General features: G+C 69.9%; 39 protein-coding genes, 1 tRNA gene, 3 rRNA genes and 1 pseudogene (2 of these 44 running past the window's edge). 34 read left to right on the top strand and 10 right to left on the bottom strand.

Annotated elements, in window-relative coordinates:
* Positions 1-222, bottom strand: the 5' portion of a protein-coding gene (locus OG985_RS14950) for a helix-turn-helix domain-containing protein (RefSeq protein WP_371668818.1). The gene continues 201 nt to the left of window position 1, outside the view; the window shows 222 of its 423 coding nt (coding positions 1-222); its start codon is at positions 220-222; its stop codon lies beyond the left edge, outside the window.
* A 334-nt stretch (positions 223-556) separates the two neighbouring features.
* Between OG985_RS14950 and OG985_RS14945 the strand changes: the two genes are divergently transcribed.
* Genes OG985_RS14945 through OG985_RS14930 form a run of 4 tightly spaced genes read left to right on the top strand, consistent with a single transcriptional unit; the run spans position 557 to position 3511 of the window.
* On the top strand, positions 557-1147 hold the full coding sequence (locus OG985_RS14945; RefSeq protein WP_371668817.1) for an RNA polymerase sigma factor: 591 nt from the start codon (positions 557-559) through the stop codon (positions 1145-1147).
* Positions 1144-2334: a BN159_2729 family protein gene (locus tag OG985_RS14940; RefSeq protein ID WP_371668816.1), complete on the top strand. Its 1191-nt coding sequence runs from the start codon at positions 1144-1146 to the stop codon at positions 2332-2334. The genes OG985_RS14945 and OG985_RS14940 overlap by 4 nt, the downstream gene beginning before the upstream one ends.
* Positions 2334-2891 carry a WhiB family transcriptional regulator gene (locus OG985_RS14935; protein ID WP_371668815.1) on the top strand — a complete coding sequence of 186 codons (558 nt, stop codon included), beginning with the start codon at positions 2334-2336 and terminating at the stop codon, positions 2889-2891. Before OG985_RS14940 ends, OG985_RS14935 begins: the two co-directional genes overlap by 1 nt.
* 29 nt (positions 2892-2920) lie before the next feature.
* The gene (locus tag OG985_RS14930; RefSeq protein WP_371668814.1) at positions 2921-3511 is read left to right on the top strand and encodes a hypothetical protein; all 591 of its coding nucleotides are present in this window, start codon (positions 2921-2923) and stop codon (positions 3509-3511) included.
* 175 nt (positions 3512-3686) lie between these two features.
* Here the strand turns inward: OG985_RS14930 and OG985_RS14925 are convergent, their stop codons facing one another.
* The 3 genes from OG985_RS14925 to OG985_RS14915 form a co-directional block, all read right to left on the bottom strand.
* Positions 3687-4595 carry an aminoglycoside phosphotransferase family protein gene (locus tag OG985_RS14925; protein ID WP_371668813.1) on the bottom strand — a complete coding sequence of 303 codons (909 nt, stop codon included), beginning with the start codon at positions 4593-4595 and terminating at the stop codon, positions 3687-3689.
* A gap of 71 nt (positions 4596-4666) precedes the next feature.
* Positions 4667-5131 (bottom strand): ferritin-like domain-containing protein, encoded by a 465-nt coding sequence (locus OG985_RS14920; protein WP_371668812.1) that lies wholly within the window; start codon positions 5129-5131, stop codon positions 4667-4669.
* Positions 5128-5709, bottom strand: coding sequence for a hypothetical protein (locus OG985_RS14915; protein WP_371668811.1), 582 nt, complete (start codon positions 5707-5709; stop codon positions 5128-5130). The genes OG985_RS14920 and OG985_RS14915 overlap by 4 nt, the downstream gene beginning before the upstream one ends.
* Positions 5710-5990: 281 nt before the next feature.
* Here OG985_RS14915 and rimP point away from each other — a divergent pair, with 281 nt between their 5' ends.
* The 9 genes from rimP (at position 5991) to OG985_RS14870 (ending at position 18150) form a co-directional block, all read left to right on the top strand.
* A complete protein-coding gene (rimP, locus tag OG985_RS14910; RefSeq protein WP_371668810.1) occupies positions 5991-6515 on the top strand; it encodes a ribosome maturation factor RimP in 525 nt (174 codons plus the stop codon).
* Between the two features lie 2 nt (positions 6516-6517).
* The gene (nusA, locus tag OG985_RS14905) at positions 6518-7504 is read left to right on the top strand and encodes a transcription termination factor NusA (protein WP_371668809.1); all 987 of its coding nucleotides are present in this window, start codon (positions 6518-6520) and stop codon (positions 7502-7504) included.
* 90 nt (positions 7505-7594) lie between these two features.
* A complete protein-coding gene (locus tag OG985_RS14900; RefSeq protein ID WP_371668808.1) occupies positions 7595-7876 on the top strand; it encodes a YlxR family protein in 282 nt (93 codons plus the stop codon).
* Positions 7877-8038: 162 nt separating this feature from the next.
* Entirely contained in the window at positions 8039-11191 is a 3153-nt protein-coding gene (infB, locus tag OG985_RS14895; RefSeq protein WP_371668807.1) for a translation initiation factor IF-2, read from the top strand.
* Positions 11192-11344: 153 nt separating this feature from the next.
* Positions 11345-11638, top strand: a complete 294-nt coding sequence (locus tag OG985_RS14890; protein ID WP_371668806.1) for a DUF503 domain-containing protein — start codon at positions 11345-11347, stop codon at positions 11636-11638.
* 42 nt (positions 11639-11680) lie between these two features.
* Positions 11681-12136, top strand: a complete 456-nt coding sequence (gene rbfA / locus OG985_RS14885; RefSeq protein WP_371668805.1) for a 30S ribosome-binding factor RbfA — start codon at positions 11681-11683, stop codon at positions 12134-12136.
* Positions 12133-13038: a tRNA pseudouridine(55) synthase TruB gene (gene truB / locus OG985_RS14880; RefSeq protein ID WP_371668804.1), complete on the top strand. Its 906-nt coding sequence runs from the start codon at positions 12133-12135 to the stop codon at positions 13036-13038. Before rbfA ends, truB begins: the two co-directional genes overlap by 4 nt.
* 259 nt (positions 13039-13297) lie before the next feature.
* Positions 13298-17056 carry a trypsin-like peptidase domain-containing protein gene (locus OG985_RS14875; RefSeq protein ID WP_371668803.1) on the top strand — a complete coding sequence of 1253 codons (3759 nt, stop codon included), beginning with the start codon at positions 13298-13300 and terminating at the stop codon, positions 17054-17056.
* 137 nt (positions 17057-17193) lie between these two features.
* On the top strand, positions 17194-18150 hold the full coding sequence (locus tag OG985_RS14870) for a bifunctional riboflavin kinase/FAD synthetase (protein WP_371668802.1): 957 nt from the start codon (positions 17194-17196) through the stop codon (positions 18148-18150).
* Positions 18151-18219: 69 nt separating this feature from the next.
* On the opposite strand, the gene OG985_RS14865 is transcribed toward OG985_RS14870, so the two are convergent.
* The 3 genes and pseudogenes from OG985_RS14865 to OG985_RS14855 form a co-directional block, all read right to left on the bottom strand.
* On the bottom strand, positions 18220-21594 hold the full coding sequence (locus tag OG985_RS14865) for an AAA family ATPase (RefSeq protein WP_371674377.1): 3375 nt from the start codon (positions 21592-21594) through the stop codon (positions 18220-18222).
* 516 nt (positions 21595-22110) lie between these two features.
* Positions 22111-22239: pseudogene (locus OG985_RS14860) on the bottom strand (SCO5717 family growth-regulating ATPase); the annotation flags it as partial.
* A 992-nt stretch (positions 22240-23231) separates the two neighbouring features.
* Entirely contained in the window at positions 23232-23528 is a 297-nt protein-coding gene (locus tag OG985_RS14855) for a DUF397 domain-containing protein (protein ID WP_371668801.1), read from the bottom strand.
* 295 nt (positions 23529-23823) lie between these two features.
* On the opposite strand from OG985_RS14855, the gene rpsO reads away from it, so the two are divergent.
* From rpsO to OG985_RS14830, 5 genes are all read left to right on the top strand, one after another.
* A complete protein-coding gene (gene rpsO, locus OG985_RS14850; RefSeq protein ID WP_286065081.1) occupies positions 23824-24111 on the top strand; it encodes a 30S ribosomal protein S15 in 288 nt (95 codons plus the stop codon).
* Between the two features lie 350 nt (positions 24112-24461).
* Positions 24462-26678 (top strand): polyribonucleotide nucleotidyltransferase, encoded by a 2217-nt coding sequence (locus tag OG985_RS14845; protein ID WP_371668800.1) that lies wholly within the window; start codon positions 24462-24464, stop codon positions 26676-26678.
* On the top strand, positions 26675-28054 hold the full coding sequence (locus tag OG985_RS14840) for a M16 family metallopeptidase (protein ID WP_371668799.1): 1380 nt from the start codon (positions 26675-26677) through the stop codon (positions 28052-28054). Before OG985_RS14845 ends, OG985_RS14840 begins: the two co-directional genes overlap by 4 nt.
* A gap of 25 nt (positions 28055-28079) precedes the next feature.
* Positions 28080-28832 carry a 4-hydroxy-tetrahydrodipicolinate reductase gene (gene dapB / locus OG985_RS14835; protein WP_371668798.1) on the top strand — a complete coding sequence of 251 codons (753 nt, stop codon included), beginning with the start codon at positions 28080-28082 and terminating at the stop codon, positions 28830-28832.
* 12 nt (positions 28833-28844) lie between these two features.
* Complete coding sequence (locus OG985_RS14830; RefSeq protein WP_371668797.1) at positions 28845-29297, top strand: hypothetical protein; 453 nt, start codon at positions 28845-28847, stop codon at positions 29295-29297.
* A gap of 108 nt (positions 29298-29405) precedes the next feature.
* Here the strand turns inward: OG985_RS14830 and OG985_RS14825 are convergent, their stop codons facing one another.
* Together OG985_RS14825 and OG985_RS14820 are read right to left on the bottom strand one after the other, a co-directional pair.
* Positions 29406-29963: a hypothetical protein gene (locus OG985_RS14825; RefSeq protein ID WP_371668796.1), complete on the bottom strand. Its 558-nt coding sequence runs from the start codon at positions 29961-29963 to the stop codon at positions 29406-29408.
* 125 nt (positions 29964-30088) lie between these two features.
* Positions 30089-30328, bottom strand: a complete 240-nt coding sequence (locus OG985_RS14820; protein ID WP_371668795.1) for a hypothetical protein — start codon at positions 30326-30328, stop codon at positions 30089-30091.
* Positions 30329-30532: 204 nt separating this feature from the next.
* Here OG985_RS14820 and thyX point away from each other — a divergent pair, with 204 nt between their 5' ends.
* The 8 genes from thyX to OG985_RS14780 all read left to right on the top strand — a co-directional run bounded on the left by thyX (position 30533) and on the right by OG985_RS14780 (position 40838).
* A complete protein-coding gene (gene thyX / locus OG985_RS14815) occupies positions 30533-31273 on the top strand; it encodes an FAD-dependent thymidylate synthase (protein WP_371668794.1) in 741 nt (246 codons plus the stop codon).
* A gap of 210 nt (positions 31274-31483) precedes the next feature.
* A complete protein-coding gene (dapA, locus tag OG985_RS14810) occupies positions 31484-32383 on the top strand; it encodes a 4-hydroxy-tetrahydrodipicolinate synthase (protein WP_371668793.1) in 900 nt (299 codons plus the stop codon).
* A 153-nt stretch (positions 32384-32536) separates the two neighbouring features.
* Positions 32537-34222: a ribonuclease J gene (locus OG985_RS14805; protein WP_371668792.1), complete on the top strand. Its 1686-nt coding sequence runs from the start codon at positions 32537-32539 to the stop codon at positions 34220-34222.
* A 514-nt stretch (positions 34223-34736) separates the two neighbouring features.
* A 16S ribosomal RNA gene (locus OG985_RS14800) occupies positions 34737-36261 on the top strand.
* A gap of 318 nt (positions 36262-36579) precedes the next feature.
* A 23S ribosomal RNA gene (locus OG985_RS14795) occupies positions 36580-39704 on the top strand.
* A gap of 86 nt (positions 39705-39790) precedes the next feature.
* Positions 39791-39907, top strand: a 5S ribosomal RNA gene (gene rrf / locus OG985_RS14790).
* The 16S, 23S and 5S rRNA genes sit together here, the layout of an rRNA operon.
* Positions 39908-40023: 116 nt before the next feature.
* Positions 40024-40686 (top strand): DegT/DnrJ/EryC1/StrS family aminotransferase, encoded by a 663-nt coding sequence (locus OG985_RS14785; RefSeq protein WP_371674376.1) that lies wholly within the window; start codon positions 40024-40026, stop codon positions 40684-40686.
* Positions 40687-40765: 79 nt separating this feature from the next.
* A tRNA-Thr gene (locus OG985_RS14780) sits at positions 40766-40838 on the top strand.
* A 50-nt stretch (positions 40839-40888) separates the two neighbouring features.
* On the opposite strand, the gene OG985_RS14775 is transcribed toward OG985_RS14780, so the two are convergent.
* Positions 40889-43639: a SpoIIE family protein phosphatase gene (locus tag OG985_RS14775; RefSeq protein WP_371668791.1), complete on the bottom strand. Its 2751-nt coding sequence runs from the start codon at positions 43637-43639 to the stop codon at positions 40889-40891.
* A gap of 406 nt (positions 43640-44045) precedes the next feature.
* On the opposite strand from OG985_RS14775, the gene OG985_RS14770 reads away from it, so the two are divergent.
* The 8 genes from OG985_RS14770 to OG985_RS14735 all read left to right on the top strand — a co-directional run.
* Positions 44046-49526, top strand: a complete 5481-nt coding sequence (locus OG985_RS14770) for a HAMP domain-containing protein (protein WP_371668790.1) — start codon at positions 44046-44048, stop codon at positions 49524-49526.
* 306 nt (positions 49527-49832) lie between these two features.
* Complete coding sequence (locus OG985_RS14765; RefSeq protein WP_371668789.1) at positions 49833-50516, top strand: two-component system response regulator; 684 nt, start codon at positions 49833-49835, stop codon at positions 50514-50516.
* A 124-nt stretch (positions 50517-50640) separates the two neighbouring features.
* Positions 50641-53355: a DNA translocase FtsK gene (locus tag OG985_RS14760; protein ID WP_371668788.1), complete on the top strand. Its 2715-nt coding sequence runs from the start codon at positions 50641-50643 to the stop codon at positions 53353-53355.
* A 234-nt stretch (positions 53356-53589) separates the two neighbouring features.
* The gene (locus tag OG985_RS14755) at positions 53590-54429 is read left to right on the top strand and encodes a helix-turn-helix domain-containing protein (RefSeq protein WP_371668787.1); all 840 of its coding nucleotides are present in this window, start codon (positions 53590-53592) and stop codon (positions 54427-54429) included.
* 91 nt (positions 54430-54520) lie between these two features.
* Positions 54521-55990 (top strand): 30S ribosomal protein S12 methylthiotransferase RimO, encoded by a 1470-nt coding sequence (gene rimO, locus OG985_RS14750; protein ID WP_371668786.1) that lies wholly within the window; start codon positions 54521-54523, stop codon positions 55988-55990.
* Positions 55987-56805, top strand: a complete 819-nt coding sequence (gene pgsA, locus OG985_RS14745; RefSeq protein WP_371668785.1) for a CDP-diacylglycerol--glycerol-3-phosphate 3-phosphatidyltransferase — start codon at positions 55987-55989, stop codon at positions 56803-56805. Before rimO ends, pgsA begins: the two co-directional genes overlap by 4 nt.
* The gene (locus tag OG985_RS14740) at positions 56802-57347 is read left to right on the top strand and encodes a CinA family protein (protein ID WP_371668784.1); all 546 of its coding nucleotides are present in this window, start codon (positions 56802-56804) and stop codon (positions 57345-57347) included. The genes pgsA and OG985_RS14740 overlap by 4 nt, the downstream gene beginning before the upstream one ends.
* Positions 57348-57456: 109 nt before the next feature.
* Positions 57457-57671, top strand: partial view of a helix-turn-helix transcriptional regulator gene (locus tag OG985_RS14735; protein WP_356036341.1) — the 5' portion only. Its footprint extends 166 nt past the window's final position; the window shows 215 of its 381 coding nt (coding positions 1-215); its start codon is at positions 57457-57459; the stop codon falls past the right edge of the window.

Here is a 57671-nt window from a genome sequence, read left to right as displayed (position 1 = left end):
GGCCCGCAACTTCTCCGGGTCGATGCGTGAGGTGCCGCGAGTCCGGTTCATCCACGCGTTCAGCGTCGGGTACGAGATGCCGGCCGCCGAGGCGAGGTCCTTCTGGGTCCTTCCCGGAGCCTGCGTGAGGAGGCGTTCGAGCAGAATCGCCAGGTCCACGTCCTGGCCCGCCGGATCATTGCCGGGTTCTGGGTCTCCTGGGAGGCTCTCCTGGTTCGTCACGCCTCAGAGGATCGGTCATCGATATCTACAAGCGCAAGTAGATCGCAGACCGAGACTGGGGGTTCTGGTGTGCGCCGGAGCGCTATGGCGTTGGTTGAGCGCTCATGCGCCCCTGTGCCCCCCTTGCGCCACCCCCTCCACACCTTGCGCTCCGTGCTCGACTTGACACTGTATGCATCTACCTGAAGACTGTAGATATGCCTGGCGGCGAGGCCCCGGCTCACATGGGAAGCGTGAGTCCGGATCTGCGCCGTATCGATCTACATCTACATGTGTACTGAAGATGCGGATCTCCTGGCTCCGCCCCCGAACGACGTCGACGGGAGTACTCCCTGTGTCCGCACCGAACAACGTCATGTCCGCACCGGACGGCCCGGAACCCGAGGTGATCGCCCGGGCCCGCGCGGGCGACCGGGAGGCGTTCGCCACCCTCTACCACGAGCACTACCGCCTCGTGCACACCTTTCTGCTCGTCCGCACACGCGACAGACACCTGGCCGAGGACCTGACCCAGGAGGTGTTCACCCGCGCGCTGCGGCGTATCGACGCGTTCACCTGGCAGGGCACGGCGTTCGCCGCCTGGCTCATCACCATCGCCAAGAACCTCCACCGGGACGAACTCGGCCGCGGCCGCACCCGGCTGGAGACCACCGTCGCCGACTTCCCGGACCCGCAGGTACCCGGCAGGGGCCCGGAGTCCCTCGCCCTGCGCGAACTGGAGGCCGTCGAGGCCCACGAGACGGTCCGCACCGCCCTGCACACGCTCAACGCCCAGCAACGCCACTGCGTACAACTGCGCTTCCTCGACGAACTGACGGCACAGGAGACAGCCCTGGCGATGGGCCGGAGCGTCGGCGCCGTCAAGGCGCTGACACACCGGGCGCTGCTGAAACTGCGCTGGACGGCCGGGACGGTGGCGGTGTGAACGGGAACGTCCCCCACGCCGCGCGCGTGATCCGCACGGTGCTGGCGACCGTCCGGACCGAACAGGCGGCGGCCGTCGCGCACGCGTTGGACTCGGCCCGTCTTCTCGTCGACCCCGAGCGTTCCTTCGGCGTGGTGCTGTACCGGACACCGGACGGCGGCTGGTCCCGCACCGCACGGCCGGTCACCGAACTGGAGCGGCAGGCACTGAGCTGGGACACCTCCTGCGAACGGGCGCGTCACGTCGCGCGCGCCGTCGAACGGCACCTGGACAGCCACCCCGGTCCGCACGACGTCCGCGTCGAGGGCGACCGGCTGCGGGTCCTGCTCCGCGTCGACGGCTCGGCCCAATGGGAGCGCTGGCGTTCGTACTTCGGCATCGCGGTCGTCGGAGAGCGGACCGAGCCCCACACACTGACGGGCGAGGGGGAACGCGACGGCGTCGGGGTGACGGTGGTGGCACTCAGCGCCCCCGCGGCACCGCCGAAGGTGACGACGGGAGAGGAGAAGCGTCCGTTCCGGATCGGCGAGACCCTGTACGACCTGGCCTTACCGCAGCGCGACGCGTACGGGGGTGTCTGGTACTTCCAGGGCCGTCGGAGCAGCGACGGCATGCCTCTGATGTCCCTGGACGGCCGGCCCGAGCGGTGCTCCCTGGCCAACGTGGTCGCATACCTGGGGACGTTGTCGCCGGTGAGGGCCGACGACGACAGCCCGGCCCCCGGTCCGGCGGGAATCCCACCGGCACCGCCCACGCCGTCGGCTCCGCCGGACACCACGGATCCGGCGGCACTGCCGGACGTGGCCGTGCCGAGCGCCGTATCGCGGACGCACAGCGCCGTATCGCGGACGCCGAGCGCCGTACCGGGGACACCGAGCGCCGTACCGCGGACACCGCCGGACGTGCGCGGAGCGTGGGCGATGGTGGACGTGTCGGAGGCGGGAGTGGGTGCGGACGCACCGCAACCGCGGGCGATGCCGGACCCGCGACCCGCCCCGGATCCGCGGAACCTGCGGACGATCCCGAGCCTGCCGGGCCCGGAACGAGAACGGGAACCCGAACCCGAACCGGTGTCGCAGTCGGCACCGGTGGAGCCGACGGCACCGCCGCCTCGGCCGGCCTGGGCGGAACCGTTCGGACCACTCGTACCGTCGGGACCGGCGGCCGGCCCGGCCGGGCCGGCCTGATGAGCGCCGGTCGGTCGAGGGGGCCGACCGGGGCCGGGGAAGGGGCGGACGGGGGCACCCGGGCGTGGGAGTCGAGCGCCGCCTGCCGGCACCAGGACGCGGAGTTGTGGTTCTCCCGCCGGTCCTCGTCCCGTGCCGTTGCCATCTGCGCGGACTGTCCGGTGCTCGCTCACTGCCGGGCCGCCGTGCTCGTACGCGAGAGGGGACTGCCCAAGTGTCACCGCGACGGTGTCATCGCCGGCCTGACCGGACCTCAGCGTTACGCCCTGGAACGTCAGTCGGACCAGTCGCGGCAGGGGCCGCCCGCCGCTCCCGAGGAGCCGCGCACGCCGGCCGGAGTGCCCCGGGGGCAGCCCGCACCGTGCGGGACCCGGGCGGCCTACCAAAGGCATCTGCGCCTGCGGGAGCCCGTCGACGAGGCCTGCCGTCTCGCCAACGCGCGAAGCGCCGGCCGCTACCGCCGCACCGGCTCCACCCGTGGCCGCAAAGAAGCCGCCCGCGGCAGCGACCGCCCGCGGGGCCCGGCCGGGACACCCAGTGGTCCGCCCCGGAAGTGATCCCTCGTTCACCGCCACCGGAGTACCTCATGTCCGCACCCTCGGCGGGCCGTCCGCCCGAAGAGCCCGCGTCCGACGGCCCCCGGCACCGCCGCTCCCGAGCCGCACGTCCCGTCGGCCGCATGGCCGCCCTGCTCCGCCTCCTCGGGTCGCGCGGTCGCGCTCCCCGGCAGCGGACCGTGCCACGACACGACTTCTCCCCGGACCTGGACGGCTGCCGCCAGGAGTTGGCCCGCTGGCAGCGCCATGCCGATTCCTTCGAACGGGAGTTGACCCGCGTCTCGTTCGAACGCGCTCACCTCCTCGCCTGGCTGGCGGCGCTGCACCCGTCGAGCGCGGTCGTCACTCCGGCGGTCGGCGTCGGACCGGACGGCACGCACCTGCTGCGACTCGTGGCCGGGGGACGTCAGTTGTCCTGGCGTCTTCCCCCCAGGGACCTCCCGCTGTTCCGGCATGTCCCGTACACGGAGCGCACCACGGGCCACCTGCGACGGGACGGCCCCACCGCCCTGGAGCAGGCGGCCCACATCCGCACTCACACCCGCCTGCTGGCCTTCGAGGGGAGTCTGTTCGCGGCCCCCGCCGAGATGCGGCCGCAGGCGCGTTCCACCGAGCACTGATCGCGCGCGACGGGCTTCGTCGAACCACCCCGCCAAACTCCGGTCGGCAGGCTCGGGAGGCACGTCGGCCGGACCCACAGCGCTCCCCTGCGGGGAGATCTCCAGCAGGGGAGCGCTGTCCCGTCCGCGGCGCGCGGTCGCGGCCCGGACGACCCGGCGGCCCGCCCCGGTGCCGCTACAGCCAGCTCGCGAACTCCAACAGCAGCTCGGCGTCCTGCGCCCGCCCCACCCGGCGCGCCCGCACCCCCGACTCCACCGCCCGGAACAGCGTCCAGCCGCGCAGCCGGTCCTGGTCCAGCTCCAGCGACTCCGCGAGCCGCTTCACCCGGCGCCGGGTCGTCGTCGCCCCGGACGGTGAGGCGATGAGGTCCTCGACCCGGTCGCGGACCAGGCGGGCCAGGTCGAAGGCGCACTCACCGACGACCGGATCGGGGCCCACGGCCAGCCACGGCATCCGCTCGGCGGCGAGCACCTTGCTCTGCCGGAACGTGCCGTGCAGCAGCCGGTGCTCGGGCGGCGCGGCCAGCAGCTCCGCGCGCGCCGCGAGTGCGACGTCCACCAGCGGCGCCAGCTCGGCGTCGGCGTCGGCACTCGCCCGCATCGCCTCGGCCTGCCGCCCGGTCCGCCCGGCCACGCTCTCGAACGGATGGGCGTCCTCTCCGCCGGGAGGTTCCACCCACAGCCGGCGCAGTGTCCCGGCCGCCTCGAGCAGCGCCTTGGCCTCCGGCAGCGACCGCACCGACACATCCGGGTGCAGCCGCTCAAGGAGCAGCGCACCGTCGGCCGAGGCCTCGTCCAGCAGCTGTACGGCACCGGTGCCGGCCCAGTGCGCGAGTGCGGCCCGCTCGCTCTCCGGCCGGGCCCGGGGCGGGGCGAGTTTGAGCACGGCGGGCGTTCCGTCCGCTCGTCGCACGAGCACCACCAGACTGCTGCGCCCGCCGGGCACCTGGACCCGTTCGACGGTCAACTCGCGTTGCGCCAGGGCCTGTCGGACGGCCTCGGGCAGCTTCTCCACCCACTCGTCACCGGCCGGTGCGCTCTCACCGAGTGCCCTCGCCAGACGCCGTGGCGGTTCGAAAGCCATGCGCGAGTCGTTCCCTTCCCCTACGTGTCGAGCCGTGCCCGCGGAGCCGTACGTCCGCTGGGCCCTACGCCTTACGCCGTCGGCGACACCGACGGCGTGCCGGTGCCGGCCCGCTCGGCGAGACCAGGGAAGGCTACGCTCTCGCCGCGCCAGCGCACCGCGCGCACCGCCGCCTCCCGAAGCGCCTCGGCGGCCGTGCGCCGCTGCCCCGCCCCGGCCGCCCGCACCAGGTCGGAGTAGACGCCGGCCACCCGGTCCTCCAGCTCGGCGGCGAGCCGCACCGCCGCGGCCGGGTCCGGCACCGGGAAGGGCAGCGCGTACGCCGCCGCCGCGGCCTCGGGCCTGCCGCCCAGGTCGCGCACCGCGCGCACCAGTGCGTCGCGTCGCGCCCGGTGCGCGTCGTATGCCGCCCGGGCCTCCACCCGCCGCTCCTCACGGACGCGTCCGCCGACCACGCCGTAGCCGTAGACCGCCGCGTGCTCGGCCGCCAACGCGGCCTGAAGCGCGCGCAGTTCCTCGTCGTTCGTCCCGCTCACCGGGCCCCCTCCGTCAGCAGATACGCGTGCGCCGCCCCGGCCGCCGCCGCCGAGGCCAGCAGCCGCGCCAGCTCGCCCGGCAGGTCCAGCAGGGCTGCGGCCCGCCGGTCCGCGAGCGCGCGCTCGGCGGCGGCGAGCTGCGCCAGGGCGTCCTTCTCCCTCGCCGGTACGGCGGCCAACGCGGCCGACGCGCGGGAGGGGGCGGCCGACGGATCGGCCGAGGAAGCGGCGGTGGAGGGGGGCGTGGGGTCCGCCGGGGACGCCGTACCGGACGGTCCGGCCGCCGCGCTCCCGCCGAACGCCTCCACGTGCCGCACCACCTCCGCCCGCAACGGTCCCAGCCGCTCCGCCAGCGCCGGATGCACGGCGAGCACCGCCTCGTAGGAGCGCAACAGCCCGCCGCTGTCGCGGGCCGCACGCGCGCGTGCCCGCTGGGCGGCCGACTGGCTGCCGCTCGTGCCGGCGGACTCCTCGGACGCGGCGGAGCAGCCCACGAGAAGGGCGGCGCCCGCGGCGGAGGCGAGCAGGGTTCTTCGCCGCGGCCCGGGAAGGGCATGCGGGGGTGGGGGGAACGGCACGGCAGACGTCCTCGGGGAAGTTCGTACGAAGGAAACTCCAGGCGGGGCGGCCCGCCCGTGATCACGGTACCCGCGGACCCGCCCGGCACCACCCAGCGGCACCACCCGCACCGCGCCGGACGCCGTACGGACGCGCGACCCGGCCCGGCGGACGCGGGACGGGCGCCCGACGGGCGGCCCGTGGGCGGCCGGTGGACGGCAACACACCTGTGGACCGGATACCCTTTGACCAGACACGCGACGTTCCCAACAACAGCACACGCGGCCGAGGAGTCACCCGGATGAGCACCACCCAGAGCGAGAGGCTGCGAGAGCTCCTGGAACCGCTCGTCAGCTCCCAGGGCCTGGATCTCGAGGAGATCGCGGTCGACTCGGTGGGCCGCAAGCGTGTGCTGCGCGTCGTCGTCGACTCCGACTCGGGTGCCGACCTGGACCAGATCGCCGATGTGAGCCGCGCGCTCTCGGCGAAGCTCGACGAGACGGACGCGATGGGCGCGGGCGAGTACACCCTCGAGGTCGGCACGCCCGGTGCGGAACGCCTCCTCAAGGAACGCCGGCACTACGAACGCGCCACGGGACGGCTGGTGAGGTTCCAGCTGACCGGGGGCGACGAGCTGGTCGCCCGCATTCTGAAGGTCGGCGACGACGGTCTCGAACTCGAGGTGCCCGGTGTGAAGGGCCGCAAGGCCACCGCCCGCGGACTCGCCTTCGAGGACATCGACAAGGCCCGCGTCCAGGTGGAGTTCAACCGCAAGGACGACAAGGACAGCGACAAGAGCATGAAGGAAGAAGAGGAGGAGGCGTAGCCGTGGACATCGACATGAGTGCCCTGCGGGGCTTGGTGCGGGAGAAGGAGATCTCCTTCGACCTGCTGGTCGAGGCGATCGAGGCGGCCCTCCTCATCGCCTACCACCGCACCGAGGGAAGCCGCCGTCACGCGCGCGTGGAGCTCAGCCGGGAGACCGGCCATGTGACCGTGTGGGCGAAGGAGGACCCCCAGGACCTCGAGGAGGGCCAGGAGGCCCGGGAGTTCGACGACACCCCGTCCGACTTCGGCCGTATCGCCGCCACCACCGCCAAGCAGGTCATCCTGCAGCGGCTGCGCGACGCCGAGGACGACGCGACGCTCGGCGAGTACGCCGGCCGCGAGGGCGACATCGTCACCGGTGTGGTCCAGCAGGGGCGCGACCCGAAGAACGTGCTCGTGGACATCGGCAAGCTCGAGGCCATCCTGCCCGTGCAGGAGCAGGTGCCGGGCGAGACGTACGCGCACGGCCTGCGCCTCCGGTCGTACGTCGTCCGGGTGGCGAAGGGGGTCCGCGGTCCGTCCGTGACCCTCTCGCGCACGCACCCCAACCTGGTGAAGAAGCTCTTCGCCCTGGAGGTGCCGGAGATCGCCGACGGCTCGGTGGAGATCGCCGCCATCGCGCGTGAGGCCGGTCACCGCACGAAGATCGCCGTCAGGTCCACCCGTTCGGGTCTGAACGCCAAGGGTGCCTGCATCGGCCCCATGGGCGGCCGGGTGCGCAACGTCATGGGCGAGCTGAACGGCGAGAAGATCGACATCGTCGACTGGTCGGACGACCCGGCCGAGATGGTGGCGAACGCGCTGTCCCCGGCCCGGGTCTCCAAGGTGGAGGTCGTCGACCTCGGGGCCCGCTCCGCGCGCGTGACGGTGCCGGACTACCAGCTGTCGCTGGCGATCGGCAAGGAAGGGCAGAACGCCCGGCTGGCGGCCCGGCTGACCGGCTGGCGGATCGACATCCGTCCGGACACCGAACAGCCTGAGGAATAGATCTCGGCCCGCAGTGGCTGAGATCACGACAACAACCGTTCGAATCCTGCCCCAAAGGGGTGAGGTCCGTACGGGGAGGTAGACTTAACAGTGTCTGGCCGGACGCACGCCCGTGCATGCCCTGAACGCACCTGTGTGGGGTGTCGGGAGCGAGCGGTCAAGAACGATCTGCTGCGCATCGTGGCGATCAAGAACGCATGCGTTCCTGATCCACGCGGTACGCTGCCCGGCCGGGGTGCGTATGTACACCCCGCCCTGGTCTGTCTCGACCAGGCGGTACGCCGCCGGGCGTTTCCACGGGCGTTGCGCGCCCCGGGAGCGCTCGACACAAAGGTGTTGCGCCGGTACGTCGAGCAGACAGAAAGTTGCTGAGCAGGCAACACCGTACGAAGCGTCGCGCGGAGCCCCGCGCGGCCCTGGTATTCCGCGAGTTGGAAGTAGGTCGAGATTGCGATGAGCACTCGATGAGCACGCGATGAGTACGCCCATGAAGTAGCGACGGTCCGGACGCAACCCGGACCTAAAAGGAGCGAAGTGGCTAAGGTCCGGGTATACGAACTCGCCAAGGAGTTCGGGGTGGAGAGCAAGGTCGTCATGGCCAAGCTCCAGGAACTCGGTGAATTCGTCCGTTCGGCGTCCTCGACGATCGAGGCGCCCGTAGTACGCAAACTGACTGACGCCCTCCAGCAGGGCAACGGAGGCGGCAAGTCCGCCCCCGCACGCAAGGCTGCCCCGGCGAGGCCGGGCGCCCCCTCTCCCGCACAGGCGGCCCGTCCGGCCGCCCCGCGCCCGCCGGCCCCGAAGCCGGCCGAGGCGCCCGCCGCGGCTCCGGTCACCCCGGCGTCTCCGGCCTCCTCGGGCCCGCGTCCGGGTCCGAAGCCCGCGCCGAAGCCCGCTCCGGCGTCTCCGGCTCCGGCCGTGCCCGAGTTCACGGCGCCCCCGTCGGCTCCCGCCGCACCGGCCTCCTCCGCTCCGCGTCCCGGCGCTCCGCGTCCGGCCGCCGACCGTGGTGGCGACCGTTCCGGCGCCCCGCGTCCGGGCGGTGCCCGTCCGGCCGGTCCCGGCCAGGGCGGCCAGGGCCGTGGCGACCGTCCCGAGCGCGGTGACCGTCAGGGCGCTCCGCGTCCCGCCGGCCAGTCGCCGCGTCCCGGTGGTGCTCGTCCGACCGGGCCCCGCCCGGGCAACAACCCCTTCACCTCCGGTGGCTCCACCGGCATGGCGCGCCCGCAGGCCCCCCGGCCGGGCGGCGCGCCCCGACCCGGCGGTCCCGGCGGTGCCCCGGGCGGCGCTCCGCGTCCGCAGGGCGCGGGTCAGGACCGCGGTCCTCGCCCCCAGGGCGGTCCCGGCGGCGCTCCGCGTCCGCAGGGCGGTGCCCGTCCCTCTCCGGGCGGCATGCCTCGTCCGCAGGGTGGTCCCGGTGGCGCTCCGCGTCCCGGCGGCGGCCCAGGCGGCAACCGTCCGAACCCCGGCATGATGCCGCAGCGTCCGGCCGCGGGCACCCCGCGTCCCGGCGGCGGCCCCGGCGGCCGTGGTCCCGGTGGCGGCGGTCGTCCCGGCGGCGGTCCCGGCGGCGGCGGTCGTCCCGGTGGCGGCGGCTTCGCCGGTCGTCCCGGTGGCGGCGGTGGCGGCGGCGGCTTCGCCGGTCGTCCCGGTGCTCCCGGTGGCGGTGGCGGCTTCGCCGGTCGTCCCGGTGCTCCCGGTGGCGGCGGTGGCCGTCCCGGCTTCGGCGGTCGTCCCGGTGGTCCGGGTGGCCGTGGTGGCACGCAGGGCGCCTTCGGCCGTCCCGGTGGTCCCGCGCGTCGCGGTCGCAAGTCGAAGCGGCAGAGGCGCCAGGAGTACGAGGCCATGCAGGCCCCGTCGGTCGGCGGCGTGATGCTGCCTCGCGGCAACGGACAGTCCGTCCGCCTGTCGCGCGGTGCCTCCCTCACCGACTTCGCGGAGAAGATCGGCGCCAACCCGGCGTCGCTCGTCGGCGTGATGATGAACCTCGGCGAGATGGTCACCGCCACGCAGTCCGTCTCCGACGAGACGCTGAAGCTCCTCGCGGACGAGATGAACTTCGTCCTCGAGATCGTCAGCCCCGAGGAGGAGGACCGCGAGCTGCTCGAGTCCTTCGACATCGAGTTCGGCGAGGACGAGGGTGGCGAGGAGTTCCTCGTCGCGCGTCCGCCGGTCGTGACCGTCATGGGTCACGTCGACCACGGCAAGACCCGCCTCCTCGACACCATCCGCAAGACGAACGTCGTCGCGGGCGAGGCCGGCGGTATCACCCAGCACATCGGTGCGTACCAGGTCACGACTCAGGTCAACGACGAAGAGCGCAAGATCACCTTCATCGACACCCCGGGTCACGAGGCGTTCACCGCCATGCGTGCCCGTGGTGCCAAGTCGACCGACATCGCGATCCTCGTGGTGGCGGCCAACGACGGTGTGATGCCCCAGACGATCGAGGCGCTGAACCACGCCAAGGCGGCCGACGTGCCGATCGTGGTCGCGGTCAACAAGATCGACGTCGAGGGCGCCGACCCGACCAAGGTGCGCGGTCAGCTCACCGAGTTCGGTCTGGTGGCCGAGGAGTACGGCGGCGACACCATGTTCGTCGACATCTCCGCCAAGCAGGGCCTGAACATCGAGGCTCTTCTGGAGGCCGTGGTCCTCACCGCGGACGCCTCGCTCGACCTGCGGGCCAACCCGGAGCAGGACGCGCAGGGTATTGCGATCGAGTCCCGTCTCGACCGCGGCCGTGGTGCCGTCGCGACCGTCCTGGTCCAGCGAGGCACCCTGCGGGTCGGCGACACCATGGTGGTCGGCGACGCGTACGGTCGTGTCCGCGCGATGCTCGACGACAAGGGCGACCACCTGGAAGAGGCGGGTCCCTCGACCCCGGTCCTCGTCCTCGGTCTCACCAACGTCCCGGGCGCCGGCGACAACTTCCTCGTCGTCGACGAGGACCGTACGGCCCGCCAGATCGCCGAGAAGCGCGCCGCTCGTGAGCGGAACGCCAACTTCGCCCGCCGGGGTGTCAGGTTCTCCCTGGAGAACCTGGACGAGGCCCTCAAGGCCGGTCTGGTGCAGGAACTCAACCTCATCATCAAGGGCGACGCGTCCGGTTCGGTGGAGGCTCTCGAGTCCTCGCTGCTCCAGCTCGACGTCGGCGAAGAGGTCGACATCCGCGTCCTGCACCGAGGTGTCGGTGCGGTCACGGAGTCGGACGTGGACCTGGCGATGGGCTCGGACGCCATCGTGATCGGCTTCAACGTGCGCGCCGCGGGGCGTGCCGCGCAGATGGCCGAGCGCGAAGGCGTGGATGTCCGCTACTACTCGGTCATCTACCAGGCGATCGAGGAGATCGAAGCGGCCCTCAAGGGCATGCTCAAGCCGGAGTACGAAGAGGTCGAGCTCGGCACGGCGGAGATCCGCGAGGTCTTCAAGTCGTCCAAGCTGGGCAACATCGCCGGTGTCCTGGTCCGGTCGGGCGAGGTCAAGCGCAACACCAAGGCGCGCCTCATCCGCGACGGCAAGGTGGTCGCGGAGAGCCTCAACATCTCCGGTCTGCGTCGCTTCAAGGACGACGTCACCGAGATCCGCGAAGGGTTCGAGGGCGGTATCAACCTCGGCAACTTCAACGACATCAAGGTCGACGACGTCATCGCGACGTACGAGATGCGGGAGAAGCCGCGGGCGTAAGCCCTCGGGCTTCCGAGACGGTCCGGTCCGGGGCCGGTCGACGGAGAGTAATTTCCGTCGATCGGCCCCGGCCGTTCGTTGTACGGTTCTGATGTCCCTGCCACACGGATGGCGGGGCCATCGATCCCGGACCGGCGGGTGAACCGGTTACACATGTATGTGGGGACTCTGTCCTTCGACCTCCTCCTCGGCGACGTACGGTCGCTGAAGGAGAAGCGCTCCGTCGTCCGCCCGATCGTCGCCGAGCTCCAGCGGAAGTACGCGGTGAGCGCGGCCGAGGTGAACCACCTGGATCTGCACCGCAGGGCCGGCATCGGTCTCGCGGTGGTGTCCGGTGACACGGGGCATCTGAGCGACGTACTGGACCAGTGCGAGCGGCTGGTCGCCGGTCGCCCCGAGGTGGAGCTGCTGTCCGTCAGGCGGCGCCTCCATGGCGAAGACGACTGACGGAACCGAGAACGAGATCAGGAAAGAACGGGAGACGGACCAGTGGCCGACAACGCGCGGGCGAAAAGGCTGGCGGACCTCATCCGGGAGGTGGTGGCCCAGAAGCTGCTGCGCGGGATCAAGGACCCGCGGCTCGGCTCACAGGTCACCATCACGGACACCCGGGTCACGGGTGACCTGCGGGAGGCGACCGTCTTCTACACGGTGTACGGGGACGACGAGGAGCGGGCGGCGGCCGCCGCCGGGCTGGAGAGCGCCAAGGGCATCCTGCGCTCCGAGGTCGGCCGTGCGGCCGGGGTGAAGTTCACGCCGAGCCTCACCTTCGTCGCCGACGCCCTCCCGGACACCGCCAAGACCATCGAGGACCTCCTCGACAAGGCACGCCAGTCCGACGAGAAGGTGCGCGAGGCGTCCGCGGGCGCCGTGTACGCCGGTGAGGCGGACCCGTACAAGAAGCCGGACGACGAGGACGAGACGGACGGCGACGCCGCGGAATGACGGAGAAGCACATCACGCCCGACGGCCTTGTCATCGTCGACAAGCCGTCGGGCTTCACTTCGCACGACGTCGTCGCCAAGATGCGCGGGATCGCCAGGACCCGCCGCGTGGGCCACGCCGGCACCCTCGATCCCATGGCGACGGGCGTGCTCGTCCTCGGCGTCGAGCGCGCGACCAAGCTCCTCGGGCACCTCGCGCTGACCGAGAAGGAGTACCTGGGGACCATCCGCCTCGGGCAGACGACCCTGACCGACGACGCCGAGGGCGAGATCACGGGGTCGTCCGACGCCTCGAAGGTCACCCGCGACGCCGTCGACGCCGGGATCGCCAAGCTGACCGGCGCCATCATGCAGGTGCCGTCGAAGGTCAGCGCCATCAAGATCAACGGCGTCCGGTCCTACAAGCGGGCGCGGGAGGGCGAGGAGTTCGAGATCCCCGCGCGGCCCGTCACCGTCTCCTCCTTCGCGGTGTACGACGTCCGCGGCGCCGTGGCCGAGAACGGCACCCCCGTCCTCGACCTGGTGGTGTCCGTGGTCTGCTCGTCCGGCACCTACATCCGGGCGCTCGCCCGGGACCTGGGCGCCGATCTGGGCGTCGGCGGCCACCTGACCGCCCTGCGCCGGACGCGGGTGGGGCCGTACAAGCTCGACACGGCCCGGACCCTCGACCAGCTCCAGGAGGAGCTGACCGTGATGCCGATCGCCGAGGCGGCCGCTGCCGCGTTCCCGCGCTGGGACGTGGACGCCAAGCGGGCCGCGCTGCTCACGAACGGTGTACGGCTCGAGATGCCCGAGGTGTACGCGAGCGCCGGCACCGTGGCCGTCTTCGACCCCGAGGGCCGGTTCCTCGCGCTCGTCGAGGACAACAAGGGCAAGGCGAAGAGCCTGGCCGTCTTCGCCTGACGGACTCTCGGTGCCCGGCACCCGCTGTGCCCGTGGAGCGGCGATCACGGGGTGTTCGCTGTCGCCGCTCCACGGTCCCCCTCGGTTCCCCCACCCCTAGGGTGTATCCACCCGCCTCCGTCTATTCACCCGTCCGGGCAGGCGCTCGGAGTGAACCGAGGGAGCGGAAGGGGGCGCGTTCGCCACGAGATCTGTCCCGCTGATCATCCCGCGCCTACCGTCGAGAACAGGGCACGGATGTACGGCGGGAGGTTCGACCATGGCGGCACGCGGCACGCGTACCGGAGGCGGACACCGCACGCCGGAGGGTGTGCGGGCGGCCCGGGACAGTGCCGGTGCCGGGCGGACACGGCACGGCACCGGCACCTTCCAGGACGCTGCCGCCCGGGCCGGCGGCTTCGCTGACGAGACCCGGCACCCCCGCGAGCGCGCACGGCAGCCCCGGGACGACGAACAAGCGGGGGGCCTCGACCCGTCCCGCGACGACGTCCGGTCCCGGAGCGACGAGGACCCGACCCCGGACGGCGGCGACCGGTCCCGGCAGCCGCGTGACGAAGCCGTCGTACGCGTTCACGACCTGGCCGGACGGCCCCGCGGGGCGGGCTTCGTGGCCGACCACCACGGCACGGTGATCACCAGTCACGAGGCCGTCGACGGCCTTCGCCGGCTCGTACTGCGCACCGCCGGCGACCGCAGCTGCGTCGTGACCGCCGAGGAGGTGACCCCGCTGCCCGCCCTGGACCTCGCCCTCGTCCGCACCCGGGGCCTCGGCGTGGACCCGCTCCCCGTCACCGCGCGGGACCGGATCGACACCGGCACCTATGTGCACATCGCCGCCGGCTGCTGGCGGGAGGCACGCGTGCTGGGCGCGACCGACGTGACGTACACCGCCACGGACCGTTTCCACCAGCTCGGTGACGCGCTGGAGTTGGCGATCGGGACGGCCGGCCGGGACGCCCTGCGGCTGGGCGGCGGGGCGGCGGGCGGACCGGTGCTCGACGCCGTGACCGGCGCCGTGATCGGGCTGCTCGGCACCGCGTTGCGGTGCGGCCACCGCGACACCGGCTTCGCCGTACCGCTGCGCCGCGCCGAGGGTCCGCTCGCCGAGCTGCTCGCCGTCAACGCGGCGACGGTGCCCGCCTACGGCGTCGACCTCAATCTGGCCGGCGTACTGGAACTGACCGCCACCTCGGTCGCGCAGGACGGCCCGCCCGGGCAGCCGGCGGCCGGTGCGGGCGACGGGGAGCCGGGAGTGGTCGAACCCGTCGAACGGGCGGACGTGACGGCCGAGTTCACCGCCTTCCTGCACGGACCCGCCTCCGTCCTCGGCCTCGTCGGGCCGCCCGGCAGCGGTCGTACGACGGAGCTCGCGGCCCTCGCCGCACGCCGGGACCGGAGCGCCGAACCCGCCCCCACCCTGTGGCTGCGCGGCGCCGATCTGAAGGACGACGACAGCTCGGTGGCGGACGCGGCGGGCCGTGCCCTGACCCGGGCGGCACGGATCGTCGCGGCCTCCCGGTCCGCCCGGCCCGCCGACCTCGGCGACCTGACTCCGCACCGCCTGGCCCGCCTCGCCCACACGGCCGGCCGCCCCCTGCTGCTCCTCCTCGACAGCCCCGAGGAGATGCCCCCCGCCCTGGCGCACCGCCTGCCGGACTGGACCGCGGGAACGGCGGAGTGGCTGCTGGAGACGGGGACACGCCTGGTCGTGGCGTGCCGGGCGGAGTACTGGGAGGAGGCGGGGCCGGGATTTCCGGCCGAGTCGGTGCACGGCGGCCGCGCCGGGGATCTCACCGCTCCGGCCCCGACGCGTACGGCGCCGCCGGCCCCGCCCCACCTCCACCTCGGCGACCTGCGGGAACACGAGGCCCGCCGGGCCCGGGCCCGTTACGGCATCCCCGAAACCGCCCTGAGCGCCACCGACGCCCGTCACCCCCTCACCCTCCGCCTCCTCTCCGAGATCCGCGCCGCCCTCCCGGAGACGACCGAGCCTCCCGGGCAGCCCGGTGCGCGAGTCGACCGCGACGAGGTCTTCTCCGCACACCTGGACCTGATGTGCCTGCGCATCGCCGTACGTCTCGCCGCGGTGGGAGGCCTGCGCGGCACCGCCGTACGCCGTCTCGCCGCCAAGGTCTCCGGGCAGGTCCACGAGGCCGCCCGCCGCAGTCTCGGGCCGGGGCCCGGAGAGCTGGACCCCGTGTCGTTCGAGATGCTGTTCCCGTGGGGTCCGGCCCCGGCGCGGCTCGGCGGCGGCACCGGCTGGGCGTCTGCCGTCCTCACGGAGGGCCTCCTCGTCCCCGCGGGCGGCGGCTACCGTTTCGGCCACGAGGAACTCGCCGACTGGCTCCAGGGCATGCACCTCGACCTGGACGAGGCCCTGCGCGCCCTGGTCCTCCGGCGCACCCCACCGCACGACACACACCCCCACCCGGTCCCGCACCACCGCCTCGGCTCCGTCGTGGAGGCCCTGCTGCTCCTCGCCCGTCAACAGGGGACCCCTCAACTGGCGCTGCGACTGGAGGAGTTGGTGTACGCCCTGGAGGCCGACCCGTACTCCTGGTGGGCCGTCCGGCTGCTCACCGGGACCCTGTCGCGCGTGCCCGACGCGACGCCGTACGCGGACGTGCTCCGACTGCTGGCCGACCGGCTCGTCGACCGAGGGCAAGGCGACCGTCCGCTGCCCGGAGAGTTCGGCCCCGCCTTCTGGACCGCACTGCCCCTCCCGGACGACATCCGCTTCGACCTGCTCCGCCGCCTGGTCCTCGCCGACGGCCCGCCCTCGCCCCCCGCCGCGCCGTACGACACGGCTCCACCCCGCTTCCTCGACGCCGTCGCCTCCCTTCTCGCCGCCGACCCCACGGCCGTACAACCGCACCTGGTCCGCTGGTTCGACGACGAACGGCCGTTGCCCGCCACCCCGCACGCGACGGTGGCCAAGGCCGCGCAGGCGCTGCTGCACACCCACCGGCACCGAGCCCTGGACGACCTGACGGAGGCGCTCGTCGACAGCGTCCACCCAGGGGCCGACGAACTGCTCGCCGTCCTCGCGGAGGACGAGCCGTCCGCCGTCTGCCGGGCCGTCGACCGGTGGGCGCACGACGCGCGGCCGGCGCGGCGGGCGGCGGCGGTCACCCAGGCGTTGCGCGCCGCACCCCGTCTTCGCACCGACGCCGACCGCGAACTGCTCCGCCACGCGGCCCTCACCCTGCTCACCCGCCCCGCCGACCGTCCGCTGCACGGCGGCGCGCTCGCCCTCCTCGTCCGCGATCCGCACACCCGGGCCCGTCATCTCCCGCAGGCACTCGCGCACTTCGCGGCCTGCGACCCCCGGTTCCCGCCGAGCGCCCTGGTCGCCGCCCTGCCGACCCACCAGGAACCGGTCCTCGACGCCTTCCGGGCACGGCTACGCCGCCCGGACGCCCAGGCGGCGCTCCGCACCCTCGCCGACGTCACCACGCCCGCGCTGGCCGGCCGGGTCGCCGCCCTGGTGCGGGAAGCGGTGCAGGAGCATCCGGAGACCGCGGTCCATCTCGCCGCCTACCTCGACCGGCGCCTCGACCAGGGCCTCGCCGCCCGGCCGGTCCTCCTGCCGCTGGTCACCGGGCTGTTGCAGGGCGGTCCGCAGCCGGCCCGGGCCGCGCTCGCCGCCGTACTCGCCGCTCCCGGCACCCCCGCCTCCCGCCCCCTGCGCCACGAACTCCTCGACGTCCTGCTGGACCATGAACGCCACCCGGCCGTCCTGGAGGCGCTGCTGCGCACGGCCGTCGAGGGCGCGACGGCGCGGGACACGGCCGGCCTCCGTGACCTCGTCCACCGCACCGGCCTGCTCCTCGTCCGCACTCCCGACGGCGCGACCCGCTTCGACTGCGGTCTCGTCGACCTGGCCCGTCAGGTTCCCGGCTTCGCCGCGCGGGTGGCGGGCTGGCTGTCCGACGCTCCGGGGGAGTGGGCGGCGGTGGTGGGACCCAGTGCCCGCCGGATGATCGAGAACCTGGCGGGCGTACGCGTCCCCGCGTGACCGTGTCCGGGCGCGTGCGAACCGTCACAGCCCCCATGCCGATGCGGGACGCGGGCACCCGGCATGGCACCCTTAGACCTGCGTAAGAGGCAGACACGTACACGGGTTCGACGAGGATGCAACGAGGAGCGGTCACAGTGCAGCGCTGGCGTGGCTTGGAGGACATCCCCCAGGACTGGGGGCGCAGCGTCGTCACCATCGGCTCCTACGACGGAGTCCACCGCGGACACCAGCTGATCATCCGGCACACGGTGGAACGCGCCCGCGAGCTCGGCGTGCACTCCGTCGTCGTCACCTTCGACCCGCACCCCAGCGAGGTCGTCCGTCCGGGCAGCCACCCGCCGCTGCTCGCCCCGCACCACCGCCGCGCCGAACTCATGGCGGAGCTGGGCGTGGACGCGGTGCTGATCCTGCCCTTCACCACCGAGTTCTCGAAGCTGTCCCCGGCCGACTTCGTGGTCAAGGTCCTGGTCGACAAGCTGCACGCCAAGGCGGCCGTCGAGGGCCCCAACTTCCGCTTCGGCCACAAGGCCGCGGGCAACGTGGACTTCCTGGCCGAGCAGGGCAAGACCTACGACTTCGAGGTCGAGGTCGTCGACCTGTACGTGTCCGGAGAGGCGGGCGGCGGCGAGCCCTTCTCCTCGACCCTGACCCGGCGCCTGGTCACCGAGGGCGACGTCGAGGGCGCCGCCGAGATCCTCGGCCGTCCGCACCGGGTGGAGGGCGTCGTCGTCCGCGGCGCCCAGCGCGGCCGCGAGCTGGGCTTCCCCACGGCGAACGTCGAGACGCTCCCGCACACCGCGATCCCGGCCGACGGCGTCTACGCCGGATGGCTGCACACGAACGGCGAGGCCATGCCGGCCGCGATCTCCGTCGGCACGAACCCGCAGTTCGACGGCACGGAGCGCACGGTGGAGGCGTACGCCATCGACCGGGTGGGACTGGACCTGTACGGCCTGCACGTGGCCGTCGACTTCCTGGCCTACGTGCGGGGACAGGCGAAGTTCGACTCCATCGAGGCGCTGCTGGAGCAGATGGCGGCGGATGTGAAGCGCTGCCGGGAGCTGATCGCGGCGGCCGAGCCGGCCGAGTAGCCGTCGGGTGCGTAAAGCGAAACGCGAAGGGCGGCCGGTGCCTGTGGGCACCGGCCGCCCTTCGCGTTTCTACTGCTGAGGGGGCTGGGAGGCGGGCGGCGGCGGAGGCGGCGTCTGCGGGTAGCCGGCCGGCGGCTGACCCGGGTGAGCCGCCGGGCCCGGCTGTTGCGGCTGAGCGGGGTGGCCTGCCTGTTCCGGCTGAGCCGGGTGGCCCGGCTGCGGGTACGGGTGGCCACCGGCCTGGGGGTAGGGCTGACCGGGCTGCGGATACGGCGGCTGCCCGGGCTGGGGGTGGGGCTGGGCGTACGGCTGGCCCGGCTGCGGCTGCTGGGGATAGGGCTGGGCGGGCTGCGGCTGCTGGGGATACGGGCCCGGCTGGCCCGGAATCTGCTGACCAGGGGCCTGTTGGCCAGGGGCCTGCTGCTGCCCGGGCAGCGGTGGGGCGGCCACCGGGGGCGGGTTGCCGTCCGAGGTCCACAGGCCGTGCGCCTGCTGGTGCCGGACGAAGTCCTCGGCCACCAGTGCGGCGAGGTGGAAGTACGACTCCCGCACCTTCGGCCGCATCATGTCGAGGTCGACCTCCGCACCGGCGGCCAGGTGCTCGTCGAACGGCACGACCACGACACCCCGGCAGCGCGTCTCGAAGTGGCTGACGATGTCGTCCACCTTGATCATCTTGCCCGTCTCGCGGACACCCGAGATGACGGTGAGGGACCGGGAGACGAGATCGGCGTACCCGTGCGCCGACAGCCAGTCCAGCGTCGTACTGGCGCTGCTCGCACCGTCCACGGACGGCGTCGAGATGATGATGAGCTGGTCGGCGAGATCGAGCACCCCGCGCATGGCGCTGTACAGCAGACCGGTGCCCGAGTCGGTCAGGATGATCGGGTACTGCCTGCCGAGCACGTCGATGGCGCGCCGGTAGTCCTCGTCGTTGAAGGTCGTGGAGACGGCCGGGTCCACGTCGTTGGCGATGATCTCCAGGCCGGAGGAGGCCTGGGAGGTGAACCGCCGGATGTCCATGTACGAGTTGAGGTACGGGATCGCCTGGACGAGGTCGCGGATGGTCGCCCCGGTCTCGCGCCGCACGCGGCGGCCGAGGGTACCGGCGTCCGGGTTGGCGTCGATCGCGAGGATCTTGTCCTGCCGCTCGGTGGCGAGCGTGGAACCGAGCGCTGTGGTGGTCGTCGTCTTGCCGACGCCGCCCTTGAGGCTGATGACGGCGATCCGGTAGCAGGACAGCACGGGCGTCCGGATCAGGTCGAGCTTCCGCTGCCGCTCGGCCTCCTCCTTCTTCCCGCCGATCTTGAACCGGGAGGACGCGGCAGCCGGCCGTCCGCTCTTCGCTTTCTGCTTCTTGTTGTTGAGCAGCCGGTCGGAGGACAGCTCCACGGCAGCGGTGTAACCGAGCGGCGCGGCGCCGGGGTTGGTCATCTGCCGCTGGTCGTGCTGCATCGGCTGCGGCCAGGCGGCACCGACCCGGGGGTCCACGGGCTGCTGCGGCTGTTGCGGCTGCTGGGGTTGCGCCTCTGTGTGGGGCTGCGGGGGAGCGGGCTGCTGGGTGAAGCCCTGCGGGGCTCCGGGCGAAGCGGCCGGCGGGGTCTGTCCTTGCGGCTGCGGCTGCGGCTGCGGCTGGGGGTGGGGGTGGTGCGGCTGCGGTTGTGCTTGCTGGGGGATGCCGGGGTGGGCCTGTGCCTGCGGCGCGGGCGGCTGAGGGAAGCCATAGCCGCTTTGGGGGTTGGGGGCGGTGGGTGCGGGTGCAGGCGCGGGGGTGTTGGGCTGCGGGAAGCCGTAGCCGGTGGGCACGTTGGGGTCGGCCGGGGGCTGCGGAGCGTGGGCTTGCGGTGCCTGCGGAGCGGGGGTCGGCCGGCCCTGCGGCGGGATGGGTGCGGGGGTGCCGGGGTGGGGCTGTGCCTGCGGCGCGGGCGGCTGCGGGAAGCCGTAACCGCCGGGCGGGGGAAAGCCGTAGCCGCTTTGGGGGTTGGCGGGTGCAGGCGCGGGTGCGGGGGTGCTGGGCTGCGGGAAGCCGTAGCCGGTGGGCACGTTGGGGTCGGCGGTGGGCACGTTGGGGTCGGCCGGCGGCTGCGGTGCTTGTGCCTGCGGAGCGGGGGCCTGCGGTGCCTGCGGCGGGACGGGTGCGGGGGCGCTGGGCTGCGGGAAGCCGTAGCCGCCCGGTGCGTTCGGGTCGGGTGCCGGGGCGCCGGGGTGGGGGAATCCGTAGCCGGCCTGCGGGTTGGGCGCGGGGGCGGGAGCAGCTCCGGGCTGCGGGAAGCCGTAGCCCGTCTGCGGGTTGGGCGGGGGAACGGGAGCAGCTCCGGGCTGCGGGAAGCCGTAGCCCGTCTGCGGGTTGGGCGGGGCAGGCGTCCCACCCGGCTGTGCGGCCGGTGGCTGCTGCGCCTCGCCGGGCTGCGGGAAACCGGCACCGGGCTGAGGTGCGGCCGTCGGGTTCCAGGCCGCGGGCGCGGGCTGCGGGGCCTGAGGCTGGAAGGCAGGCTGCTGCGGTGGCACGGGCGGCTGCGCCTGAGCGGCCGTCGGTGTCGGCTGCGGGGGCACCGGAGGCTCGGCCTGCTGCGGCTGTACGGGCCACTGGGCAGCCGGCGCCGGCGCGGCGGGTTCGTACGAGGGCGGCAACGGCGGAAGCCCACCCTGCGGCGCCGGCGGGGGAGCCCAGGCCGGCGGAGCGTCCTGCGGCGCTTCCGGCGCGGCCGCGAGCGTGGGTCGGGGAGCAGTGTCGTTGGGAGCAGGACTGTCCTGCGGGGCCGGGTCTGCGGGGGCGCTGTCCAGGGATACGTCATCCGCGCGTACGTCATCTACGCGTACGTCATCTACGCGTTCGTCATCCGCGCGTTCGTCATCCGCGGAAGCGGCGTCGGCAGGCACCGCGTCCACGGGTTCGGCGACCACGGGGGCGTCATCCAGGGGCGCGACGTCCTGGGTCTCCACCTCCGCCTCTGCCCGCGCCTCGGGCTCGGGCTCGGCTTCGGCTTCGGCTTCGGCTTCGGAGGCAGCCTCGGTCTCCTCCGGTGCGGCGTCCTCCTTCTCCGTCACCGAAGGCTCGGCGGATTCGGATTCGGATTCGGATGCGGATTCGGCGTCGTCGTCCTGGGCCAGGGCGACGACGACCTCGTCGTCGGAGGCCTCGGAGGCAACGTGCGCGTCCTCCTCGGCCTCGGTCTCGGTCTCGGCGGGACCGGGAACACTGACGAGTTGGACCACGTCGGCCTCGTCAGCCGTGTCGGCGGTTGCCGCCACGACCTCGTCGTCACGCTCACCGTCCTCGCCACTGCCGTCGGCCTCGGCCTCGGGACCAGCGTTCGTCTCCGCGTGCTCATCCACGACGGCGGCGGCCTGGTCCGAGATCTGACGCTTCAGCGCGACGGGAGAGATCCGCATGGTGGCGCCGCTCTCCAGATCACCGTCCTCGGCTTCGGGCTCCTCGTTCACCGGGGAGGAAGGGGAGGCAGGGGAAGCGGGGGCGACGGCCGGAGACGGCTCGTTCCACTGCGACTGCGACGGGAACCCGCCAACAGGGATGTTCGGTACGGCCGTCGGGGAGCCCGGCTCGGCCGGAGGCGCGTCGTCGCGCTGCTCGGACCGCTGACCCTGAGGCTCGAACCCGCTTCCCACCGGAAGCCTGGGCACGGCGACCGGGCCCCCGGCCGGCGGAGCAGGCGGCGTGAACGGAGCCCCGGGCGCCGGGGGCGTGTAGGGCGCCCCGGCGGCAGGTGCGGGCGGAGGCGGAGTGAAGGGCATCCCGGGAGCCGGAACCGGAATGGACGCCGGCCCCGCGAACGGAGCGGAAGGTGCCGAAGGAGTGGCCTGACCGGAGGGCGGCCGCGAGTGAGCAGGCGGAGCCAGCCCGGGCAACGGCGGCGCAGGCACCTGAGACGGAGACGGAGCAGACGGAGCACCCGTCGCCTCCGGATCCGCCTCGGCGGCCGAATCCCCCGACGCGTTCTGCGTGTACCAGGCGGGCGGCGCGTAGTCGATGGTGAACTCGCCCGTCGTCTCGATGGCGGACTCCGCGTCGGGCTGGTCATCGCCGGGTGTGGCCCAGCCCCCGCGGATGCCGTCCCGATCGCTGCTCACAGTTCCTCCTGGTGTGGTCGAGCACCCTCAAGCCGTGCTGGGGCGACCATTTGCTTGTCGTCCTTAGTCGTTCGAGGTCGTCCGATCCGCCGGCTCTCCCCCTGAGGCACCGACACCCGGTCCACGGGTGTCGCGACGCGCCCGCTCCCAGCCTAATCACCACGAGCCCCACCTCGGCAGGCCCGTCCACCTCTCAGCGTCCGCCCGCCGCGTCACAACCTGCCCAGAAGGGGCGTATGGAGCTCTCTCATCAGGGCGCAAACCGGTCGTAAGACGAAACAAGTCAACCACAAGCAGCCCGAACGGCCTTACGGCGCAACGGCGTTGAATAGGGAGACCACTGTGAAGGGCGTCTCCCCCGAATCGAGACCCGCAACACCGAGCAGCCCGGCTGAAACAGCCACAACGCTCACGGCGGCCAGGGCGCTTACGGCGGCGAGGCGCTTACGCCGGCCAAGGCGCTTACGGCGGCGAGGCGCTTACGCCGGCCGCGACAGGCATGCGGGCGGAGTTCTGTGGACGCCGGCGAAGGGGTCGGGGGACGGGCCGGTGGTGGGTGGGTCGCCAAGGCTGTGCTGTGTCCTGGCTGTCCTGGCTGTCCTGGCTGTCCCGGCATGGCCGTCTCGGCCGGCGTCCGTGTCGCGGCCGGGGTAAGCGCCGGGCATCAGCACCCCCAGCCACGCACGGGTGACTCACCACCGAGGAAAGGCCGCGACTCGCACGGGTGAAACCCGAGCCCACTCGCCCCGCTCACGCCCCCGGCGGCCTCCCTCACGCTCAAGCCCCGCTCACGCTCCCGGACGCCTCGGCCCACGTCCCGGCGGTCTCGCCCACGCCCCGCCCCGCTCACGCCCCCGGGGCGGCCTGGGCCCACGCCCCCGGCCTTTCGCGCCCCCGGCCTGCGCCCCACGCCCCCGCCCCGGCCCACGCCCCCGGATCTCCCCACCCCCAGAGGTCGCCCCCCCACCCACCCACTCACCCACCCCACCCCTCTACTCCGCCAAGGCACCCCCGCCACCCGGCGCCGGCTCAAGATCGAACTCCCCGTCCCGCGCGCCGAGCACGAAGGCCCGCCACTCCGCCTCGGTGTAGCGCAGCACGGTGGCCGGATCGAGCGAGGACCGCATGGCCACGGCCCCGTCGGGCAGGTAGGCGATCTCGACCCGCTCCTCGTGCTCCTCGGTGCCCGGCGCGCTCTGCCATTCGACGCCGGAGATGTCGAGGGCGTACAGCTCGTCCCTCTCCCGCTCCTTGCGTGCCTTGAGTTCCATGTCCTCGGCGTCGGCCATCGCGGCTCCGGTCCTTCCTTCTTGTCCCAACTGACTGTGCGGCCACCCTACTTGCCCCCGTTCGCCCTGCTCGGGGGTTTATGGAGGTACGTGGGTCCCCGGCGGGCACCGGCCCCCGGCAACCGGGTCCGGCCTGGGCTGGTACCCTGAGTGACGGCCGTTTGTGTACGCACCCCCGGAGCTCAGCGCTCTGGAGGCCGCGCCCAGCGGATCCCCGCCTCCCGAGTAACGGAAGCTCCCCCGAGACCAAGACCGGGGGCACTCGGTGGCCCAGCAAAGACTACGAGGAGTACGCGTGCCGCTCGACGCCGCTACGAAGAAGCAGATCATCACCGAGTTCGGCCAGAAGGAGGGCGACACCGGCTCCCCCGAGGTCCAGGTCGCCATGCTCTCGCGCCGGATCTCGGACCTGACCGAGCACCTCAAGACCCACAAGCACGACCACCACTCCCGTCGTGGTCTGCTGATCCTGGTCGGTCAGCGCCGCCGTCTGCTGCAGTACCTCGCCAAGAAGGACATCCAGCGCTTCCGCGCGCTGGTCGAGCGTCTCGGCATCCGCCGCGGCGCGGCGGGCGCCAAGTAAGACACCGTGAGGGGAGCGGTTCCCACCTTCGAAGGGGGCCGCTCCCTTTGCTGTACGTGCGGAGTGTCGCCACCCCTTTGTAGTGTGGTAGCGCAAGGCAAAACGCAGTCCGCACGACGCAGTACGCACGACACAGTGTGATGGACGCCCGCCCGCACGGGTGGAGCGGCATCACGAGACGAACGAGGAGAAGCGCACCTCGCCGCCGCCGGTCCTCGGTAGTGGCGCCCGGGAGGAAGCGAACCCCGGGTGCTTCGATCGAAGACCGGCCCGCACCAGACGGAGCGCTTCTCCGCAGACGTCCCCCCGCCACACGGGCGAGGAGGGACGAAGACGAGGAGAAAACGCTAGTGGAGAACGAGACCCACTACGCCGAGGCCGTCATCGACAACGGCTCCTTCGGCACCCGCACCATCCGCTTCGAGACGGGTCGGCTGGCCAAGCAGGCCGCCGGTTCCGCCGTGGCGTACCTGGACGACGACACCATGGTGCTGTCGGCCACCACCGCCTCCAAGAACCCCAAGGACCAGCTCGACTTCTTCCCCCTCACGGTGGACGTCGAGGAGCGGATGTACGCCGCCGGCAAGATCCCCGGCAGCTTCTTCCGCCGTGAGGGCCGCCCCTCCGAGGACGCCATCCTCACCTGTCGCCTGATCGACCGCCCGCTGCGCCCGTCCTTCAAGAAGGGCCTGCGCAACGAGATCCAGGTCGTCGCGACGATCATGGCGCTCAACCCCGACCACCTGTACGACGTCGTGGCGATCAACGCCGCCTCCGCGTCCACCCAGCTGGCCGGTCTGCCCTTCTCCGGCCCGATCGGCGGCGTTCGCGTCGCGCTGATCAACGGCCAGTGGGTCGCGTTCCCGACGCACACCGAGCTCGAGGACGCCGTCTTCGACATGGTCGTCGCCGGTCGCGTCCTGGAGGACGGCGACGTCGCGATCATGATGGTCGAGGCCGAGGCCACCGACAAGACGATCACGCTCGTCCAGGGCGGCGCGGAGGCGCCGACCGAGGAGGTCGTCGCGTCCGGTCTGGACGCCGCGAAGCCCTTCATCAAGGTGCTCTGCAAGGCCCAGGCCGACCTCGCCGCGAAGGCCGCCAAGCCGACCGGCGAGTTCCCGGTCTTCCTCGACTACCAGGACGACGTCCTGGAGGCGCTCACCGCCGCGGTCAAGGGCGAGCTCTCGCAGGCCCTCACCATCGCGGGCAAGCAGGAGCGCGAGGCCGAGCTGGACCGCGTCAAGGGTCTGGCCGCCGAGAAGCTGCTGCCGCAGTTCGAGGGCCGCGAGAAGGAGATCTCCGCCGCGTACCGCTCGCTGACCAAGTCCCTGGTCCGTGAGCGCGTCATCAAGGAGAAGAAGCGCATCGACGGGCGCGGCGTCACGGACATCCGTACGCTCGCCGCCGAGGTCGAGGCCATCCCGCGCGTGCACGGTTCGGCGCTGTTCGAGCGTGGCGAGACGCAGATCCTGGGCGTCACCACCCTGAACATGCTCCGGATGGAGCAGCAGCTGGACACCCTTTCCCCGGTGACTCGCAAGCGCTACATGCACAACTACAACTTCCCGCCGTACTCCGTCGGCGAGACCGGCCGCGTCGGCTCCCCGAAGCGCCGCGAGATCGGCCACGGCGCGCTCGCCGAGCGCGCCATCGTGCCGGTGCTGCCGACGCGCGAGGAGTTCCCCTACGCGATCCGTCAGGTGTCCGAGGCCCTCGGCTCCAACGGTTCGACGTCCATGGGCTCGGTCTGCGCCTCCACCATGTCGCTGCTGAACGCCGGTGTGCCGCTGAAGGCCCCCGTCGCCGGTATCGCCATGGGCCTGATCTCCCAGGAGATCAACGGCGAGACGCACTACGTCGCCCTCACCGACATCCTCGGTGCGGAGGACGCCTTCGGCGACATGGACTTCAAGGTCGCCGGCACCAAGGAGTTCGTCACCGCCCTCCAGCTCGACACCAAGCTGGACGGCATCCCGGCCTCCGTCCTGGCCGCGGCCCTCAAGCAGGCCCGTGACGCCCGCCTCCACATCCTCGACGTGATGATGGAAGCGATCGACACGCCGGACGAGATGTCCCCCAACGCCCCGCGGATCATCACCGTCAAGATCCCCGTGGACAAGATCGGCGAGGTCATCGGCCCGAAGGGCAAGATGATCAACCAGATCCAGGAGGACACCGGCGCCGACATCACGATCGAGGACGACGGCACCATCTACATCGGTGCCCAGCAGGGCTCGCAGGCCGAGGCCGCGCGCGCCACGATCAACGCGATCGCCAACCCGACCATGCCGGAGGTCGGCGAGCGCTACCTGGGCACCGTCGTGAAGACGACGACGTTCGGTGCGTTCGTGTCGCTGCTCCCGGGCAAGGACGGTCTGCTGCACATCTCGCAGATCCGCAAGCTCGCCGGCGGCAAGCGCGTGGAGAACGTCGAGGACGTGGTCGGCGTGGGCTCCAAGGTCCAGGTCGAGATCGCCGAGATCGACTCCCGCGGCAAGCTCTCCCTCATCCCCGTGATCGAGGGCGAAGGCGACGACGAGAAGAAGGACGACACCGACCAGTGACGTCGAGTAGCTCCACGGCGACGGCCCGCACCTCTTCGGAGGCGCGGGCCGTCGCCCGTACCCAAACCCTCGTCAAGGGCACCGGCGGCATCGGTGTCGTCCGCAAGACCACCCTCCCGGGCGGCCTGCGGATCGTCACCGAAACCCTGCCGTCCGTGCGCTCCGCGACCTTCGGTATCTGGGCGCACGTCGGCTCCCGCGACGAGACCCCGGCCCTGAACGGCGCCACGCACTACCTGGAGCACCTGCTCTTCAAGGGCACCTCCCGGCGTAGCGCGCTGGACATCTCCTCGGCCGTCGACGCGGTCGGCGGCGAGATGAACGCGTTCACGGCGAAGGAGTACACGTGCTACTACGCGCGCGTGCTCGACACCGACCTCCCGCTCGCCATCGACGTCGTCTGCGACATGCTCACCGGCTCCCTGATCCGCGAGGACGACGTCAACGTCGAGCGCGGCGCGATCCTCGAGGAGATCGCGATGACCGAGGACGATCCGGGCGACTGCGTGCACGACCTGTTCGCGCACACCATGTTCGGCGACCAGCCGCTCGGCCGTCCGGTCCTCGGCACGGTCGACACCGTCAACGCCCTCACCGCCGACCGCATCCGCCGCTTCTACAAGAAGCACTACGACCCGACCCACCTGGTGGTCGCGGCCGCCGGCAACATCGACCACAACAAGGTCGTACGTCAGGTCCGGTCCGCCTTCGAGAAGGCCGGCGCCCTGCGCGACCAGGACGCCACGCCCATCGCTCCGCGCGAGGGCCGGCGCGCCCTGCGCACCGCGGGCCGGGTCGAACTGGTCGGCCGCAAGACCGAGCAGGCCCACGTCGTTCTCGGCATGCCGGGCCTGGCCCGCACGGACGAGCGCCGCTGGGCCCTGGGCGTCCTGAACACCGCCCTCGGCGGCGGCATGTCCTCGCGCCTGTTCCAGGAGGTCCGTGAGAAGCGCGGCCTGGCCTACAGCGTGTACTCGTACACCTCCGGCTTCGCCGACTGCGGCCTCTTCGGCGTGTACGCCGGCTGCCGGCCGAGCCAGGTGCACGACGTGCTGAAGATCTGCCGCGACGAGCTCGACCAGGTCGCCGAGCACGGCCTGGCCGACGACGAGATCGGCCGCGCCATCGGCCAGCTCCGGGGCTCCACGGTCCTGGGCCTGGAGGACACCGGCGCGCTGATGAACCGTATCGGCAAGAGCGAACTGTGCTGGGGCGAGCAGATGTCCGTGGACGACATGCTGGCCCGCATCGCCTCGGTCACCCCGGACGACGTCCGTTCGGTCGCCCGCGAGATCCTTGGGCAGCGGCCCTCGTTGTCGGTCATCGGCCCGCTCAAGGACAAGCAGGCGGCCCGTCTGCACGACGCCGTCGCCTGATCCCTCCGGTTAAGGAAGCAAGAAGATGAGCAAGCTGCGCGTGGCGGTCCTCGGTGCGAACGGCCGTATCGGCTCGGAGGCCGTACGAGCCGTCGAGGCGGCCGAGGACATGGAGCTGGTGGCCGCTCTGGGCCGCGGGGACAAGCTGGAGACGCTCGCCGAGACCGGCGCCGAGGTGGCGGTCGAACTGACCACCCCCGCCTCCGTCATGAGCAACCTCGAGTTCTGCGTCGGCCACGGCATCCACGCGGTCGTCGGCACGACGGGCTGGACCGACGAGCGTCTCGCGCAGCTCGCGGGCTGGCTGGACCGGTCCCCGCGGACGGGCGTGCTCATCGCGCCCAACTTCTCCATCGGCGCGGTCCTGACCATGAAGTTCGCGCAGATCGCCGCGCCATACTTCGAGTCCGTCGAGGTCGTCGAACTGCACCACCCGAACAAGGTGGACGCCCCCAGCGGCACCGCCACCCGCACCGCCCAGCTCATCGCCGAGGCCCGGGCGAAGGCGGGTTCCGCCCCGGCCCCGGACGCCACGGCGACCGCCCTGGACGGCGCCCGGGGCGCGAACGTCGACGGCGTCCCGGTCCACGCGATCCGCCTGCGTGGCCTCCTGGCCCACCAGGAGGTCCTGCTAGGCGGCGAGGGCGAGACCCTCACCGTCCGCCACGACTCCCTGCACCACAGCAGCTTCATGCCGGGCATCCTGCTCGGCGCCCGCCGCGTGGTGACCACTCCGGGCCTCACCTTCGGCCTGGAACACTTCCTGGACCTGAACTGAGCCCCTGACCTCATGCGCGCGAAGCTCTCCTACGCCGTCACGGCCGCCGTCCTGGTCTTCTACTTCGCCCTGGTCGGCAGCAGGGGCGTGCTGCTCATCCAGTCCGGCACCCTGCTGACCGTCACCTTCGGCGTCGCGGTCCTGATCCTGCCGCTGATCGGCCTGTGGTTCCTGTGGAAGAACACCCAGTTCGTCCGCAGGGCCAACGCCCTCGCCGCCGAACTCGACGCCGAGGGCGGCCTGCCCGTCGACGAGCTGAAGCGGACCCCGGGCGGCCGTATCGACCGCGACTCGGCCGATGAGGTCTTCGCCAAGCGCAAGGCCGAGACCGAGTCGGCTCCCGAGGACTGGCGCAGCTGGTTCCGCCTCGCCGTCGCGTACCACGACGCCCGGGACACCCCGCGCGCCCGCAAGGCGATGCAGCGGGCGATCGCCCTGCACGACGGCAGAGTGATCGAGGCCTGACCCGAGCGAGGCGTGGGCCGTACGCTCCCGTCCCGGTCGTACGTGAAGGGGCCGGCCCGCAGCACTGCGGTCCGGCCCCTTCACGTCGCCGTCGGTGTGGGTGGGGGGTCAGCTCCGCCCGTACTCCTCGCCCCACGCCTCGATCGAGTCCGCTGCCCGGTCGAATGCCTCGCCACGCGCCAGGAAGTCCGCGTTGTGCGTGGTCAGCAGCGGCGGCACGGCGTTCGCCGGGCGATCCGTGCGTACGAGGAGAAGGGCCTGTCCCTGAACCGTGCGCGGCAGTCCCAGCCAGCGCACCGGCTGCTGCACCGTCCGCACGGTCACGACCCGATCCCAGGGCACCGTGCGGGTGGCGAGGAAGCCGACATGGCGCAGCCCGCGGGCACTCACCCACACACCGGCGCGCAGCATCCGCAGGGCACCGGCGATGACGGCCAGCGCGATTCCGAACACCACACCGGCCTCGGAGACCGATCCGGTCAGCGCGATGACGACAGCGGCGAACAGCACGTACGAGGCGAGCAGCAGCAGAAGCGCGGCCACGCCCACCCGCCACGGGCCGGGGCGGTACGGGCGCCGCCAGCGGTCGCGGTCCTCGAAGGGCAACGCGACATCGTCTTCCGCCGCCTCGAATGCGCGGTCGGCCGTCAGGAAGGGCAGGGGCACGACGGGTCCTCACTCAATCCGTGCAGGGGCTGTGCCCGGTGAGGTTATCGACCTGTGTCCCGGCTCACCACCCTCGGGGGGCCGGATGGAGTCACCCCCGGCGCGGGACCTGGCCCGGAGCCGGCCTAGTGCCCGTCGGACGCCTGGGACTGCTGGGTCCGCGCGGACGACTGGTCGGCGGACAGGGCCGGCATGCCGAGGGCCAGGGAGCCCACCAGACCGGCGACGATCGTGAGGCCCAGCAGCCAGCGTCCCGCCATCTGGCCGCGGGGGACCCGGTCGCGCGGCGGGGGAGTGACATTGCTGCGGAACCTGTCGGCTTCGGCGAGGAAGGCGAACGGTACGGGCTCGCGCCGACGAAACATGGTGACGTGCTTCTCCTGTCGTGGATCGAACGAACAACTCTCAGCAACACAGACGAACGAGTGCCCCAAAAGGTGCCCGGTTCCCCCGAATTCGCAGGAGTTCGCCGGAATATGTCGCGGCCCGGCAGCGATCGGCCCGTTGTTGGTGCCGGGCCGTAGAGTGGGCGCCGCCCGAGCGAAGCAATGGGAAGGACCCTCCGAGCTGTGACCGACACCCCCGCCGACCACCTCAAGCCCGGCTTCCGCAGTGACGTCACCGTGGAGCTGGTCAAGCACACCGCGTCCGACGCCGACGTGCTCTTCGCCGCCCGCGTCTCGACCCTCGGTGAGCAGTCCCTGGACGAGCTGGGCAAGGACCCGGAGCGCTCCAAGGGCCTGATCAACTACCTGATGCGGGACCGGCACGGCAGCCCGTTCGAGCACAACTCGATGACCTTCTTCATCAGCGCCCCCATCTTCGTCTTCCGCGAGTTCATGCGGCATCGGGTGGGCTGGTCCTACAACGAGGAGAGCGGCCGCTACCGCGAGCTCGAGCCCGTCTTCTACGTTCCCGGCGAGTCCCGCAAGCTCGTCCAGGAGGGCCGCCCCGGCAAGTACGTCTTCGTCGAGGGCACCCCGGCCCAGCAGGAACTGGTCGGCCGCAGCATGGAGGCCTCGTACCAGCAGGCGTACGAGGCCTACCAGGAGATGCTCGCCGCCGGTGTCGCGCGCGAGGTCGCCCGCGCGGTCCTCCCGGTGGGCCTGTTCTCCTCGATGTACGCCACCTGCAACGCCCGCTCGCTGATGCACTTCCTCGGTCTGCGCACCCAGCACGAGCTGGCGAAGGTGCCGTCCTTCCCGCAGCGGGAGATCGAGATGGTCGGCGAGAAGATGGAGGCCGCGTGGGCCGAGCTCATGCCGCTCACCTACGCCGCCTTCAACGCGAACGGCCGTGTGGCGCCGTAACGCTCCTTCGTGCCCCGGCCCGGCACAGATGTACGGTCAGCCGTGCGCGGTGTCCGTATTGCGGCATTTGGAGAAGTTCATCTAGCCTGATCAAACGGACCCGGCACTGCTTGAACCCCCGAGCAGGCAGTGCCGGGTTCCACTTTTGTCGTGACTTGTCGCCCTCCCCCAGGGCAGACCCCGCCCTGAGCAGCGAGTAGCGTGTCACCCATGGCTCCGACCTCCACTCCGCAGACCCCCTTCGGGCGGGTCCTCACCGCCATGGTCACGCCCTTCACGGCGGACGGCGCACTCGACCTCGACGGCGCGCAGCGGCTCGCAACCCATCTGGTGGACGCAGGCAACGACGGCCTGATCATCAACGGGACCACCGGCGAGTCGCCCACCACCAGCGACGCGGAGAAATCGGACCTGGTACGAGCCGTCCTGGAGGCCGTCGGCGACCGCGCCCACGTCATCGCGGGCGTCGGCACCAACGACACCCAGCACAGCGTCGAACTCGCCCGTACGGCGGAGCGGGTGGGCGCACACGGACTGCTGGTCGTCACCCCGTACTACAACAAGCCCCCGCAGGAGGGCCTCTACCGCCACTTCACGGCCGTCGCCGACGCCGCCGGGCTGCCGGTCATGCTCTACGACATCCCGGGCCGCAGCGGTGTCCCGATCAACACCGAGACCCTCGTCCGCCTCGCCGAGCACCCGCGGATCGTGGCCAACAAGGACGCCAAGGGCGACCTCGGCCGCGCCAGCTGGGCCATCGCCCGCTCCCGCCTCGCCTGGTACTCCGGCGACGACATGCTGAACCTGCCCCTCCTGTCGGTGGGCGCCATCGGCTTCGTCTCGGTCGTCGGCCACCTGGTCACCCCCGAGCTGCGCGCCCTGGTCGAGGCGTACACCGCCGGCGACGTCCAGAAGGCGACCGAGATCCACCAGCGGCTGCTTCCCGTCTACACGGGCATGTTCCGCGCCCAGGGCGTCATGACCACCAAGGCCGCGCTCACCCTGAAGGGCCTGCCCGCCGGCCCGCTGCGCCCGCCCATGGCGGAGCTCACGCCCGAAGAGATCGAGCAGCTCAAGCTCGATCTTGCCGCGGGCGGGGTACAGCTTTGACACCAGACTTCGCACGACCCCTCGCGTGACCCGACTTCACAACTGAATAAGCAGGCCACCCGGGCCTGCGTCCACACGACAACTGCATCTGCACGAACGTCACGCGCGCCACGTGCCCTACCGGTACGTGGCGTGTGTGGTGAGGAGAGTCTTTTGAGTCATCCGCATCCTGAACTCGGCCCGCCCCCGCCGCTGCCCGACAGCGGCCTGCGCGTCACCCCTCTCGGCGGTCTCGGCGAGATCGGCCGGAACATGACGGTCTTCGAGTACGGCGGCCGCCTGCTGATCGTCGACTGCGGCGTGCTCTTCCCCGAGGAGGAGCAACCCGGAATCGACCTGATCCTGCCGGACTTCTCGTCCATCAGGGATCGCCTCGACGACATCGAGGGCATCGTCCTCACCCATGGCCACGAGGACCACATCGGCGGCGTCCCCTTCCTGCTCCGCGAGAAGCCGGACATCCCGCTGATCGGCTCCAAGCTGACCCTCGCGCTGATCGAGGCGAAGCTCCAGGAGCACCGCATCCGCCCCTACACCCTCGAGGTGGTGGAGGGGAACCGCGAGCGCATCGGCCCCTTCGACTGCGAGTTCGTCGCGGTCAACCACTCCATCCCGGACGCGCTGGCCGTCGCCATCCGCACCCCCGCCGGCATGGTGGTCCACACGGGCGACTTCAAGATGGACCAGCTCCCGCTGGACAACCGCCTGACGGACCTGCACGCCTTCGCGCGTCTGAGCGAGGAGGGGATCGACCTCCTCCTCGCCGACTCGACGAACGCCGAGGTCCCGGGCTTCGTGCCGCCCGAGCGCGACATCTCCAACGTCCTGCGCCAGGTCTTCGCCGGCGCCCAGAAGCGGATCATCGTGGCGAGCTTCGCCAGCCACGTCCACCGCATCCAGCAGATCCTGGACGCGGCGCACGAGTACGGCCGCCGGGTCGCCTTCGTCGGGCGCTCGATGGTCCGGAACATGGGCATCGCCCGGGACCTGGGCTACCTGAAGGTCCCGCCGGGGCTCGTCGTGGACGTCAAGACGCTCGACGACCTGCCGGACCACGACGTGGTCCTGATCTGCACGGGCTCTCAGGGCGAACCGATGGCCGCGCTCTCCCGGATGGCCAACAGGGACCACCAGATCCGCATCGTCGAGGGCGACACGGTGATCCTGGCGTCGTCGCTGATCCCCGGCAACGAGAACGCGGTCTACCGAGTGATCAACGGCCTGACCCGCTGGGGCGCGAACGTCGTCCACAAGGGCAACGCCAAGGTCCACGTCTCGGGCCACGCCTCCGCGGGCGAGCTGCTGTACTTCTACAACATCTGCCGCCCGAAGAACCTGATGCCGGTCCACGGCGAATGGCGCCATCTGCGCGCCAACGCCATGCTGGGCGCCCTGACCGGTGTCCCGCACGACCGCATCGTCATCGCGGAGGACGGTGTCGTCGTCGACCTGGTCGGCGGCAAGGCCAGGATCTCGGGCAAGGTCCAGGCGGGATACGTGTACGTCGACGGCCTCTCGGTCGGCGACGTGGGCGAGCCGGCTCTGAAGGACCGCAAGATCCTGGGCGACGAGGGCATCATCTCGGTGTTCCTGGTCATCGACTCGTCGACCGGCAAGATCACCGGCGGCCCGCACATCCAGGCCCGCGGTTCGGGTATCGACGACTCGGCCTTCGGCGACGTCATCCCGAAGATCACCGAAGTGCTGGAGCGCACGGCCCAGGACGGCGTCATGGAGCCCCGCCAGCTGCAGCAACTCATCCGCCGCACGCTCGGCAAGTGGGTTTCGGACACCTACCGGCGCAGGCCGATGATCCTCCCGGTCGTCGTGGAGGTCTGACCCGCCCACGACCCGTCGTGCGCGTGAACTCGGAGCGGGGCCCCTCGATTTGCATCGGGGCGCCCCGCTCCAGTACGTTTACGTCTCCGCCTGAACGGGAAGGCCCGACGCCTCGTGCGCCGAAGCCAGACCCGGAGGGGGTGGAAATTCCGACTCAGAGCTTCTGATAAAGTCGGAACCGCCGGAAAGGGAAACGCGAAAGCGGAAACCTGGAAAGCACCGAGGAAATCGGAACCGGAAACGGTCTGATAGAGTCGGAAACGCAAGACCGAAGGGAAGCGCCCGGAGGAAAGCCGCGAGACAGTGTCTCAGGTGAGTACAAAGGAAGCGTCCGTTCCTTGAGAACTCAACAGCGTGCCAAAAATCAACGCCAGATATGTTGATACCCCGTCTCCGGCCGTCTGGTCGGGGCGTGGTTCCTTTGAAGTAAACACAGCGAGGACGCTGTGAACGGCCGGGCTTATTCCGCCTGGCTGTTCCGCTCTCGTGGTGTCATCCCGATTACGGGACAACATTCACGGAGAGTTTGATCCTGGCTCAGGACGAACGCTGGCGGCGTGCTTAACACATGCAAGTCGAACGATGAACCACTTCGGTGGGGATTAGTGGCGAACGGGTGAGTAACACGTGGGCAATCTGCCCTTCACTCTGGGACAAGCCCTGGAAACGGGGTCTAATACCGGATAATACTCCTGCAGGCATCTGTGGGGGTTAAAAGCTCCGGCGGTGAAGGATGAGCCCGCGGCCTATCAGCTTGTTGGTGAGGTAATGGCTCACCAAGGCGACGACGGGTAGCCGGCCTGAGAGGGCGACCGGCCACACTGGGACTGAGACACGGCCCAGACTCCTACGGGAGGCAGCAGTGGGGAATATTGCACAATGGGCGAAAGCCTGATGCAGCGACGCCGCGTGAGGGATGACGGCCTTCGGGTTGTAAACCTCTTTCAGCAGGGAAGAAGCGAAAGTGACGGTACCTGCAGAAGAAGCGCCGGCTAACTACGTGCCAGCAGCCGCGGTAATACGTAGGGCGCAAGCGTTGTCCGGAATTATTGGGCGTAAAGAGCTCGTAGGCGGCTTGTCGCGTCGGTTGTGAAAGCCCGGGGCTTAACCCCGGGTCTGCAGTCGATACGGGCAGGCTAGAGTGTGGTAGGGGAGATCGGAATTCCTGGTGTAGCGGTGAAATGCGCAGATATCAGGAGGAACACCGGTGGCGAAGGCGGATCTCTGGGCCATTACTGACGCTGAGGAGCGAAAGCGTGGGGAGCGAACAGGATTAGATACCCTGGTAGTCCACGCCGTAAACGGTGGGAACTAGGTGTTGGCGACATTCCACGTCGTCGGTGCCGCAGCTAACGCATTAAGTTCCCCGCCTGGGGAGTACGGCCGCAAGGCTAAAACTCAAAGGAATTGACGGGGGCCCGCACAAGCAGCGGAGCATGTGGCTTAATTCGACGCAACGCGAAGAACCTTACCAAGGCTTGACATCGCCCGGAAAGCATCAGAGATGGTGCCCCCTTGTGGTCGGGTGACAGGTGGTGCATGGCTGTCGTCAGCTCGTGTCGTGAGATGTTGGGTTAAGTCCCGCAACGAGCGCAACCCTTGTTCTGTGTTGCCAGCATGCCCTTCGGGGTGATGGGGACTCACAGGAGACTGCCGGGGTCAACTCGGAGGAAGGTGGGGACGACGTCAAGTCATCATGCCCCTTATGTCTTGGGCTGCACACGTGCTACAATGGCAGGTACAATGAGCTGCGATACCGTGAGGTGGAGCGAATCTCAAAAAGCCTGTCTCAGTTCGGATTGGGGTCTGCAACTCGACCCCATGAAGTCGGAGTTGCTAGTAATCGCAGATCAGCATTGCTGCGGTGAATACGTTCCCGGGCCTTGTACACACCGCCCGTCACGTCACGAAAGTCGGTAACACCCGAAGCCGGTGGCCCAACCCCTTGTGGGAGGGAGCTGTCGAAGGTGGGACTGGCGATTGGGACGAAGTCGTAACAAGGTAGCCGTACCGGAAGGTGCGGCTGGATCACCTCCTTTCTAAGGAGCATCTAGGCCGCCAGGCATTGTCTGGTGGTCCAGGGCCATTACGTCGGCATACGTTCGACGGTGGTTGCTCATGGGTGGAACGTTGATTATTCGGCCGGGTTTCCGGGTCGGAGGCTGCAAGTACTGCTCGTAAGAGTGTGGAAAGCATGATCTTCGGACGGGATGCGGTCGGGCACGCTGTTGGGTATCTGAGGGTACGGCCGAAGTCTGGCTGCCTTCAGTGCCGGCCCCGGTGAAAATCTGCTTCGGCGGGTTGTGACGGGTGGTTGGTCGTTGTTTGAGAACTGCACAGTGGACGCGAGCATCTGTGGCCAAGTTTTTAAGGGCGCACGGTGGATGCCTTGGCACCAGGAACCGATGAAGGACGTGGGAGGCCACGATAGTCCCCGGGGAGTCGTCAACCAGGCTTTGATCCGGGGGTTTCCGAATGGGGAAACCCGGCAGTCGTCATGGGCTGTCACCCATACCTGAACACATAGGGTATGTGGAGGGAACGCGGGGAAGTGAAACATCTCAGTACCCGCAGGAAGAGAAAACAACCGTGATTCCGGGAGTAGTGGCGAGCGAAACCGGATGAGGCCAAACCGTATACGTGTGAGACCCGGCAGGGGTTGCGTATGCGGGGTTGTGGGATCTCTCTTTCACAGTCTGCCGGCTGTGAGGCGAGTCAGAAACCGTTGATGTAGGCGAAGGACATGCGAAAGGTCCGGCGTAGAGGGTAAGACCCCCGTAGTCGAAACGTCAACGGCTCGTTTGAGAGACACCCAAGTAGCACGGGGCCCGAGAAATCCCGTGTGAATCTGGCGGGACCACCCGCTAAGCCTAAATATTCCCTGGTGACCGATAGCGGATAGTACCGTGAGGGAATGGTGAAAAGTACCGCGGGAGCGGAGTGAAATAGTACCTGAAACCGTGTGCCTACAAGCCGTGGGAGCGTCGCGCATTGAGTTTACTCAATGCGTCGTGACTGCGTGCCTTTTGAAGAATGAGCCTGCGAGTTTGCGGTGTGTTGCGAGGTTAACCCGTGTGGGGAAGCCGTAGCGAAAGCGAGTCCGAACAGGGCGATTCAGTAGCGCGCTCAAGACCCGAAGCGGAGTGATCTAGCCATGGGCAGGTTGAAGCGGAGGTAAGACTTCGTGGAGGACCGAACCCACCAGGGTTGAAAACCTGGGGGATGACCTGTGGTTAGGGGTGAAAGGCCAATCAAACTCCGTGATAGCTGGTTCTCCCCGAAATGCATTTAGGTGCAGCGTCGTGTGTTTCTTGCCGGAGGTAGAGCACTGGATAGGCGATGGGCCCTACCGGGTTACTGACCTTAGCCAAACTCCGAATGCCGGTAAGTGAGAGCACGGCAGTGAGACTGTGGGGGATAAGCTCCATGGTCGAGAGGGAAACAGCCCAGAGCATCGACTAAGGCCCCTAAGCGTACGCTAAGTGGGAAAGGATGTGGAGTCGCACAGACAACCAGGAGGTTGGCTTAGAAGCAGCCACCCTTGAAAGAGTGCGTAATAGCTCACTGGTCTAGTGATTCCGCGCCGACAATGTAGCGGGGCTCAAGCGTACCGCCGAAGTCGTGTCATTCATACACATATCCCCAACGGGAGTATGGATGGGTAGGGGAGCGTCGTGTGCCGGGTGAAGCCGCGCCGGAAGGCAGTGGTGGACGGTTCACGAGTGAGAATGCAGGCATGAGTAGCGATACACACGTGAGAAACGTGTGCGCCGATTGACTAAGGGTTCCTGGGTCAAGCTGATCTGCCCAGGGTAAGTCGGGACCTAAGGCGAGGCCGACAGGCGTAGTCGATGGATAACCGGTTGATATTCCGGTACCCGCTGTGAAGCGTCAAACATTGAACCAGGCGATGCTAAGTCCGTGAAGCCGTTCCGGACCCTTCGGGGAAAGGAAAGTGGTGGAGCCGACGGACCAGACCTGCAGTAGGTGAGTGATGGGGTGACGCAGGAAGGTAGTCCATCCCGGGCGGTGGTTGTCCCGGGGTAAGGGTGTAGGACGTTGTCCAGGTAAATCCGGACAGCACATAGTCTGAGACCTGATGCCGAGCCGATTGTGGTGAAGTGGATGATCCTATGCTGTCGAGAAAAGCCTCTAGCGAGTTTCATGGCGGCCCGTACCCTAAACCGACTCAGGTGGTCAGGTAGAGAATACCGAGGCGTTCGGGTGAACTATGGTTAAGGAACTCGGCAAAATGCCCCCGTAACTTCGGGAGAAGGGGGGCCATCACTGGTGATCCGATTTACTCGGTGAGCTGGGGGTGGCCGCAGAGACCAGCGAGAAGCGACTGTTTACTAAAAACACAGGTCCGTGCGAAGCCGTAAGGCGATGTATACGGACTGACGCCTGCCCGGTGCTGGAACGTTAAGGGGACCGGTTAGTGCGCTTTCGGGCGTGCGAAGCTGAGAACTTAAGCGCCAGTAAACGGCGGTGGTAACTATAACCATCCTAAGGTAGCGAAATTCCTTGTCGGGTAAGTTCCGACCTGCACGAATGGCGTAACGACTTCTCGACTGTCTCAACCATAGGCCCGGTGAAATTGCACTACGAGTAAAGATGCTCGTTTCGCGCAGCAGGACGGAAAGACCCCGGGACCTTTACTACAGTTTGATATTGGTGTTCGGTTCGGCTTGTGTAGGATAGCTGGGAGACTGTGAAGCTTGGACGCCAGTTCAGGTGGAGTCGTCGTTGAAATACCAGTCTGGTCGTGCTGGATGTCTAACCTGGGTCCGTGATCCGGATCAGGGACAGTGTCTGATGGGTAGTTTAACTGGGGCGGTTGCCTCCTAAAGAGTAACGGAGGCGCCCAAAGGTTCCCTCAGCCTGGTTGGCAATCAGGTGTTGAGTGTAAGTGCACAAGGGAGCTTGACTGTGAGACCGACGGGTCGAGCAGGGACGAAAGTCGGGACTAGTGATCCGGCGGTGGCTTGTGGAAGCGCCGTCGCTCAACGGATAAAAGGTACCCCGGGGATAACAGGCTGATCTTCCCCAAGAGTCCATATCGACGGGATGGTTTGGCACCTCGATGTCGGCTCGTCGCATCCTGGGGCTGGAGTCGGTCCCAAGGGTTGGGCTGTTCGCCCATTAAAGCGGTACGCGAGCTGGGTTTAGAACGTCGTGAGACAGTTCGGTCCCTATCCGCTGCGCGCGCAGGAATATTGAGAAGGGCTGTCCCTAGTACGAGAGGACCGGGACGGACGAACCTCTGGTGTGCCAGTTGTCCTGCCAAGGGCATGGCTGGTTGGCTACGTTCGGGAGGGATAACCGCTGAAAGCATCTAAGCGGGAAGCCTGCTTCGAGATGAGTATTCCCACCCCCTTTGAGGGGTTAAGGCTCCCAGTAGACGACTGGGTTGATAGGCCGGATCTGGAAGCACCGTAAGGTGTGGAGGTGACCGGTACTAATAGGCCGAGGGCTTGTCCTCAGTTGCTCGCGTCCACTGTGTTGGTTCTGAAACCACGAACAACCCCGTTGTGCCACACAACGGTGCGGTTGTCTGTTTCATAGTGTTTCGGTGGTCATAGCGTGAGGGAAACGCCCGGTTACATTCCGAACCCGGAAGCTAAGCCTCACAGCGCCGATGGTACTGCAGGGGGGACCCTGTGGGAGAGTAGGACACCGCCGAACAATTATTCAAAAAGGGTCGGACCCTGAACTTCGGTTCAGAGTCCGGCCCTTTTTTGTTGTGTGTCACCTGTAGTTCACGTTCCGCGCCCAGCATCCACGGTATGGGTACTGCAGCATTGCTCCGGGCCGCCGGCGTCGGAGTCGGTGACGAGGTCGTCGTACCGGCCTTCGGAAACGTGGAAGTCGCCGAGGCCGTGGTTCTGGCGGGTGGGCTTCCGGTGTTCGCCGAGATAGACCCGGCGACGTACTGCCTCGACGCGACCGCCGTCGAGGCCTCCATAACTCCGCGGACGGCGGCCGTCGTTGTCGTCCACCGCTTCGGCCGGCCCGCCGACATGGCGCGGTTGCACGAGGTCGGGCAGCGGCGCGGGCTCCTCGTGCTCCAACAAGGGGAGTCCGAGGCGCCGTACGACGAGATCGCTCAGCGGCGGCAGCGGGCCGGGTATCTCGACGCGAGGCTGCGAGGCGTACTGACGCCCGACGACGGGGACGGGCACACGTACCAGCAGTACGTCGTGCGCGTGCCGGGGAACGGGCGGCCGGACCGCGACGCCTTCGCTCGCGCCCTGCGCGGCAGGGGAGTTGAGTGCCGGGTTCCCGTCAAGACTCCGGTGCATCGGCTGCCGGAGTTCCGTCGGTGCCTCTCGCTGCCGGACACCGAGCGGGCCGCCGACGAGACCCTCGCGCTGCCCGTGGACGCTGCCCTGACCAGGCGGGACATGCAGCGGATCGTGGGCGCGTGCAACGCGCTCGGAGGGTTGTTGCAGCCCGCCTTCTGATGATCGTGGTTGGGAGCAGCGGTCCCGTCGGGGTATGATCTATCCCGTTGCCGCGAGGGAAACCTCGAAAAGGTGACCGGCCCCCATAGCTCAGTCGGCAGAGCGTCTCCATGGTAAGGAGAAGGTCAACGGTTCGATTCCGTTTGGGGGCTCCGAAGAAAAGGCCCCGCCCATTCGGGCGGGGCCTTTTTCATGCCCTTCTTCAGTCCTTGTGCAGGCCCGGAACCCGCATGGCGAGGATCGCCATGTCGTCGGACGGGGCGTCGGACGCGAAGCGTTCCACGGCCCGCATGATGCGGGCCGCGACCGCGCCCGCCGTCAGACCGGTGCAGGTCGTGAGGACGTCGCTGAGGCCGTCGTCGCCCAACATGCGGGTGCCTTCGCGGCGTTCCGTCACGCCGTCCGTGACACACAGCAGGACATCGCCGGGGTCGAGGGTGACCGTCTGCTCGTACAGTTCGAGGTCCTCCATGACACCGAGGAGCGGTTGAGGCTCGGCGGCCGGTTCGACGGTGCCGTCCTGGCGCAGGCGGAGCGGGAGCGGGTGGCCGGCGCAGACGACCTTCAGCAGTGCGCTGCCGTCCGCCTGGGGCCACAACTCGCCGTACAGGAGGGTCAGGAAGCGGCTGCGGGCGCCCTCGTCGAGGATCGCCGAGTTGAGGCGCTCCAGCACCGCCGGGCCACTGAGGCCCTCCCTGGCCAGGAGCCTGAGCGCGTGGCGGGCCAGGCCCGTCACCGCCGCCGCGTTCGGGCCGGTGCCGCAGACGTCGCCGATGGCGAAGCCGTAGGCGCCGTCGCGGATCGGGAAGAGGTCGTAGAAGTCGCCGCCGACCTCGTTGCCCTCGCCTGCCGCGCGGTAGATGACCTCGACCTCGACGCCCTCGATCTCAGGGAGTTCGGGCGGGAGCAGGCTGCGCTGGAGGGCCTGGCTGATGGCTGTGCGCTCGGAGTAGAGGCGGGCGTTGTCCAGGGCCAGGGCGGCCCGGCGGGACAGGTCCTCGGCCAGTTCGAGGATCTCCTGGCGGAAGTGTTCGTCGGTGGGCTTGCCCAGGGTCAGCATGCCGATCACCCGGTTGCGGGCGACCAGGGGCAGGACCACCGTCTCGCCGCCGACCGCGGAGGCGGTGGCGAGGGTCGGGCCGATGTTCGAGGAGAACTGGTGGGTGGGTCCGCCGCTCAGCCCGAGACTCCGCATGGAACTGCGCAGAGCCGCGCGGTGGGCCGCCTCGCCGGGGGCTCTCCAGACGCGGGCGCCGGGGGTGGGTACCGGGTCCGGCGGTGGGACCTTGGACAGCAGGGACTTGATGCCGTCGATGAGTTCCTCGTCCTCGTGCAGGACGTAGGAGAGGTACGGCTCGGAGGCCTGGTCGGCGATCGTGTAGACGGCGCACCAGGTGGCGAGGGTCGGGACGGTCATCTGGGCCATCAGGGCCAGGGTCTGGTCGCGGTCCAGGGTGCCGGCCAGCAGGTCGGATGCCTCGACCAGGAAGCTCAGGGAGCCTCGGCGCAGACGTTCGAGTTCGCCCAGACGGGCCGACTCGACGGCCAGCGCGATGCGGTCGGCGGCGAACTGCAGACGCAGGGCCTCCTCGTTCGAGTATCTGCCGGGTCCTTCGGCGGCCACGCCGAGCGAGCCGGTCAGGCGACCCTCGACCTTCAGGGGGACCGTCACCACCGAGCGCATGCCGGTGCCGCTGAGCAGCGGGACGGCTCCGGGCACGGCGGAGAGGTCCTCGTGGACGGCCGGCATGCGGGCCGAGCCGTAACGGCCGGGGCCTCCCTCGACGGGGACGCGGGCGAAGCGCTGGCGGGCCGAGGGCAGGCCGGTGGAGGCGCGGACCTCCAGCTCCGTCTCGTCGTCGGTGGCGAGGAGCAGGAAGGCGGAGTCGCCGTCGAGCATGTCTCGGGCGCGTTCCACGGTGCGCTGGAGGAGGCCGTCGAGGTCGTCGGGGGCGGGGGAGCCGATGAACACCTCGAAGGGGTCCGCGTTCTGGCCCTCGGCGGTGCCCGTGTCGGTGACGGGGATGCGCATCGGCGACTGCAGGACCGCTCGCTCGTGGTCCCGCACCAGGAGGCACACGGTGGAGGGCTCGCCGGTGGTGTCGCGGACGCGGAGGTGTGAGGCGTACACGGAGCTGACCCGGCCGTTGGCGCCTCTGATGCCGTAGCTGCCCTCCCAGCGGGAGAGCCGGAGGGCGTCCGCGATGCCGGTGCCCGTGCCCGGGGTGTGCGGCCAGGCCGCGAGGTCGGTCAGTGGTTTGCCGGTGACCTGTTCGGCGGCGTACCCGAAGAGTTCTTCCGCGTCCTCGTTCCACGCGGTGATGGCGCCGATGCGGTCGATCTGGACGACGGCGACGCGGACGCGGCCGTCGGCGAGCGGGAGCAGGTCGGCGGGCAGCATCGGGCCGGCGGCGCGGGCGCCCACCGGGCGGCCGGGGAGCGCGAGCTGGAACCAGACCTGCTTCTGCGTGGGCGTGTACTCGACGCCCCAGCGGCCGGCCAGTGCCGCGCAGAGCTGCAGGCCGCGGCCGCCCTCACGATCGGGGCTGCCCATGTTGACAGGCGAACCCTGCAGTGGGATCTCGCGCTCCGGGTAGCGGTCGGCGACCTCGATCCGTACGCCTTCCTCACTGCGTAGACACAGGACGTCCGCGGCGGTGCCGGCGTGCACCACGGCGTTGGTCACCAGTTCGCTGGTGAGCACCACGGCGTCGTCGATGATGTCGGCGAAGCCCCAGCCCTGGAGGGTGTCGCGGACGAAGGAGCGGGCGCTCGCGACCGATCGTCCCAGGGGCTCGAAGCTGGCGGCCGCGCGCGCGGTGATCACTGAACTCCTCGACCGGTTGTCGACGTGAAGGGCTGCCTGGCCGACCGGCTCGTGCCGCTGATGCGGCAGTGCGCCTGTCGGCCGGGGGTCCGGGGGCTGTTCCCCCGGGATCAGTCCGGTGGTCATGTGTGCGGCCGCCCCTCCGATGCCCGCTCGTTTCGTGCCACCGCCCAGACCGGACGGAACCGGCGCGGCTGGACAGCCGCATGCAAGGTTACTTACCTTCCCTGCCCGTGCGGATGCCGGTCACCAGTGTTTCCGTCCAGAGGGTGTGCGGACGATGTGCGAAGCTGCCGAACTGTTATGGCCTGGTTCAGCCGGGGTGAAACACTGGGCAGGCTTCTGGAGAAGGTCCGGGCAGGCCGAGTGTCTTGTACGTAAGGCGGGCAGGAGCTCGTGATGCGGCTCGCCATGCCTGGCTGAAAATCGCAGTGGAACGCAGCAGTAGACAGAACTACGCAGCAGTAACCGGTACGCCGACCAGGAATGCCGGAGCACAGCAGTAACGGTCGACCCCTGCGGGAGGGACACAGTGGAGTCTGGCGAAGCGACGCGGGCCACTAAAACGCGCGCGAAAGGCGGACAGTCCCTGAGTAACCAGCGCACAGCGCGCAACGGGACCACTTCGGTGGACACGGCTGCCCTGAACAGGCTGCTGGCGGCGCTGGTGTCGATGCGGGACGGGAACTTCCGCAAGCGGCTCACCGTGTCCGGCGACGGCGTCATGTCGGAGATCGCGGCCGTCTTCAACGAGGTGGCCGACCGCAACCTCCATCTGACGGGTGAGCTCTCTCGGGTGCGGCGCATGGTGGGGCGTGAGGGGAAGCTCACGGAGCGGCTGGAGACGGGTGCCTCGGAGGGCTCCTGGGCGGCCGCCATCGACGCCTCGAACGCGCTGGTGGACGATCTCGCGCGGCCCGTCTCCGAGGTCAGCCGGGTGCTGTCCGCGGTGGCGGAGGGTGATCTGTCGCCGCGCATGGAGCTGCGGACGCAGGCGCCGGACGGGACCGGGCATCCGTTGCGCGGGGAGTTCCTCAAGGTCGGCCGGACCGTCAACAACCTGGTCGACCAGCTGTCGACGTTCACCGACGAGGTCACGCGCGTGGCCAGCGAGGTGGGCACCGAGGGCAAGCTGGGCGGACAGGCCCGGGTGCGGGGGATGTCCGGTTCGTGGAAGGACCTCACGGAGTCCGTCAACACGATGGCGTACCGGCTCACGGCCCAGGTGCGGGACATCGCGCTGGTGACGACCGCCGTCGCCAAGGGTGATCTGTCGCGCAAGGTCACGGTTCACGTGGCCGGCGAGATGCTGGAGCTCAAGAACACCGTCAACACGATGGTGGACCAGCTGTCGTCCTTCTCCTCCGAGGTGACGCGGGTCGCGCGCGAGGTGGGTGTCGAGGGCGAGCTGGGCGGCCAGGCGCAGGTACCCGGTGTGGCCGGCGTGTGGAAGGACCTCACCGATTCGGTGAACCTCATGGCCGGCAACCTGACCGCGCAGGTGCGCGGGATCGCCCAGGTGACGACGGCGGTCGCGAACGGTGACCTGTCCCAGAAGGTGACGGTGTCGGCGCGCGGCGAGGTCGCGCAGCTCGCGGACACGATCAACCAGATGACCGAGACGCTGCGGATCTTCGCGGACGAGGTCACGCGCGTCGCCAACGAGGTCGGTGCCGAGGGACAGCTCGGCGGGCAGGCGAACGTGCCGGGTGCCGCGGGGACGTGGAAGGACCTCACCGACTCGGTGAACACGGTCTTCCGGAACCTGACCACGCAGGTGCGGGACATCGCCGCCGTGACGACGGCCGTGGCCAACGGTGATCTGTCCCAGAAGGTCACCGTCGACGTGGCCGGCGAGATGCTGGAGCTGAAGAACACCGTCAACGGGATGGTGGACCAGCTGTCCGCGTTCGGTGCCGAGGTCACGCGCGTGGCGCGAGAGGTCGGTGTGGAGGGTGAACTGGGCGGTCAGGCGCAGGTGCCCGGAGCCGCCGGTACGTGGAAGGACCTGACGGACTCCGTCAACACGGCGTTCCGGAATCTCACCGGACAGGTGAGGAACATCGCCCAGGTCACCACGGCCGTGGCCAACGGTGACCTGTCGCAGAAGGTCACCGTCGACGTCTCCGGCGAGATGGCCCAGCTGAAGAACACCGTCAACACGATGGTCGACCAGCTGTCGTCGTTCGCCGACCAGGTGACGCGGATGGCCCGCGACGTGGGCACCGAGGGGCGGCTGGGCGGTCAGGCCCGGGTGGACGGTGTGTCGGGTACGTGGAAGGAACTCACGGACTCCGTCAACTTCATGGCCGGCAACCTCACCTCCCAGGTGAGGCAGATCGCCCAGGTGACGACGGCGGTCGCCCGGGGTGACCTCTCCCAGAAGATCGACGTCGACGCGCGCGGGGAGATCCTCGAGCTGAAGAACACCATCAACACGATGGTCGACCAGCTCTCCGCCTTCGCCGACCAGGTGACCCGGGTCGCGCGCGAGGTGGGCACGGCGGGGCAGCTCGGCGGCCAGGCGCAGGTGCCGGGCGTGGCCGGTGTGTGGCGGGACCTGACCGACTCGGTGAACGGCATGGCCGGCAACCTGACCGCTCAGGTGCGCAACATCGCGCAGGTCGCCACCGCCGTGGCCCGGGGTGACCTCTCCCAGAAGATCACCGTGGACGCGCGCGGGGAGATCCTGGAGCTGAAGAACACCCTGAACACGATGGTCGACCAGCTCTCGTCGTTCGCCCAGGAGGTCACGCGTGTGGCCCGCGAGGTGGGTACCGAGGGGCAGCTCGGCGGGCAGGCCGAGGTGCAGGGGGTCTCCGGCACCTGGAAGGACCTCACGCAGTCCGTGAACTTCATGGCGAACAACCTGACCATCCAGGTGCGCCAGATCGCCGAGGTCACGACCGCGGTCGCCAAGGGCGACCTGTCCAAGAAGATCACGGTCGACGCGAAGGGCGAGATCCTCGAGCTCGTCACCACCGTCAACACGATGGTCGACCAGCTGTCCTCGTTCGCCGAGCAGGTGACCCGGGTGGCCCGCGAGGTGGGCACCGAGGGCATTCTGGGCGGTCAGGCGCACGCGTCGGGTGTCACGGGCATCTGGAAGGACCTCACCGACAACGTGAACCTGATGGCCAAGAATCTGACCATGCAGGTGCGGAACATCTCCCAGGTGGCGGCGGCCGTCGCCAACGGGGACCTGACGCGGACGGTGACGATCGAGGCGCGCGGGGAGGTCGCGCAGCTGGCCGACACCTTCAACACCATGGTGAAGACGCTGAGTTCGTTCGCCGACCAGGTCACCAAGGTGGCGCGTGAGGTGGGCACGGACGGCATCCTCGGCGGCCAGGCGCGCGTTCCCGGCGTGGCCGGCACGTGGAAGGACCTCACCGAGTCCGTGAACGGGATGGCGTCCAACCTGACCGGCCAGGTGCGCAACATCGCGATGGTCACCACGGCCATCGCCAAGGGCGACCTGACCAAGAAGATCGACATCGACGCGCGCGGCGAGATCCTGGAGCTCAAGACCACCATCAACACGATGGTCGACCAGCTCTCGTCCTTCGCCGAGGAGGTCACCCGGGTGGCCCGCGAGGTGGGTACGGAGGGCCAGCTGGGCGGCCAGGCACGCGTGCGGGACGTCGACGGCACCTGGCGCGACCTCACCGAGTCGGTGAACGAGATGGCCGGGAACCTGACCCGGCAGGTGCGTGCCATCGCGCGCGTGGCGACCGCGGTGACCCGCGGTGACCTGAACCTGAAGATCGACGTCGACGCGGCGGGCGAGATCCAGGAACTCCAGGACTACATCAACAAGATGATCGCCAACCTGCGTGACACCACGATCGCGAACAAGGAGCAGGACTGGCTGAAGGGCAACCTCGCCCGTATCTCCGCGCTGATGCAGGGCCGCCGCGACCTGGAGGACGTGGCCTCGCTGATCATGAGCGAGCTGACGCCGGTGGTGACCGCGCAGCACGGCGCGTTCTTCGTCGCCATGCCCCTCCTCGACGGCAAGGACCTCAGCGCGGAGACCGAGGAGCAGTACGAGCTGCGGATGCTCGGCTCGTACGGCTACTCGATGGGGTCCATGCCGACCTCGTTCCGGCCGGGTGAGGCGCTCATCGGGACGGCTGCCGAGGAGAAGCGCACGATCCTCGTGGAGAACGCCCCCAGTGGCTATCTGAAGATCTCCTCCGGGCTCGGCGAGGCGCCGCCCGCGCAGGTGATCGTGCTTCCGGTGCTCTTCGAGGGCAAGGTGCTCGGTGTCATCGAGCTGGCGTCCTTCACTCCGTTCACCCATATCCAGAAGGACTTCCTCAACCAGATCGCCGAGATGATCGCGACGAGCGTCAACACCATCTCCGTCAATACCAAGACGGAGGTGCTGCTGCGGCAGTCGCAGGAGCTCACCGAACAACTCCGCGAGCGGTCGGCGGAGTTGGAGAACCGGCAGAAGGCCCTTCAGGCGTCCAACGCCGAGTTGGAGGAGAAGGCCGAGCTGCTGGCCCAGCAGAACCGCGACATCGAGGTCAAGAACACGGAGATCGAGGAGGCGCGGCAGGTCCTGGAGGAGCGCGCCGAGCAGCTCGCGGTGTCCATGCGCTACAAGAGCGAGTTCCTCGCCAACATGTCGCACGAGCTGCGCACCCCGCTCAACTCGCTGCTGATCCTGGCCAAGCTGCTCGCCGACAACGCGGAGGGGAACCTCTCCCCGAAGCAGGTCGAGTTCGCCGAGACGATCCACGGGGCCGGTTCCGACCTGCTCCAGCTGATCAACGACATCCTCGACCTGTCGAAGGTGGAGGCGGGCAAGATGGACGTCTCCCCGACGCGGATCGCGCTGGTCCAGCTCGTCGACTACGTGGAGGCGACCTTCCGGCCGCTGACCGCGGAGAAGGGCCTCGACCTGTCCGTACGGGTGTCGCCGGAGCTGCCGGCCACCCTGCACACGGACGAGCAGCGGCTGCTGCAGGTGCTGCGCAACCTGTTGTCGAACGCGGTGAAGTTCACCGACTCCGGGTCGGTCGAGCTGGTCATCCGGCCGGCCGGCGGGGACGTCCCGGTGGCGATCCGCGAGCAGCTCCTGGAGACCGGCTCGCTGCGCGACGCGGACGCCGACCTGATCGCGTTCTCGGTGACCGACACCGGGATCGGCATCGCGGCCAGCAAGATGCGGGTGATCTTCGAGGCGTTCAAGCAGGCGGACGGTACGACCAGCCGCAAGTACGGCGGCACCGGCCTCGGGCTGTCCATCTCGCGGGAGATCGCCCAGCTGCTGGGCGGCGAGATCCACGCGCAGAGCGAGCCCGGCCGCGGCTCGACGTTCACGCTGTACCTGCCGCTGCACCCGAGCGAACTGCCGCCGCAGGGCTACCAGCAGCTCGCCCCCGCGCTGGAGGCCCGGGAACTGGTGGCCTCCGCGCACGACCGGGCCGACCAGTCCGAGCTGTCCGACGTGGAGGTCGAGACGCCGGCCGAGGTGAAGTCGTACCAGGAGACGCAGAACGGCGCCGCCGCGCTCTTCCGGCGCCGCCGCAGGGGTGCGCCCGCCCTGGAGTACCGGGCGGCGCACGAGCAGTGGTCGGCCGGGGAGCAGGAGGCCGCGCCGCAGCCGCGCCGGGGCATCCGGTTCGGCGGGGAGAAGGTGCTGATCGTCGACGACGACATCCGCAACGTCTTCGCGCTCACCAGCGTCCTGGAGCAGCACGGGCTGTCGGTGCTGTACGCCGAGAACGGCCGGGAGGGCATCGAGGTCCTGGAGCAGCACGACGACGTGACGGTCGTCCTGATGGACATCATGATGCCCGAGATGGACGGGTACGCGACGACCACGGCGATCCGCAGGATGCCGCAGTTCGCGGGGCTCCCGATCATCGCGCTGACCGCGAAGGCGATGAAGGGGGACCGGGAGAAGGCGATCGAGTCCGGTGCCTCCGACTACGTGACCAAGCCGGTGGATCCCGATCACCTGCTGACGGTGATGGAGCAGTGGATGCGGGAGGCGTGAGGCGTGACGGAACCGGGCGGGCTTCGTCGCCGTTCCGCGTGGTGAGGTTTCCCGCCCGCGGAACGGGCAGGCGGGGGCTCACACGGAGTTGCTGACGCAGTGTTGCGGAGGGCGTGTAGAACTGCGGGATTCGGGGAACCTTCTGGTCTCCCGCTACGTTTCTGCTACGTGCACAGTGACATCGCGGTGACAGGGTGTGGCGACAGGCGGGGTGCGGCTACCATGACCGGCACAAGGACGGGCGGCGCAATGGAGTCGTCCTCTGGGGCGGCGCCCGGTGCACTTCCGGGACGAGGAGGGCGGGCCATGGTGCAGAAGGCCAAGATCCTCCTGGTCGATGACCGGCCGGAGAATCTGCTGGCGCTGGAGGCCATTCTCTCCGCGCTCGATCAGACGCTGGTGCGGGCATCGTCCGGGGAGGAAGCGCTCAAAGCGCTGCTCACCGATGACTTCGCGGTCATCCTGCTGGACGTCCAGATGCCAGGCATGGACGGTTTCGAGACCGCCGCGCACATCAAGCGGCGAGAGCGCACCCGGGACATCCCGATCATCTTCCTCACCGCGATCAACCACGGGCCGCACCACACGTTCCGCGGGTATGCGGCGGGCGCGGTCGACTACATCTCCAAGCCGTTCGACCCGTGGGTGCTGCGCGCGAAGGTCTCCGTGTTCGTCGAGCTGTACATGAAGAACTGCCAGCTGCGGGAGCAGGCGGCGCTGCTGCGGCTCCAGTTGGAGGGCGGCGGCGGCAAGGCCGTGGCGGGCGAGACGAAGGAACCGGCGGGGCTGCTGGCCGAGCTGTCGGCGCGGCTGGCCGCCGTCGAGGAGCAGGCGGAGGCGCTGTCCAAGCAGCTCGACGACGAGTCGGCGGACGCGGCCGCGGTCGCGACGGCGGCTCATCTCGAGCGCAAACTCACGGGTTTGCGGCGGGCCCTGGACGCGCTGGAGCCCGGGACGGGCCCCGCGTCGCCGATGCCGTCGCAGAACTGACCCTCGTTCCGGGCCTCGTGGCGCATGAACGTGCGTCAGTTCGGCGACCTCCCGAGGGCGACACGAACGGGTGAAGCGTCGGGCACACGTGTCCGTCGCCCTCCACACCGGTAACCTCGCACCTATGGCCTCACGTCCCTCGGCAGCCAAGAAGCAGCCCGCGAAGAAGGCGGCCGCTCCCGCGAAGGCTCCGGTGCGGAAGGCCGCTGCGAAAAAGGCGCCCGCGAAGAAGGCGCCGGCCAGGAAGGCGGTGGCGAAGAAGCCCGTGCCCAGGCCGGCTCCCAGCCCCACCGGAGGCATCTACCGGCTGGTGCGCGCCGTCTGGCTCGGCCTGGCGCACGCCGTCGGTGCGGTGTTCCGCGGGATAGGGCAGGGCGCGAAGAACCTCGACCCCGCGCACCGCAAGGACGGGGTCGCGCTGCTGCTGCTCGGTCTCGCCCTGATCGTCGCCGCGGGAACGTGGTCGAATCTGCGCGGCCCGGTCGGCGACCTCGTCGAGATGCTGGTGACCGGCGCCTTCGGCCGGCTCGACCTGCTGGTGCCGATACTGCTCGCGCTGATCGCCGTGCGCTTCATCCGCCACCCCGAGCAGCCCGAGGCCAACGGCCGCATCGTGATCGGTCTGTCCGCGCTCGTCATCGGTGTGCTCGGCCAGGTGCACATCGCCTGCGGAGCGCCCGCCCGCAGCGCCGGCATGCAGGCGATAAGGGACGCGGGCGGCCTCATCGGCTGGGGTGCGGCGACGCCGCTGACGTACACCATGGGCGACGTCCTGGCCGTACCGCTGCTCGTGCTGCTCACGGTGTTCGGACTGCTGGTCGTCACCGCCACCCCCGTCAACGCCATCCCACAGCGGCTGCGGCTGCTCGGCGTGAAGCTGGGCATCATCCACGACCCCGCCGCGGACGAACTCGACGAGGACGACGAGCGGTACGAGGACCAGTGGCGCGAGGCGCTGCCCGCGCCCGCCCGCTCCCGTCGGCGCGGGCCGGCGCCCGAGGGGTACGACCCCGACAGCGCCGAGCAGGAGGCCCTCACCCGGCGTCGTGGCCGGCCCAGACGGTCGGCTGTGCCGCAGCCCGACATGGACCGCCCGCTGGACGCCGTGGACGTCGCCGCGGCGGCCGCCGCCGCGCTCGACGGCGCCGTCATGCACGGGATGCCGCCCTCGCCGGTCGTCGCCGACCTCACCCAGGGCGTCAGCGTGGGCGACCGTGAAGAATCGACCCCGATCCCGGCCCCGAAGCCCGTGCCGGCCGCGCGCCCCAAGCAGGAGAAGCTGAAGACGGAGGTCCCCGACCTCACCAAGTCCTCGCCCGAGGCGCCGCGCGAACTGCCGCCGCGTGCCGAGCAGCTCCAGCTGTCCGGCGACATCACGTACGCGCTGCCCTCGCTCGACCTCCTCACGCGCGGGGGCCCCGGCAAGACGCGCAGCGCGGCCAACGACGCCGTGGTCGCCTCACTCACGAACGTCTTCACCGAGTTCAAGGTCGACGCCTCCGTCACCGGCTTCACGCGCGGGCCGACGGTCACCCGCTACGAGGTGGAGCTCGGCCCCGCGGTCAAGGTCGAGCGGATCACCGCGCTGACGAAGAACATCGCCTACGCCGTCGCCAGCCCCGACGTGCGGATCATCTCGCCGATCCCCGGCAAGTCCGCCGTCGGCATCGAGATCCCCAACACCGACCGGGAGATGGTCAACCTCGGTGACGTGCTGCGGCTCGCCGCGGCCGCCGAGGACGACCATCCGATGCTGGTCGCGCTCGGCAAGGACGTCGAGGGCGGCTACGTGATGGCCAACCTGGCGAAGATGCCGCACGTCCTGGTGGCCGGCGCGACCGGTTCGGGCAAGTCGTCGTGCATCAACTGTCTGATCACGTCCGTCATGGTGCGCGCCACCCCGGAGGACGTCCGTATGGTCCTCGTCGACCCCAAGCGGGTCGAGCTGACCGCGTACGAGGGCATTCCGCACCTGATCACGCCGATCATCACCAACCCGAAGCGGGCCGCCGAGGCGCTGCAGTGGGTCGTACGCGAGATGGACCTGCGCTACGACGACCTGGCGGCCTTCGGATACCGGCACATCGACGACTTCAACCAGGCCATCCGCGACGGCAAGCTCAAGACGCCGGAGGGCAGCGAGCGGGAGCTCAAGACCTATCCGTATCTGCTGGTGATCGTCGACGAGCTCGCCGACCTGATGATGGTCGCGCCGAGGGACGTCGAGGACTCGATCGTGCGGATCACGCAGCTGGCGCGCGCGGCCGGCATCCACCTGGTGCTGGCGACGCAGCGGCCGTCGGTCGACGTCGTCACCGGTCTGATCAAGGCGAACGTGCCCTCGCGGCTCGCCTTCGCCACCTCGTCGCTCGCCGACTCGCGCGTCATCCTCGACCAGCCGGGCGCCGAGAAGCTCATCGGCAAGGGCGACGGGCTCTTCCTGCCGATGGGGGCGAACAAGCCGACCCGTATGCAGGGCGCGTTCGTGACCGAGGACGAGGTCGGGGTGGTCGTCCAGCACTGCAAGGACCAGATGGCGCCCGTCTTCCGGGACGACGTCACCGTGGGCAGCAAGCAGAAGAAGGAGATCGACGAGGAGATCGGCGACGACCTCGACCTGCTGTGTCAGGCGGCCGAGCTGGTCGTGTCCACGCAGTTCGGGTCCACGTCCATGCTCCAGCGCAAGCTGCGGGTCGGCTTCGCCAAGGCGGGGCGGCTCATGGATCTGATGGAGTCCCGGGGCATCGTCGGTCCGAGCGAGGGGTCCAAGGCACGTGACGTTCTTGTGAAGGCTGACGAGCTGGACGGCGTGCTTTCGGTGATCCGCGGGGAGTCGTGAAGACAGGCCCGAGGCCGTCCGCCAATCGTGACTCACCCGTAAGAAATCTTTGAGCAACCGTTTCCCTTCGGCGTACGTCAAGTTGAGGGAAACAACAAGCATGTGCCCCGCCGTCGGGATGCCGGGCCATTCCTATGGCGTACAAAGTCCCGCCGTCCGGTTGCCCCACCCTTTCGTACCCCCCCTAGACTGAACCTCCAGCACAGGCGGCTAAAACGCTCGAAAGGCGCCCCCGTGTCCATCGGCAACTCCCCTGAAGACGAGCGTCCGTTCGAAGATGATCGCGAAGAGGCCGGTCCGTCGGTCGGCCGTGCCCTCCAGCAGGCGCGCATCGCGGCCGGGCTGACCGTCGACGACGTCAGCAGCGCCACCCGGGTCCGCATCGCCATCGTGCACGCCATCGAGGCGGACGACTTCACGCCCTGTGGCGGCGACGTCTACGCCCGCGGCCACATCCGTACCCTGGCCAAGGCCGTCCTCCTGGACCCCGCCCCCCTTCTCGCCCGGTACGACGCCGACCACGGTGGGCGTCCGGCCCCGACCCCGGCGGCCCCGCTCTTCGAGGCGGAACGCATCCGTCCGGAACGCCGCGGACCCAACTGGACCGCGGCCATGGTCGCCGCGATCGTCGCCGTCATCGGCTTCGTCGGGTTCACTGCGGTCAAGGGCGGCGACGACGGCGGGACCAAGACGCAGGTCGCCGACGGGTCCAAGCCCTCGGCCGGCACGTCCTCCACCCCCACACCGAAGTCCGCCAAGCCCACCGATCCCAAACCCGAGCCGTCCGACAGCGCCATCGCCGCGGCGCCTCAGGACAAGGTGACCGTCCAGGTCAGCGCCGCCGACGGACGCAGCTGGATCTCCGCCAAGGACCACAACGGCCGACTGCTGTTCGACGGGCTGCTCAAGCAGGGCGAGTCGCAGACCTTCCAGGACAGCGACAAGATCAATCTCGTCCTCGGTGACGCGGGTGCCATCCAGCTCTACGTCAACGGCAAGAAGATCGACGACGACTTCCAGCCGGGCGCCGTCGAACGGCTCACCTACACGAAGGGTGACCCGCAGGTCGGATAGCCGGACCGCGGGGCGCGCGCATACGGGGTTGGCCGGGATCGGCCAACCCCGTCGACGTGGGCTGTCAGTGAGACAAAGTAGTCTTGAGCCCATGCCTGAACGCCGTACCGTCGCACTCGTCACTCTTGGCTGCGCCCGTAACGAGGTGGACTCGGAGGAGCTCGCAGGCCGCTTGGAGGCGGACGGCTGGGATCTCGTCGAGGACGCCGCGGACGCGGACGTCGCCGTCGTCAACACCTGCGGCTTCGTCGAAGCCGCCAAGAAGGACTCCGTCGACGCGCTCCTCGAGGCCAATGACCTCAAGGGGCAGAACAGAACCCAGGCCGTCGTGGCGGTGGGCTGCATGGCCGAGCGGTACGGCAAGGAACTCGCCGAAGCCCTCCCCGAGGCCGACGGCGTGCTCGGCTTCGACGACTACGCGGACATCTCCGACCGCCTGCAGACCATCCTGAACGGCGGCATCCACGCCTCCCACACCCCGCGTGACCGGCGCAAGCTGCTGCCGATCAGCCCGGCCCAGCGGCAGGAGTCGGCGGCCGAGGTCGCGCTGCCCGGACACGGTCCCGTCGACCTCCCGGACGGCCTCGCCCCGGCCTCCGGCCCCCGTGCGCCCCTGCGCCGCCGGCTGGACGGTTCCCCGGTCGCCTCGGTCAAGCTCGCCTCCGGCTGCGACCGGCGCTGCTCCTTCTGCGCCATCCCGTCCTTCCGCGGCTCCTTCATCTCCCGCCGCCCGAGCGACGTGCTGAACGAGACGCGGTGGCTGGCCGAGCAGGGCGTCAAGGAGATCATGCTGGTCTCCGAGAACAACACCTCCTACGGCAAGGACCTGGGCGACATCCGGCTGCTCGAGTCGCTGCTGCCCGAGCTCGCCGAGGTCGACGGCCTCGAGCGGGTGCGCGTCAGCTACCTCCAGCCGGCCGAGATGCGGCCCGGCCTCATCGACGTGCTGACCTCGACGCCGAAGGTCGTGCCCTACTTCGACCTGTCCTTCCAGCACTCCGCCCCCGACGTGCTGCGCTCCATGCGCCGCTTCGGGGACACCGACCGCTTCCTGGAGCTGCTCGACACCATCCGCGGCAAGGCCCCGCAGGCCGGCGTGCGCTCCAACTTCATCGTGGGCTTCCCGGGCGAGAGCGAGTCCGACCTGGCCGAGCTGGAGCGCTTCCTGAACGGCGCGCGACTGGACGCCATCGGCGTCTTCGGGTACTCCGACGAGGAGGGCACCGAGGCGGCGACGTACGAGAACAAGCTCCACGAGGACGTCGTCGCCGAGCGTCTGGCAAACGTGTCCCGGCTGGCCGAGGAACTGGTCTCGCAGCGGGCCGAGGAACGCCTGGGCGAGACGGTGCACGTGCTCGTGGAGTCCGTGGACGAAGAGGGTGTGTACGGCCGCGGCGCGCACCAGGCGCCGGAGACGGACGGCCAGGTGCTGCTCACGAGCGGCGAAGGTCTCGCTGTCGGCCGTATGGTCGAGGCGAAGGTGGTCGGCACGGAGGGTGTCGACCTGGTGGCCGAGCCGTTGCAGGGCTCGCTCGCGTGTAGTGAGGAGGCGGGCAGATGACCGGAGTACCGGCATCGGCGGCGGGTGGCCCCTCCGGCGCGAAGGGCGCGGCCGCGAGCCCGGCTCAGGGCGCCGCCCCCGGTGCCGTTTCCGGGGCCGTCGCGCCGGGTGCCGTTTCCTCCGGTGCCGTGGTCTCCGATGTCGTGGTCTCCGGAGCCGCCTCCGATCCGCAGCAGGGTGGCGGGAAGCCGGCGCGGGGCGGGAAGATCGCCGCCGCGGCGGTCAACCAGGCCAGCGTCTGGAACGTCGCCAACCTGCTGACCATGCTCCGCCTGCTGCTCGTGCCCGGTTTCGTCGTCCTCATGCTGGCCGACGGCGGGCACGACCCCGCGTGGCGCTCCTGGGCCTGGGCGGCCTTCACCGTCGCCATGATCACGGACTTGTTCGACGGGCATCTGGCGCGCACCTACAACCTCGTCACCGACTTCGGGAAGATCGCCGACCCCATCGCCGACAAGGCGATCATGGGGGCGGCGCTGATCTGCCTGTCGGGGCTCGGTGATCTGCCGTGGTGGGTGACGATCGTCATCCTCGGGCGGGAACTCGGCATCACGCTCCTGCGTTTCCTGGTCATCCGCTACGGAGTCATCCCCGCGAGCCGCGGAGGCAAGCTCAAGACCCTCACGCAGGGCGTGGCCGTCGGGATGTACGTCCTGGCGCTGACGGGATGGCTGGCCACCCTGAGGTTCTGGGTGATGGCAGCGGCGGTCGTGCTGACCGTGGTGACCGGGCTCGACTATGTGAGACAGGCCATTGTGCTGCGGCGGCAGGGAATCGCCGAGCGCCAGGCTGCGTTGGAGGAGACGGAAGCGTGACGTCCCCGGCCACCCACCTGGTGCGACTACTCACGGTAAGAGGCGAGACGCTCGCTGTGGCCGAGTCGCTGACGGGCGGTCTGGTCGCGGCGGACATCACAGCCGTCGCCGGGGCGTCCAAGGTGTTCCGTGGCTCGGTGACCGCTTACGCCACCGAACTCAAGCACCAGCTGCTGGGCGTCGACGCCACCCTGCTGGCGGAACGGGGTGCGGTGGATCCGCAGGTCGCGGCCCAGATGGCGGCCGGGGTCCGCGAGGCGCTCGGCGCCGACTGGGGCATCGCGACCACCGGTGTGGCCGGTCCGGAGCCGCAGGACGGCATGCCCGTGGGGACGGTTTTCCTCGCCGTGGACGGGCCCGCCACAGCGGATTCCGGTTGCGCCGGTGGCGGAAAAGTCACGGCCCTGCGGTTGAACGGCGACCGCGCGGAAATTCGTATGGAGAGTGTACGGAGCGTACTCGCACTGCTCTTGCAGCAGCTTGCGGGCGAACAGACCGGGAATGAGCGGGCACAGGATACGGAACAGAACGGGGGGTTTTGATGTTTGCAGCCCTGAGTGAACACGACATCGCTCCCCGCACGGCCGCGGCGCAAGGCGGTACGGTGGGGCGTGAAGGATGCGGCTACGCGGTCCGAGGAGGGAGCCACCGATGATTCTGCTCCGTCGCCTACTGGGTGACGTGCTGCGTCGGCAGCGCCAGCGCCAGGGCCGTACTCTGCGCGAAGTCTCCTCGTCCGCCCGAGTCTCACTCGGCTATCTCTCCGAGGTGGAGCGGGGGCAGAAGGAGGCTTCCTCCGAGCTGCTCTCCGCCATCTGCGACGCGTTGGACGTACGGATGTCCGAGCTCATGCGGGAAGTGAGCGA

Origin of the sequence: Streptomyces sp. NBC_00289, from assembly GCF_041435115.1 — a bacterium.
Lineage (GTDB): Bacteria > Actinomycetota > Actinomycetes > Streptomycetales > Streptomycetaceae > Streptomyces.
Note: the sequence above shows the minus strand (reverse complement) of the source record. Positions and strands in the feature narration are given on the sequence as shown.

Excerpts from the sequence above, each read along its gene's own strand:
- OG985_RS14935 (WP_371668815.1), top strand. The coding sequence starts at position 2,334 with ATGAGCGCCGGTCGGTCGAGGGGGCCGACCGGGGCCGGGGAAGGGGCG.
- OG985_RS14930 (WP_371668814.1), top strand. The coding sequence starts at position 2,921 with ATGTCCGCACCCTCGGCGGGCCGTCCGCCCGAAGAGCCCGCGTCCGAC.
- OG985_RS14925 (WP_371668813.1), bottom strand. The coding sequence starts at position 4,595 with ATGGCTTTCGAACCGCCACGGCGTCTGGCGAGGGCACTCGGTGAGAGC.
- rimP (WP_371668810.1), top strand. The coding sequence starts at position 5,991 with ATGAGCACCACCCAGAGCGAGAGGCTGCGAGAGCTCCTGGAACCGCTC.
- OG985_RS14890 (WP_371668806.1), top strand. The coding sequence starts at position 11,345 with ATGTATGTGGGGACTCTGTCCTTCGACCTCCTCCTCGGCGACGTACGG.
- truB (WP_371668804.1), top strand. The coding sequence starts at position 12,133 with ATGACGGAGAAGCACATCACGCCCGACGGCCTTGTCATCGTCGACAAG.
- OG985_RS14875 (WP_371668803.1), top strand. The coding sequence starts at position 13,298 with ATGGCGGCACGCGGCACGCGTACCGGAGGCGGACACCGCACGCCGGAG.
- OG985_RS14855 (WP_371668801.1), bottom strand. The coding sequence starts at position 23,528 with ATGGCCGACGCCGAGGACATGGAACTCAAGGCACGCAAGGAGCGGGAG.
- dapB (WP_371668798.1), top strand. The coding sequence starts at position 28,080 with ATGAGCAAGCTGCGCGTGGCGGTCCTCGGTGCGAACGGCCGTATCGGC.
- OG985_RS14830 (WP_371668797.1), top strand. The coding sequence starts at position 28,845 with ATGCGCGCGAAGCTCTCCTACGCCGTCACGGCCGCCGTCCTGGTCTTC.
- OG985_RS14820 (WP_371668795.1), bottom strand. The coding sequence starts at position 30,328 with ATGTTTCGTCGGCGCGAGCCCGTACCGTTCGCCTTCCTCGCCGAAGCC.
- dapA (WP_371668793.1), top strand. The coding sequence starts at position 31,484 with ATGGCTCCGACCTCCACTCCGCAGACCCCCTTCGGGCGGGTCCTCACC.
- OG985_RS14775 (WP_371668791.1), bottom strand. The coding sequence starts at position 43,639 with ATGACCACCGGACTGATCCCGGGGGAACAGCCCCCGGACCCCCGGCCG.
- OG985_RS14765 (WP_371668789.1), top strand. The coding sequence starts at position 49,833 with ATGGTGCAGAAGGCCAAGATCCTCCTGGTCGATGACCGGCCGGAGAAT.
- OG985_RS14760 (WP_371668788.1), top strand. The coding sequence starts at position 50,641 with ATGGCCTCACGTCCCTCGGCAGCCAAGAAGCAGCCCGCGAAGAAGGCG.
- rimO (WP_371668786.1), top strand. The coding sequence starts at position 54,521 with ATGCCTGAACGCCGTACCGTCGCACTCGTCACTCTTGGCTGCGCCCGT.
- pgsA (WP_371668785.1), top strand. The coding sequence starts at position 55,987 with ATGACCGGAGTACCGGCATCGGCGGCGGGTGGCCCCTCCGGCGCGAAG.